Annotated in this window: 24 protein-coding genes; 14 read left to right on the top strand and 10 right to left on the bottom strand. The window is 36.2% G+C overall.

Annotated features, from left to right (window positions below; all coding sequences use genetic code 11):
- The first annotated feature begins 220 nt into the window (after positions 1 to 220).
- The 6 genes from FNW38_RS14865 to FNW38_RS14840 all read left to right on the top strand — a co-directional run bounded on the left by FNW38_RS14865 (position 221) and on the right by FNW38_RS14840 (position 10,411).
- Positions 221 to 3,526, top strand: coding sequence for a DUF4175 family protein (locus tag FNW38_RS14865; protein WP_144064901.1), 3,306 nt, complete (start codon positions 221 to 223; stop codon positions 3,524 to 3,526).
- Positions 3,523 to 3,942, top strand: a complete 420-nt coding sequence (ybeY, locus tag FNW38_RS14860; RefSeq protein ID WP_144064902.1) for an rRNA maturation RNase YbeY — start codon at positions 3,523 to 3,525, stop codon at positions 3,940 to 3,942. Before FNW38_RS14865 ends, ybeY begins: the two co-directional genes overlap by 4 nt.
- A 151-nt stretch (positions 3,943 to 4,093) precedes the next feature.
- The gene (mnmG, locus tag FNW38_RS14855; protein WP_144064903.1) at positions 4,094 to 5,965 is read left to right on the top strand and encodes a tRNA uridine-5-carboxymethylaminomethyl(34) synthesis enzyme MnmG; all 1,872 of its coding nucleotides are present in this window, start codon (positions 4,094 to 4,096) and stop codon (positions 5,963 to 5,965) included.
- Between the two features lie 218 nt (positions 5,966 to 6,183).
- Positions 6,184 to 7,032: a class I SAM-dependent methyltransferase gene (locus FNW38_RS14850; RefSeq protein WP_143387276.1), complete on the top strand. Its 849-nt coding sequence runs from the start codon at positions 6,184 to 6,186 to the stop codon at positions 7,030 to 7,032.
- Positions 7,033 to 7,277: 245 nt separating this feature from the next.
- Positions 7,278 to 7,841 carry an OmpH family outer membrane protein gene (locus tag FNW38_RS14845; RefSeq protein ID WP_143387275.1) on the top strand — a complete coding sequence of 188 codons (564 nt, stop codon included), beginning with the start codon at positions 7,278 to 7,280 and terminating at the stop codon, positions 7,839 to 7,841.
- A 293-nt stretch (positions 7,842 to 8,134) separates the two neighbouring features.
- Positions 8,135 to 10,411 carry a helix-turn-helix domain-containing protein gene (locus tag FNW38_RS14840; protein ID WP_144064904.1) on the top strand — a complete coding sequence of 759 codons (2,277 nt, stop codon included), beginning with the start codon at positions 8,135 to 8,137 and terminating at the stop codon, positions 10,409 to 10,411.
- Positions 10,412 to 10,643: 232 nt separating this feature from the next.
- Here the strand turns inward: FNW38_RS14840 and FNW38_RS14835 are convergent, their stop codons facing one another.
- Positions 10,644 to 10,937 (bottom strand): nucleotidyltransferase family protein, encoded by a 294-nt coding sequence (locus tag FNW38_RS14835; RefSeq protein ID WP_144064905.1) that lies wholly within the window; start codon positions 10,935 to 10,937, stop codon positions 10,644 to 10,646.
- Between the two features lie 113 nt (positions 10,938 to 11,050).
- Positions 11,051 to 11,995: an HU domain-containing protein gene (locus FNW38_RS14830; RefSeq protein WP_144064906.1), complete on the bottom strand. Its 945-nt coding sequence runs from the start codon at positions 11,993 to 11,995 to the stop codon at positions 11,051 to 11,053.
- A 102-nt stretch (positions 11,996 to 12,097) separates the two neighbouring features.
- On the opposite strand from FNW38_RS14830, the gene dprA reads away from it, so the two are divergent.
- Entirely contained in the window at positions 12,098 to 13,198 is a 1,101-nt protein-coding gene (dprA, locus tag FNW38_RS14825; RefSeq protein ID WP_143387271.1) for a DNA-processing protein DprA, read from the top strand.
- A 138-nt stretch (positions 13,199 to 13,336) separates the two neighbouring features.
- Here dprA and trpS read toward each other — a convergent pair whose 3' ends face one another.
- Positions 13,337 to 14,311: a tryptophan--tRNA ligase gene (gene trpS / locus FNW38_RS14820; protein ID WP_143387270.1), complete on the bottom strand. Its 975-nt coding sequence runs from the start codon at positions 14,309 to 14,311 to the stop codon at positions 13,337 to 13,339.
- A 138-nt stretch (positions 14,312 to 14,449) separates the two neighbouring features.
- On the opposite strand from trpS, the gene FNW38_RS14815 reads away from it, so the two are divergent.
- The gene (locus tag FNW38_RS14815; RefSeq protein ID WP_144064907.1) at positions 14,450 to 15,226 is read left to right on the top strand and encodes a lysophospholipid acyltransferase family protein; all 777 of its coding nucleotides are present in this window, start codon (positions 14,450 to 14,452) and stop codon (positions 15,224 to 15,226) included.
- On the opposite strand, the gene FNW38_RS14810 is transcribed toward FNW38_RS14815, so the two are convergent.
- The 7 genes from FNW38_RS14810 to FNW38_RS14780 all read right to left on the bottom strand — a co-directional run bounded on the left by FNW38_RS14810 (position 15,189) and on the right by FNW38_RS14780 (position 21,032).
- A complete protein-coding gene (locus tag FNW38_RS14810) occupies positions 15,189 to 16,622 on the bottom strand; it encodes a porin family protein (RefSeq protein ID WP_144064908.1) in 1,434 nt (477 codons plus the stop codon). The genes FNW38_RS14815 and FNW38_RS14810 overlap by 38 nt on opposite strands.
- The gene (locus FNW38_RS14805) at positions 16,619 to 17,161 is read right to left on the bottom strand and encodes an RNA polymerase sigma factor (RefSeq protein ID WP_144064909.1); all 543 of its coding nucleotides are present in this window, start codon (positions 17,159 to 17,161) and stop codon (positions 16,619 to 16,621) included. Before FNW38_RS14805 ends, FNW38_RS14810 begins: the two co-directional genes overlap by 4 nt.
- A 17-nt stretch (positions 17,162 to 17,178) precedes the next feature.
- The gene (locus tag FNW38_RS14800) at positions 17,179 to 17,592 is read right to left on the bottom strand and encodes a hypothetical protein (protein WP_144064910.1); all 414 of its coding nucleotides are present in this window, start codon (positions 17,590 to 17,592) and stop codon (positions 17,179 to 17,181) included.
- 134 nt (positions 17,593 to 17,726) lie between these two features.
- On the bottom strand, positions 17,727 to 18,734 hold the full coding sequence (gene recA, locus FNW38_RS14795; protein ID WP_035674074.1) for a recombinase RecA: 1,008 nt from the start codon (positions 18,732 to 18,734) through the stop codon (positions 17,727 to 17,729).
- 205 nt (positions 18,735 to 18,939) lie between these two features.
- Positions 18,940 to 19,449: an acyl-CoA thioesterase gene (locus FNW38_RS14790; protein WP_143387265.1), complete on the bottom strand. Its 510-nt coding sequence runs from the start codon at positions 19,447 to 19,449 to the stop codon at positions 18,940 to 18,942.
- Positions 19,450 to 19,495: 46 nt separating this feature from the next.
- A complete protein-coding gene (locus FNW38_RS14785) occupies positions 19,496 to 19,879 on the bottom strand; it encodes a DoxX family membrane protein (RefSeq protein WP_143387264.1) in 384 nt (127 codons plus the stop codon).
- A gap of 4 nt (positions 19,880 to 19,883) precedes the next feature.
- On the bottom strand, positions 19,884 to 21,032 hold the full coding sequence (locus FNW38_RS14780) for a DNA polymerase III subunit (RefSeq protein WP_143387263.1): 1,149 nt from the start codon (positions 21,030 to 21,032) through the stop codon (positions 19,884 to 19,886).
- A 465-nt stretch (positions 21,033 to 21,497) separates the two neighbouring features.
- Between FNW38_RS14780 and FNW38_RS14775 the strand changes: the two genes are divergently transcribed.
- From FNW38_RS14775 to FNW38_RS14750, 6 genes are all read left to right on the top strand, one after another.
- Positions 21,498 to 21,941 (top strand): hypothetical protein, encoded by a 444-nt coding sequence (locus tag FNW38_RS14775; RefSeq protein ID WP_143387262.1) that lies wholly within the window; start codon positions 21,498 to 21,500, stop codon positions 21,939 to 21,941.
- Between the two features lie 210 nt (positions 21,942 to 22,151).
- Complete coding sequence (locus FNW38_RS14770) at positions 22,152 to 23,441, top strand: hypothetical protein (RefSeq protein ID WP_143387261.1); 1,290 nt, start codon at positions 22,152 to 22,154, stop codon at positions 23,439 to 23,441.
- A 105-nt stretch (positions 23,442 to 23,546) separates the two neighbouring features.
- On the top strand, positions 23,547 to 24,998 hold the full coding sequence (locus FNW38_RS14765; protein ID WP_143387260.1) for a T9SS type B sorting domain-containing protein: 1,452 nt from the start codon (positions 23,547 to 23,549) through the stop codon (positions 24,996 to 24,998).
- A 1-nt stretch (position 24,999) separates the two neighbouring features.
- On the top strand, positions 25,000 to 28,389 hold the full coding sequence (locus tag FNW38_RS14760; protein ID WP_144064911.1) for a PorP/SprF family type IX secretion system membrane protein: 3,390 nt from the start codon (positions 25,000 to 25,002) through the stop codon (positions 28,387 to 28,389).
- Positions 28,390 to 28,549: 160 nt separating this feature from the next.
- Positions 28,550 to 41,935, top strand: coding sequence for a T9SS type B sorting domain-containing protein (locus FNW38_RS14755; RefSeq protein WP_144066703.1), 13,386 nt, complete (start codon positions 28,550 to 28,552; stop codon positions 41,933 to 41,935).
- A gap of 46 nt (positions 41,936 to 41,981) precedes the next feature.
- Positions 41,982 to 42,956 (top strand): PorP/SprF family type IX secretion system membrane protein, encoded by a 975-nt coding sequence (locus FNW38_RS14750; RefSeq protein ID WP_144064913.1) that lies wholly within the window; start codon positions 41,982 to 41,984, stop codon positions 42,954 to 42,956.
- Positions 42,957 to 43,414: the final 458 nt, after the last annotated feature.

Raw genomic sequence — 43,414 nt, 5'->3', positions numbered from 1 at the left:
AAATCCTGTTACAAGCGTTTTTTTATTGTCTAAAAAAGAACGCTAATCAAAATAAACGAGGTTTTTCAGTACCCTCCGAAGAGACGGGATGTTTTTTTATTACAGTAAAAATCAAAAGTAAAATGGTATAAATTAATCCTTTTTTCGATTATTATTTTTTTAACATGGACTAAATTTAAAAATGGTTACTTTTATTGGTTATAAAAACATGTTATAAATTTTGAAGCAGTCAAATTTTATTTACCAGAAACTGGAAGCTTTTATCAGAAAGTTTTACACGAATGAATTGATACGAGGAATCATTTTCTTTATCGGTTTAGGGTTGTTGTATTTTCTATTTACGCTTTTCGTGGAATATTTTCTTTGGCTTAAGCCAATGGGAAGAACGATTTTATTTTGGGTCTTTGTGGGAGTTGAAGTGTACTTGTTGTCCCTATTTATTTTGTTTCCAATTTTTAAATTATTCAAACTCCAAAAAGGAATAGATTACAATCAAGCTTCGGCAATTATTGGGAATCATTTTACAGAGGTGAGCGACAAGCTGACTAATTTTCTGCAGTTGGCAGATTCTGATAGTCATCAGAATAAATCGGAATTGCTTGTGGCTTCGATTGAACAAAAAGCTAATGCGTTACAACCGATCCCTTTTGGCAATGCCATAAATTTCAATACAAACCGGAAATATTTACCGTTGGCACTAATTCCTATTTTGTTTTTTGCTTTCTTTTATTTTTCCGGTAACAGCAATGTGATTTCGCAAAGTTTGAATAGAGTAGTGCATTTCAATTCGGCTTTTTTACCTCCGGCTCCTTTTAAGTTTGTGGTTTTAAATTCGAACCTGCAAACCGAACAAGGAAAAGATTTTATACTTCGAGTTAAAACAGTAGGTAAAGTTGTTCCTGAGAATGCCATGATTTTCATAGGGGATGAAAGTTATTTTATGGAAAACACAAAAGTAGGGGAGTTTGAATTTAAAATTCTAAAACCTTCTGAAGCGGTTTTGTTCCACGTGGAGGGCAATGCTGTTTCTTCATCGGATTATGAATTGAAAGTGATTACGGTTCCGTCGATTGCTAATTTCGAAATGCAATTGAATTTCCCTTCTTATTTGAATAAAAAACCAGAATACATCAAAGGAAGTGGTAACGCCATTATTCCCGAAGGAACGCGTGTAACTTGGAAAATGGATACACAAGCCACTCAAAAAATAGATTGGATTGACGGTAAGTCTACTGTTTCTTTTTCGAAAACTGAAGACAGCTTTACTTTATCTAAAAATATACTTCAAAACACAGATTATCAAATTCTTACTTCAAATGATAAGGTAAAAAACTACGAAAAACTGAATTATCAGCTTACCATTGTCAAAGATCAGTTTCCAGCGATTACTGTAAACAATGCACCAGACAGTTTGAAGGTGGGAAGGAACTATGTTTTAGGGCAAATTTCGGATGATTATGGATTGTCAAAACTCCAGATTGTATATTACGAAAGAAACAAACCGCAAACTGCTAAACGTGGAACAATAGCTGTTAAAAAAGCAGCTGTTGATCAATTTGTATTTTCGTTTCCGAGCAATCTTCCGGTAGAACAAGGAGTCTCGTATGACTATTATTTTGAAGTGTATGACAACGATGCCATTCACCATTTTAAAAGCACAAAATCTTCCGTTTTCTCGAATCGTGTTTCCACTGATGAAGAGAAAGAAGATGAAATTTTGCAACAGCAAAATGAAAATATAAACGGTTTAGAAAAGTCCTTAAAAAACCAAGACAAGCAAATTGCTGAAATTGAAAAATTGCAAAAAACAGGAAAAGAAAAAGACAATCTTGAATTCAAAGATCAGCAGAAAGTAAATGATTTCATCAAACGCCAGAAGCAACAAGATGAAATGATGAAACAGTTTGCGGAGAAAATGAAAGATAATTTGGATAAATTAAAAAGCGATAAAAAGGACGGGTTAAAAGAAGAGTTACAAAAACGAATGGATAAAGCCGATAAAGATTTGGATAAAAACCAAAAGTTATTGGATGAATTAAAAGAACTGAATGATAAAATTAAAAACGAAGAGCTACTTTCCAAGTTAGATAAATTTAAACAAAACAGTAAAAACCAAATTAAAAATTTAGAACAATTAGTCGAGCTGACTAAGAAGTATTATGTAGAAAAGAAAGCGGAACAATTAGGGGATAAATTGGAAAAACTTTCAGAAAAGCAGGATAAATTATCCGATGATGAAAAGGAAAACAAATTGGATAAACAAGAAAATATCAATTCAGATTTTGACAAAATTCAAGAAGATTTAAAAGATTTAGAAAAGGAGAATAAGGAATTAAAATCGCCAATGGATCTTCCTAAAGATGCCGCTAAAGAAAAAAGTATCGATGAAGATTTAAAGAAAGCTGCTGAGGAATTGAAGAAAGACAATAAAGATAAGGCGAAACCAAATCAAAAAAGTGCTTCTAAAAAGATGAAGGAGATGGTGGCAAAAATGGCACAAACTTTGGAAGGAAATGAAAAGGAGCAACTGCAAGAGGATGTCGCTATGTTGCGACAAATTTTGGACAATTTATTAGCGTTTTCTTTATCACAAGAAGATTTAATGAATCAGTTTAAAGGACATAAAGCAGGTTCTCCAGGCTATAATAAAAACATTAAAATCCAACAGGATTTAAAACAACAGTTCAAACATGTTGATGACAGTTTGTTTGCGATGTCTTTGAGAAACCCTAAAATTGCCGAAGAGGTGACTAAAGAAATTGGCAATGTACATTACAATATTGACAAATCTTTAGAGAGTTTATCCGATGCTTTAGTTCCTAAAGGATTATCCCATCAGCAATATTCTATTGCTGCTGCGAATAAATTGGCAGACATGCTTAGTGACATGCTTAATAATATGCAAATGTCATTGTCTGGAATGGGTTCAGGAAAACCAAAACCAGGTCAAGGACAAGGAATGCAATTGCCGGATATTATAAAAAAACAAGAAGGCTTAGGTGAGAAGATGAAGGAAGGAATTAAAAAAGGTCAGAAACCAGGTGCTGGTCAAAAAGGGGAAAGCGGTAAAGAAGAAAAATCTGGAGAAGATGGAAGTCAACAAGGCGATGGAGGTGAAGGCGATGCCCAAGCCATAATGGAAATTTATAAAGAGCAAAAGCAGTTGCGTGAAGCTTTGGAAAATGAACTAAATAAACAAGGTTTAGGAGGTAATGGAAAAAATGCTTTGGAACAAATGAAGCAAATTGAAAAGCAGTTATTAAACAAAGGATTTAAAAACGAAACCCTTCAAAAAATTCTAAATGTGAAGCAGGAATTATTAAAATTAAATACTGCTCTACAACAACAAGGGGAGGAAAATAAGCGCCAATCAGAAACCAATAAAAAGGAGTTTAATAATCAATCTAATGCGCTGCCAGCTGCTTTATTAGATTATTTGAATAGCATAGAAATATTAAATAGACAATCCTTACCTTTGCGCTCGAATTTTAATCAAAAGGTTCAAGAATATTTTAATAAAAAATGATCAATTTTAATTACGAAACCGACTTTAATTTAGACAATGAAGAAGCTATTGCTTTCTGGTTGTCTAATGTTATTACTTCAGAAAACAAGAAAGAGGGAGAGATAAACTACATCTTTTGCGACGATGAGTATTTGCATAAAATCAATTTAGAATATCTTAATCACGACACATTAACAGACATTATTAGTTTCGACTATACGATGGGGAATGAGTTGAGTGGCGATGTTTTTGTTTCTATCGAAAGAGTAAAAGACAATGCTGTTGATTTTAATGTTCCTTTTGAAGATGAATTGAAGCGTGTTTTGGTTCATGGAGTTTTGCATTACTGTGGATACAAAGACAAAGGTGAGGACGATGAACTTTTAATGCGTAGTAAAGAAGATGAAAAATTAGCGCTGTTCCACGTGGAACGGTAATTTTTTTTAGTATGCAAAGCCGAAGTGTTTCACGTGGAACATTTTTATAACCGGCAGATTTTATAATGCAATGTTTCACGTGGAACAAAACAAAAATAGATTTCAAAATTACAACCTGGAATACAACTGAAGGGTTAAATTATACAAGAAGATGTTTCTAGATGAATATGATGTGATAGTTGTTGGCGCAGGACATGCCGGTTCTGAGGCTGCTGCTGCTGCTGCGAATTTGGGTTCGAAAACCTTATTGGTAACAATGAGCTTGCAGAATATTGCCCAGATGTCATGTAACCCAGCGATGGGGGGAATTGCAAAAGGACAAATTGTGCGTGAGATTGATGCGCTGGGCGGATACTCTGGAATTGTTTCGGATAGAACTGCTATTCAGTTCAAGATGCTGAACAAATCCAAAGGGCCTGCGATGTGGTCGCCAAGAGTTCAAAGTGACCGTATGCGTTTTGCAGAAGAATGGCGAATGATGTTAGAAGGAACTCAAAATCTTGATTTTTATCAGGAGATGGTGAAAGGGTTGATTATTGAAAATGGCAAAGTTAAAGGGATTCGTACTTCGCTTGGAGTGGAGATTCGATCTAAATCTGTGGTGTTGACGAATGGAACTTTCCTAAACGGTTTGATTCATATTGGCGAAAAACAATTTGGTGGAGGAAGAGCAGGCGAGAGCGCTGCTTATGGAATTACCGAAGATTTAGTGAATGCAGGTTTTCAAGCAGGAAGAATGAAAACAGGAACGCCTCCAAGAGTGGATGGCCGTTCTTTGGATTATTCTAAAATGAATGAAGAAAAAGGAGATGCTAAACCAGATAAATTTTCTTATTCAGATGTGACTTCATCACTGGTTATTCAAAAATCGTGTCACATGACGTACACCTCTCTTGATGTTCACGATATTTTGAGAGAAGGTTTTGATCGTTCACCAATGTTTAACGGAAGAATAAAAAGCCTTGGGCCAAGATATTGTCCGTCCATCGAAGATAAAATTAATCGTTTTGCTGATAAGGAAAGACATCAATTATTTGTGGAGCCAGAAGGATGGAATACGTGTGAGGTTTATGTAAATGGTTTTTCAACTTCGCTTCCTGAAGATATTCAATTTAAAGCGTTGCGTTCCGTTGTAGGATTTGAGAACGTGAAATTTTTCCGTCCGGGTTATGCAATCGAATATGATTATTTTCCACCAACACAGTTGAAACATACTTTAGAAACTAAATTAGTGGAAGGATTATATTTTGCTGGACAAATAAACGGAACAACCGGATATGAGGAAGCGGCTTCCCAAGGATTGATGGCTGGAATAAATGCGCATTTAAAAGCGCACGAAAAAGCCCCGTTAGTTTTAAAAAGAGACGAGGCTTATATCGGAGTTTTAATTGACGATTTAATTACCAAAGGGACAGAAGAGCCCTATCGAATGTTTACTTCCCGTGCTGAATACAGAACGTTACTTCGTCAGGATAATGCCGATTTTAGATTAACACCTATGTCGCATGAAATTGGATTGGCTTCTGAAAAGCGTTTACGCAGAATGGAGCACAAATTAAATGAATCTGAAAAAATGGTGGCTTTCTTCAAAGAAACGAGTGTTTCGGTTGCAGAAGCAAATCCTATTTTAGAATCAAAAGATACGGCCCTGATTACTCAAGGAGACAAAATGTTTAAAGTTTTCTCTCGTCCACAAATTGATTTGGAAGATATAATGAAATTCGAAAAGGTCGCTACGTATGTTGCAGAGAATGATTTGGATCAGGAAATTTTGGAACAAGCCGAAATTCAAGTGAAGTATTCCGGTTATATCGAAAAAGAAAGAAACAACGCTGATAAATTGACTCGATTGGAAGATGTAAAAATCCCAGAGAATTTTGATTATAATAAAATAAAATCAATGTCAATTGAAGCAAAGCAAAAACTAAGTAAGATTCGTCCGGTAACGATTTCTCAAGCTTCAAGAATCAGCGGCGTTTCGCCAAGCGATGTTTCGGTATTGTTGATTTATATGGGAAGGTAAGATTTATGATTGCAGATTTAAGATTACCGATTTTTGATTTAAATCTGTAATCAAAAGTCGGTAATCTACAATCTTAAACCGATTGTTCCACGTGAAACTACGGTGTAAAGCCTTAGCATAATTGAAGAGTTACAAAAATAAATAATTCAGCCCTGAAAGTATCCTTTGGTGTTTTCAGGGTTTAGTTTAAAATTAAAATATAAAAGCAATATTAATTAATGGACTTTTTAAACAAACAGCCTTTTTTAACCGTTAAAGATCATTCCGTTTCTCAGGAAATGTTCGACTTATATCATGACGAGAAGTTGGATATGTTGATTACATCTCCACAACCCAGTTTAGAAAATTTAGGGAAATATTACGAAAGTGTTGATTATATTTCACACACAGACAGTAAAAGATCTTTCTTTGAAAAAGCGTATCATTTTGTTAAAAGCATTGCGCTTAAAAACAAATTGAATTTAATCAATTCACTAGAATCTAATAAAGGGAGTGTTTTAGATATTGGTGCCGGAACAGGAGATTTTTTATCAGTGGCCAAAGAAAATGGTTGGCATACAATAGGAGTGGAGCCAAGCGAAAAAGCAAAGGCTATTGCAAAAAAGAAAGGCGTTTCATTTGTTGGGAAAACAAGCGAATTAGAAAATCATTCTTTTGACGTGATTTCGATGTGGCATGTTTTGGAACACGTTCCTAATTTGGATAACCAAATAAAAGAATTGAAACGATTGTTAAAGCCAAACGGAACTTTAATTATTGCCGTTCCTAATTTTAAATCTTTCGACGCAAAACATTACGGAAAGTTTTGGGCTGCTTATGATGTGCCGATTCATTTTTGGCATTTTTCTAAAACGGCTATAAAAATGCTTTTCGAAAAAGAAGAAATGAAATTGGTAAAAGTGCTTCCTATGAAATTTGATTCTTTTTATGTGAGCTTGCTTTCGGAAAAATACAAAACAGGAAAAATGAATTTTATAAAAGCCTTTTTTATCGGATTACAATCTAATTGGGAAGCTAAGAAGAATTTTGAGTATTCTTCACACATTTACATCCTGAAAAACAACTAAAATTCATTTTAAGTGCATTTAAGCGCGTTTTTTGGTGAAATTGAGGGTGATTGTCGGATTTTTAAACTAATCGGTTTATTTAAAAGATATGAAGTCTATTTTTAATAGTCATAAATTATACATTCATTAATCACAATAATAAAATCTTATATCATAAATATTTAGCATTTTTTAAACTTTATGTCAATGCTATCTATTTTTTTATATTTTTGTCACCAATACTTAAAAATTAGAAATTAACTAAAATGAAAAAAGCATTAGTAATTATCGCACTTTCAATTTCACTTGTATCTTGTAACAAACCAGCAGAAGTTAAGGAAGTAAAAACAGCTTACGTAGACACTTCTGAATTAATGAAAGAATATACAGAGGCAAAAGACCTTGAAGCAAAATATAAAGCAAGAGCAGAAGAAAAAGGCAGACAATTAGAAGCTGAAATTGCAAGATTTAAACAAGATGCAGCTAATTTTCAAAGTCAAGCACAAGCAAATGGTCAAGCTTGGGCACAACAAAAAGGTGCTGAATTGCAAAAAAGAGAGCAACAATTGAGTTATGCGCAACAAGCTTTGTCTCAAGAATTGCAACAAGAAAGCGGAAAAGAAATGGATTCTTTAGTAAGTGGTGTGAAAAAATTCATCAAAACATACGGTAAAGAGAAAGGATATGCATACATCTACGGAACTGGCGACGCCGCTTCGATTTTATACGCTGAAGATAAATTTGATATCACAAAAGAGATCATCAAATTGTTAAATGAGAAATACAAGTCACCTGCTAAAACAGAAGAAAAAGCAGAAGCTAAAAAATAATTTTTTTATATTAATTCAAAAGATTGCCTTCGTCTAAATTTAGATTGGAGGCATTTTTTTTGAAGCAATTTCCCGCTATTCGCTATAATCTCTCGTTTAGAAAGCGTTTTTTCTTATCCATAAAAGGAGCTTCCTGCGGTCGCTCTTTTCCGGCTAGAAAAAATCACTTTCTAAATCTCGAGGATTTCCGCTGCTATCGGGGCTAAAAAATAGTGGAATCAAGATATAAATTGTCGTCCAAAAATTAAAATATTAATCCTATTTTCAATACTTTAGCTCTATATATACGCCAAATGCAAACAATTTCAGAAGCCGCCGCCTACACTTTACGATTCATCAATCAAACCCACCGCTCTGTTTTTCTTACCGGAAAAGCAGGAACAGGAAAAACTACCCTTTTACGCGAAATTATCCAAACTACGCACAAGAACACAGTTGTTGTTGCGCCTACAGGAATTGCCGCGTTAAATGCGGGCGGTGTAACGATACATTCCATGTTTCAGTTGCCGTTTGGAGGATTTATTCCGGACAATTCTTCGCCTCAATTTTCCGAAAGCACCAAATTTGAAACCAAAGCTACTTTGCGCAGGCATTTTAAAATGAGCGGTTTGAAGAAATCCGTGATTCGGAATATGGAATTGTTGGTAATTGATGAAGTCAGTATGCTTCGTGCTGATTTATTGGACGCTATGGATTATATGATGCAAACGGTCCGTAAAAAAAGCACTCCTTTTGGTGGCGTTCAAGTGTTATTTATTGGCGATTTATTGCAGTTGCCACCAGTAATTCGGGATGAAGAATGGAGAACGCTACGAACTTATTACAAAGGAAAATTCTTTTTCCATTCACACGTCGTGCAACAAAACCCACCGTTATACATTGAATTATCCAAGATTTTTCGCCAGACAGACTATACGTTTATCTCGGTTTTGAATAATTTACGCAACAACCAAATTTCCCAGCAAGACATTCAAACCTTAAATCAATACGTAAAACCGGATTTTGATTTAAAAGCCAATAAAGGATACATCACTTTAACTACACATAACAACAAAGCCGATACGATGAATGCGCAGGCTTTGGAAGATTTAGAAGGAAAGCTAGTGACTTATAAACCAGATGTTGTTGGGGATTTTCCTGAAAAAATATTTCCGGTGGAACAACAATTGCAGTTGAAAGTGGGAGCGCAAATCATGTTTGTAAAAAATGATTTGTCCTTTGACAAAAACTACTTCAATGGAAAAATGGGAATTATCAAATCGCTTTCGAGTCAGGAAATTCTGGTTCATTTTCCAGAAGAAAACAAAACCATAGAAGTCGAAAAATATGAATGGCAAAACATTCGTTATAAAGTAGACGAATTGACCAAAGAAATTGAAGAAGAGGTTTTAGGTACTTTTGTACATTATCCGATAAAATTAGCGTGGGCTATTACGGTTCATAAAAGCCAGGGATTGACTTTTGATAAAGCTGCGCTTGATGTTTCGCAAGTTTTTCTTCCGGGACAAGCATATGTCGCGTTGTCGCGTTTGCGCTCGTTAGAGGGTCTTATTTTGCTTTCTCCGCTGCAAATGAACGGGATTTCTAACGATCAGGATGTGATGGATTATTCGTTGAACAAAGCTTCGGATTCGTATCTAGAAAATGCATTGCATTTTGAAACCAAAAATTTTATCCATAACTATCTGATAAACACGTTCGATTGGGGTGATTTGGCTCAGGAATGGCGCAATCATAAATTCAGTTACACAGAAAAATCAGAAAATTCAGAGAAATCCAAACATGCCGTTTGGGCCAAAAAACAAACGGAAGTCATCGAACAGCTTTTGGATCCATCCAAAAAATTCATATCACAATTGAATAAGCTTTTCAGCCAGGAAACCGCCGATTTAAACCATATTTCGGAAAGAATTCAAGCAGCATTCAGTTATTTCCTAAAACCTATGGACGATTTGGTTTTTGAAATCCTTTGGAAACTGGAGGAAGTAAAACGCATCAAAAAAGTAAAAGCGTTTTACGATGAATTAATCGTTGTGGAAGAATTGCAAACCAAAGCCGTTCTGCGATTAATGAAGGCCAAATTATTGATAGAAACGGTTGTTGCAGGTGAAACTATTTCGAAAGAGAAATTGACTTCGTCAGAAATTAAAAATTATATCAGCCGAAAAACGGAAGCGATTCAAAATCAATTCAAGAAATTAAATATCACTTTGATTGATGATGATAAAGATATTGAGCGTTATACTTCAAAAAAGAAATCAGATAAAAAAGAACCTAAGAAATCTACCGTGCAGGAAACCTATGAATTGTGGCTGGAGAAGAATTCCATCAAGGAAATTGCTGCTATTAGAAAGTTCACTGAGGATACTATTTTAGGGCATTTAACCAAATTGATTATTGCAAAAACAATAAGCATTAATGATGTTTTACCAGAAGATAAAATTCAGGAATTGACCGAAGCGTTTTATGGTTACAAAGAAGAGTCAATTTCGCCTTTAAAAGAAAAATACGGCGATAAATTTACCTGGGAAGAGTTGAGAATGTTCAAAGCGAGTTTGAATTTGAACTAACCCAATTCTGAAAAGAGTTACTTTATTACCTAATCTATCTTGATTTTATTTTCAATAAAAATCATTTTTTGTACTTTAGAATCTGCGTAAATCTGCAAGATCTGCGTGCCAATATTTTCACGCAGATTTGGCAGATTTTGTGAAATTCAAATATTGAAAGGAATTAATTTTTTAAAAGAGAATGCCCTGGCTTTTCGTAAAAACAAACTCTAATGTAAATAGTGACGAATATCTATCTTGCATAAATTAGTTTTTTTTCTTTGTCTAGAATAGGCTTTATGTATTTTGACAATCCTCTTGCAGAAACCAAATCTACTTTTTTAGAAAGTAATTTTTGTAAATATATTTGCATTTGAATGAATTCCAGACCAATAGGTTGTGTATAGTCTAATTCAACCAATAAATCAACATCACTATTTTCATTTTCTTCACCTCTTGAATAAGAACCAAATAAATAGGCTTTCAAAACGGGTTGTCTTGAAAAAAAATCCTTGATTAAATTAATTTGATTTGCAGGGAGTTTCATTTTTTAAATCCTAACTTATTGATGTAGAATTAATTAAAAATTAATCAACTATCAAGAATCACAAAATTTTAAATTATCTCGAAAAGAGATAATTTATTAATTTTTGTTTTTTATTATAGTGATTCAATCAATATCCAAGCTTCTGGATTATGCTTTTTCTGAATTTCTTGTTTTGCTTTTTCTGCTTCTGCAATTGTGGCATAGCTTCCGTAAAGTACAGGAAATAATCCATGTTTATTAGGGGCAATACGACGGGCTTTGTATCCTAAATGAATTAATTGATTAAATGTCTTATTTGCATTTTTTTCTTCTCTATAAACGCCAGCCATAATATGATACGACATTTTCTTTTCCTTAGCTGATTTAACGGATAGCGTTACTGCTGGAACTGGACTTTTGATAAAGAAAGTAGCTTCTTGAATTTTATTTTGAACTTGTTTTTGAACAGCAGTTTCAACAAGTATTGTTTCTGAGGCGATTTGGTTTTGGTAAATAGAATAACCAACACTTCCTGTAAGACCTAATCCTAATACAAAAATCGCGGCATATTTTAAATATGGACTTGCTGTTCTTGTTTCAGGAACCAATTGAATTGTTTCTTTTTCTTCGATTGCTATTACTTGTTTTTCAAAGATTTCTCTTTTTACAAGAGGAGAAACGAAAGGAGCTAAGCCAAAAGAACTTGTCAAATAATTGGTTTGATCGTAAGGCGTGAAAACCAAATTATTATCGGCATTCAAACAAAGATCACCTACGTTTTTTATAGAAAAAAGATTATTTTCCTGTAATGCTTTTTTCCAATTAAAAACTTCATATTGAATGGCGCTTACGGCATATTCATAAGATGTTTTTTCAGCTTGAGCAATATGATTCGCTAATAATCCATCATTATTCTTTAGATTAGCATTGAAAGAAATCATTTTTTTTGGTGGAGAAAACGTATTCGTGCTTTCATTCAGCTGAGCCGACTGAGTTTCGGTCAAAAAAGCTCCGAAACCCGGAACGGTTACACATTGATAACGATATAAAAGCTGCGCGATGTATAGTTCGATTTTCATACTTACAAAGTTATACAACGAAAATAGTTATCAAAATTTTATTCACAATTTTTATTAACAATCCGCATAAAAATTTATACATTTCACCCACAAATGATTAGCATGAAAGAACAAGATTTATTTTATTTATTGGCATTACAAAGAGTAGAAGGAGTTGGTGATATTATGGCCAAAAAATTGTTAACCCATTGCGGAAGTGCGGAAGCAGTCTTCAATACCAAAACAGGACAACTTGCGGCAATTGATGGTGTGGGTTCTATGTTACTGAAAAATTTAAAGGACAAATCTGTTTTCGAAAAAGCTACTCAGGAACTGGAGTTTATAAAAACAAATGAAATCAATGTGGTTTATTTTCAGGACGAAGAATATCCGGAACGGTTGAAACATTGTATTGACGGACCACTTTTATTATTCACTTTGGGAAATATTAATTTAAAAAACAGAAGAATAATCAGCATTGTAGGAACGCGCCAAATTACATCGTACGGAACTGAATTTTGTAGAAAACTGATTGAAGATTTAGCACCGCTGGATCCCATAATTGTTAGTGGTTTTGCTTACGGTGTTGATATCGTGGCGCATCAATTGGCGATGGAAAACAATTTACAAACGATAGGGGTTGTTGCTCATGGTTTGAACCAAATATACCCCAAAACCCATAAAAAATATGTCGCCAAAGTAGAACAAAACGGTGGTTTCATGACCGAGTTTTGGAGTTCCTCAAATCCTGATAAAGAAAACTTTGTTCGAAGAAACAGAATTGTTGCGGGTATGTCTGAAGCTACCATCGTAATTGAGTCAGCGGATAGAGGTGGTTCATTGATTACGGCCAACATGGCAAATGATTACAACCGCGATGTTTTTGCCGTTCCAGGACGTGTTACCGATAAATACAGCCAAGGGTGCAACAACCTGATAAAAACCCAAAAGGCAAATGTGCTCACCAGCGCAGCGGATTTAATTTATATCCTGAATTGGGACTTAGAGAAAGAAACAAAGCCCGTGCAAAAACAATTGTTTGTGACTTTAGAAGAAGATGAGCAAAAAGTATATGATTATCTTCTAAAAACCGGAAAAGAAGTAATGGATATTATTGCCTTGCGTTGTGATTTTCCTATTTACAGGATTTCAGGAATGCTTTTGAATATGGAACTGAAAGGGGTGATTCGACCTTTGCCTGGGAAATTGTTTGAGGCAATTTAGATTTATGAATTACCTTTATTTCAATCTCTTTTATCTTATGTAACCTTATATTTCTTAAATGGTTTAACAAATTAATCTGTTTTTATAACCAGATAAGAAATATAAAATCCTATAAATTAGGAAAATAAAATCCTAATTTTAAACCTCAAATCCCAATTTTTCTCTTACTCTGCTCAAAACGCGATTGGCAACAACTGCTGCTTTTTCGGCTCCTTTTTTGAGTAATCCATCTACTTCAGGAAGGTTGTTCATGTAATAATTGTATTTTTCTCTTTCGGTTTTGAATGTCTCTGTTATCAATTCAAACAAAGCTTGTTTAGCGTGACCGTACCCGTAATTCCCACCTAAGTAATTGGCGGTCATAGTTGCTATTTGTTCTTCATTTGCCAATAATTTATAAATGGCAAATGCATTACAAGTTTCAGGATTTTTTGGATCTTCCAGTGGCGTGCTGTCGGTTTCAATACTCATCACTTGCTTGCGCAAAGATTTGTCGTCTAGAAATATATTAATAATGTTATTTGCTGATTTACTCATTTTACCGCCATTGGTACCAGGAATTAACATATTGTCTTCCTGGATTTTTGCTTCAGGAATCACAAAAGTTTCTCCCATCTGGTGGTTGAAACGAGATGCCACATCACGTGTAATTTCGAGGTGTTGTAATTGGTCTTTCCCCACGGGAACCAGCTCGGCATCGTATAATAAAATATCCGCGGCCATCAACATTGGATAGGAGAACAAACCAGCATTGACATCTTCCAGTCTATCGGCTTTGTCTTTGAAGGAATGGGCTAATGTTAAGCGTTGAAAAGGAAAAAAACAACTCAAATACCAAGATAATTCCGCTGTTTGTGGCACATCCGATTGTCTGTAGAAAACTACTTTATCCACATTCAAACCACAGGCAAGCCATGCAGCTGCAGTACTGTAGGTATTTGTTCTTAAGGTTTCACCGTTTTTTATTTGTGTTATCGAGTGTAAATCGGCTATAAAAAGAAACGATTCGTTTTCGGATTTATTTGATAATGCTATTGCGGGAATGATTGCGCCAAGTAAGTTTCCTAAATGCGGAGTTCCTGTACTTTGAACACCAGTAAGTATTTTTGCCATTATGTTTTTTTTCTTGATCGCAAAGTTCGCAAAGATTTTCGCAAAGTTCACAAGGTTTTTAGGTTTTTATAGTACTAAATAGGTTTCAAATTTAATTCTTTTAATAATATTAACATATGATTCCTTATTTTTGACCTTATGAGAGGATTGAAAATTATTTTTTGGACACTTTGGCGCATATGGTTTTATGTTTTAATGGCCATTCCTATACTTGTGATGTTTCCTTTTTTAGTGCTTTCTATTTTGACTGAAAGTGGTTATCCTTACTTTTTTAAGATGGCCCGTATTTGGGCAAAAATCATTCTTTTCGGAATGGGTTTTTATTACAAAATAGACAAAAATCAAGGACTGAGATGGGATAGCAGCTATATGATTGTTGCCAATCATACTTCTATGGTAGATATTATGCTGATGCTCGCTACAATTAGAAATCCTTTTGTTTTTGTGGGTAAAAAAGAATTGTCAAAAATTCCTTTATTTGGATTTTTCTACAAAAGAACCTGTATTTTGGTAGATAGAAGTTGTTCTAAAAGTAGAATGGAAGTTTTTAATCGGGCACAAAAGAGGATAAACCAAGGATTAAGTATTTGTATTTTCCCCGAAGGTGGAGTTCCAGATAATGAATCTGTTATATTGGATACTTTTAAAGATGGTGCCTTTCGATTGGCAATTGAACATCAAATACCTATAGTTCCCATTACTTTTGCTGACAATAAAAAAAGATTTTCCTACACTTTTTTTAGTGGGAGTCCCGGACTTATGCGGGTTAAAATACATTCACACGTGGAAACTTTGGGTAAAAAAGGGGTAGACCGGAAAGAAATTCGGGAGGAAGTACGGGAAATAATTTATAGTCAATTAATAGTATTTGATAAAACTAAAAAGTATAACTTATACCAGAGTATAATCCAATAAAAACAGGTTTATAGTTTCCAGAATCTCTGGAGTACGTATTCAATTGATATTTAACCATAGGTTCAAAATTTATTTGAAATGATTTTACTAATTGGTATTTAAATCCCAACCCAACATTGGTACTAAAATGGATTTGGTTTAAATTTTGTGCTTCTCCTAATTTCACATTAGTGTCAGATGAAACTAATGATATTTTATTTTGATTTAGAAATAACGTACTTATTCCTCCAATGACGTTAATACCAAATTTCTTGTTTAAAACTGCATAAGAAAGTTCCAAAGGCACTTCATAATAGCCCATTTTCTGGTTTAATGCACCTGTATTTGTTTTTTGCAGGTCTTTTTCGAAAGTTATTAGTGTATTAAGGGCGGCTTCGTTTTTAATCTCAATTAATGCATTTGAGGTATAACTAATATTCGCCAAATTATTGTTTGATAAACCAGCTGAATAGACCACGTTATTTGTATTATATCCCAATGTGAGCTTGTTAATTCCGGTTCGTAAGGCTATTTTTTTAGAAACAGCATAATTCACTCCAATACCAAAACTTAGGCTGTTATCGGCAGTTTTTTGATTCTCTGAGAATTGAGGATCAATAGCCGATCCACCCGAATTTGAATTCAGATACACTGCAGCTACATTAGGAACAATTTGCCATTTGTTTTTAAGAACTACAGTTTGTTTTTCTTCTTCTTTCTTTTTTAGAATTTCCTCTAATTCGTTTGGAGATTCCAGAATAATTGAGGGTTGTTTTTTAGATTCTATTACTGCAATTTTAGAATCGTTTTTCTCTTGGAACGCCTTTTTTTCCAGCGTTTGATTTTGAATGTTCTCAAACGAGTTTGTATTTTGCGCACTGTTTTTATCTGCAATTAATGAGTTGTAATTAATGACGCCTTTACCACTCGCTGTTTGTTTTATCGGTGGATGATTTTTTGAGAAATAAAGGTTAGTATTATTCTGATTCTTTTTTTTGTCATCAGCGGCTTTTGATGGAGTAAAAGGTGTAATTTCTTTTTCATGGTTTCTAACGGTTTTTGGGTTAGTTATTACTACTTGTTGACTGTTTTTTATATCGAAAGGATTTGTTTCTTTTTCCATTTTATTTGGAATAGAATCCTTGTGTTCAGGAGAATTTATTAAAACTTTTGTGTCTAAAACGATACTGTTTTCAATTTCAGGATTCGTTTTTAAAACCGTGTTCAAGGCAAATAAACCTAAAATAAAAGCAGCGGCAATTCCTGAAAATTGCATCCAAAACGGAATTATTTTTCGTTCTTTTTCTTTTTCATTTAAAGCCGCTTCTATGTTTATCCAAACCTGATTGTTTGGTTCTGCTTCAAAATCTTTGAATCTTTCTTGAAACAGTCGGTCTATGTTTTTTTTATCGTTCATTTTGCCAATGACTTTATTTCAATTCTTGTGTACGCTTCTATTTTCTCTTTTAAAATCAATCGTGCCCTGGCAAGATTGGATTTTGTGGTTCCTGTTGTTATTTTAAGCATTTCTGCGACCTCTTTATGAGAATATCCATCGAGAACGTAGAGGCTGAAGACTAATCGATACTGGTCGGGTAATTCTTGAATAATTTGCATTAAATAATCGATAGAAATGTTCTCGTCGTCAACTTCAATAGCTGTATCAGGAATATTTTCATTTATAACCTCCATATACCGAACACCTCTGTATTTTTGGAGTGCATTATTTATCATTATTCTTTTGGCCCAGCCTTCAAAAGAGCCTTTGCCGCTAAACTGTTCTATTTTTCTGAAGATAATTAAAAATCCATCTTGTAAATTGTCTTGGGCATCCGCATAATTACTGGAATACTTTAAGCATACCCCAAAAAACTTTTTAGCAAACAATTGGTACAATTGTTCTTGAGCTTTGGGGTAATTTTTTTTACAGTCATTAATTATTTGATCTAATCCCACAGAATTTATTCTATTTGTTAGTTGACTACAGGAATTTCTACTTCTTCAAAAAGTTCTATACCAGCGGCATCTTTTCCTTTATAAAATTTGAAAATATAAGATCCGGTATTTGTTACATAAAAATTAAAAGAAATCTCCGACTGCGCTGGGATTGATTGCGTGCAAACTGGGTTGTTATTTACAGCTGTTTGAATGGCTATGGTTCGTATATTGAGGTCTTTACTATAATAGATGCCTTGAAAATAATGACATTCAGTAGGTTTTGTATATTTTAATTTTATTTCATACGTATTTCCCAATGTAAATTTTTCAGGCAGGGTATAACTATCAACAGGAAGCACTTTATAGGTGTAGGAATCTCGATTGTCATTATCAAGAGTACATCCTGTCAGGGTTGTAATTAACAGAATAAACAGGGCAAATTTTTTCATTTTTTCATTTTTTAAATTTATAATAATCAGCTTCTTCAAATGAGGTTGAGGCTGTTTTTTTTATTAGATAAAAATTTTTGAAAAAGGTTGCGTGTAAAAATAAAAAAACCCGAAAAATTTTTCGGGTTTTAGTTTTATGCTTCTGCTAATTCTTTTATTCTGGCTTTAATTTTTTCTTCTAATTCATCCGCTAATTCCGGATTGTCTTTTATTAAAGACTTAACAGCATCACGGCCTTGACCTAATTTGGTTTCACCATAACTGAACCAAGATCCCGCTTTTTTGATGATTTCAAATTCTACTGCAAGATCTAAAATTTCTCCTGTTTTTGAAATTCCTTCACCATACATGATGTCAAATTCAGCAATTTTAAAAGGCGGAGCGACTTTGTTTTTCACCACTTTTACTTTGGTTCTGTTTCCAAGTACATTGTCACCATCTTTTATTTGAGTGGAACGACGGATGTCTAAACGAACCGAAGCGTAAAACTTCAGTGCGTTTCCACCAGTTGTAGTTTCTGGATTACCGAACATTACTCCAATTTTCTCTCTTAATTGATTGATGAAGAAAACGGTACAATGCGTTTTGCTGATCGTTCCTGTTAATTTACGCAATGCTTGAGACATCAAACGTGCATGAAGACCCATTTTAGAATCTCCCATTTCGCCTTCGATTTCACTTTTTGGAGTCAAAGCGGCAACCGAGTCAATTACAACAATGTCAATTGCTCCTGAACGAATCAGGTTTTCAGCAATTTCTAAAGCTTGTTCCCCATTATCTGGTTGAGAAATGATTAGGTTTTCAATGTCTACTCCCAATTTCTCAGCATAATTTCTGTCGAAAGCATGTTCTGCATCAATAAAAGCAGCAATTCCACCGGCTTTTTGAGCCTCAGCAATGGCATGAAGCGTCAAAGTTGTTTTTCCAGACGATTCTGGACCGTATATTTCAATAATTCTTCCTCTTGGATACCCTCCAACCCCTAATGCTAAATCAATCCCTAAAGACCCAGAAGAAATAGTTTCTACTTCCTCAATGGCTTTATCTCCCATTTTCATTACGGTTCCTTTTCCGTACGTTTTGTCTAGTTTGTCAAGCGTAAGTTGTAGCGCTTTTAATTTGGATTCTTTCTCTGTACTCATCTTCTCTTTTACCTTTTCTTTCATCTATTTGTATTATTTTATAACTGTAAGAAATTGACAGGGTGACTAATTATCCTGAAAATTTCATTTATGTAAGAACATTTGTTTTCGTAAAAATACTTCTTTTTTTAATGTAAATTTTCTCTTTCAAGAATATTTTCAATATCTAAATTTTAATAAAAACAAAACAAGTTAATTATGCTTGTTACTGGAACAGCGCCTTCAATTCAGTGGCGTCGTGAGGGTTCATTTTTCCGGCTAAAACTAAACTGAGTTGTTTGCGTCTTAATGCAGCATCAAAGCGTTGTTTTTCCAGTTCTGTTTCTGGAATTATTTGTGGGACTTCTACAGGTCTTCCACTTTCATCAACAGCTACAAAAGTATAAATGGCCTCATTGGCTTTGGTACGGTTTCCAGATTGTCTGTCTTCTACCCAAACGTCAATAAATATTTCCATTGAACTTCTGAAAGATCTGGAGACTTTAGCCTCAACATTTACGACACTTCCCAGTGGAATAGCTCTGTTAAACGCCACGTGATTTACGGATGCGGTCACGGTTATTCTTCGGGAATGTCTTCCGGCTGCAATACTCGCTGCGCGATCCATTCGGGCTAACAATTCGCCACCAAAAAGATTATTCAAAGGATTGGTTTCGCTCGGTAAAACCAAATCGGTTAATATCGTCAGGGATTCTGAAGGATGTTTTGGAGTCATTTTTTTGTATAAAAAGTAAGTGTTGTTTTAAATAATATTGTGGTTTCTAGTTTAACCAATAAACGGCCAATATAGCTGGTATAAAATAGATAACAATCGTTCTGGCACCATCATAATCTTTGGCTAATCTTTGTCCGAAAAGCAACATCAATAAAGTGATGCAGGAGAAAACCGCTCCGTAAAAGCCAAATATTCTTCCATTGTTTACCAATAATTCGATGCAGCCAACCACACATAAAATACCTGAGATTAATTCTAAAATTAAAATATTCAGTAAAGCCAGAGGCACTTGGTTTTTTAATTGTGTTTTAGCAAAATGACCTTTTAACCAGTCAACATTATCTTTCCAATAAAACAGTTTGTCGTAACCGGATTGCAGAAAAGTAATAGCCAGAAAAATCAAAATTAAAATAGAAGTAATGTTGTTCATGTTTTTATTTTTTGTGAATTAAACGGGTAAGTTTTATAGATAAATCGGTCAAAATAATTTTTGCATTTCCGTTGCGTTCAATATGATACATTGCATCCGAAAGTTCTTTAAAAATATCATTTATATTGTTGCCATTTACAAAAGGGGCAAAATTCTCCAGTTTGAATTTCTCCACTTGTGGTTCCATGTAAACCAAGCTTGCCGTTTGATAATTCAGCAATAAAGCCTGACGGAACATATCGATACAAAAATGTAAAAATTTCTTTTGGGTTTCTCTTCCTAAACTGGCAATTTGCTCGCTCCATTGAATCAAATCCTGAATGGCTGCCGCATTTCCTTTGGCTCTAAAAGCGGCACGAACCCAATCAACAAACCATTTTTCGAAAAAAACAGATTCGCTATCCGGTTGTAATAATTGCAGTGCTTTGTTATAATTTCCTTGTGCTTGATGCGCTATTTTTAAAGCCGTTTTAGGCTCTGTATTTTCTTTAGAAACTAAGGCTTCGGTGATAACTTTTTCACTCAAACCATTAAAATGTAAGACTTGGCATCGGGAACGAATGGTTTGAATTATATCTTCTTCATTTTCTGAAATCAAGATGAAAACCGTTCTGTCTGTAGGTTCTTCCAGTAATTTCAATAATTTATTGGAAGCGGCAATATTTAATTTATCGGCCATCCAAATAATCATTACTTTGTAGCCGCCTTCGTAGGATTTTAAAGCCAAAGATTTCAAGATTTCCTGGGCATCGTCAACCCTGATTTCTCCTTGTTTATTTTTAACACCAAGGGTTTGGTACCAATCAAACAAACTTCCGTATGAATTTTGGTTTAAAAATTCTCTCCATTCCGTGATAAAATCGATGCTTTTTGGTTTCGTTTTTACATCTTCGGTACTTACAGTTGGGTAAATAAAATGCAAATCCGGATGCGAAGTTTTTTGGAATTTGATGTTGCAAGCTTCGTTTGAACCCGAGTTTTCTGAGTTTTGATTGCTGCAGATAATGTATTGTGCATAAGCAATCGCCATAGGTAAAGTACCGCTTCCCTCAGGACCAACAAACAATTGTGCATGGGGAATTCTGCCCAAATCAGCACTTTTTGTCAAATGACTTTTAATGTGTTCTTGTCCTAAAATTTCTGAAAATTGCATGAAGCAAAGATAGAAGAAAATGGTTTAGTCTAAAATTTTAGGATGCAAAGTTTCAGTAAAAGTATGTTTAAAAATGACATTGAATAAGTGCTGTTTTTTAAGATAAAAATTAACTTTTTTTGGGTAAAAAAGACTTAAAAAAGATAAAAGCACTTGTTATTTGTCAAAAATCAACAATTTTATTTTATTTACGTGTAGGTTTAATATTAATAAATAAAAATTTGGTTACGAGAATTAATGTTTTTTTTTGGAGTCTTTCATAATGCTATAAAGTCCTGTTAATCCCCCTATTACCACTTATGTAGTGAAAAATCAAACTATCCGATAAAAATCAAATTTGTTCGATATAATACGGTTTTTTTTACATTTTGTAATCCTTTATAATCAAAAAAAAACAGTATCAAAGTTGTAAATTGAATTTTATTGTATATTTTTGTTTGATAAATTAATTTGTAAATTTAAAGTATGAAAGGGAAAATTATTTTTTTCAGTGTGTGTTTATTATTAGCAACAGGCATTGTTTCTGCACAAGATAAAAATGCTCCTAAAAGTATTATTAGTACATCCGCATTAATAAAAAAATACCATGATCAGAAAGAGTTGCAAGGGATGAAAAAAGGGGAGTTATTAGAATTATATATTGAGCGTATAAAAGTTCTTGTTAAAACACTGCCCTACATTGCCTTAGCTACAAAACCGGGTGTTACTATGGCCGATTTGGGAATTCCCAATGATGCGGATAATAGAAAGATCTTGGCCGAACAGGCCGAAAGTACTACAAGTTTTCTTGACGTAACCGTTGCGTTTCAAAGGAGAATGGTGCCTTACTCAGATACCGATAATTTAGTGGCAGCAATTTTATTTTATGAAAACACATTGAAATCACTACATGAATTCAATGATATGTAATGATTAGTCAGGCTTAGTTTAATTCCCTTTTTAATGTTCATTAACAAGTAATTTTAGATTTAGAATGTTGCAGCGATAATCGAATATTAATTTTTTTTTTAAACTCGTTATCGATGTATTCTGAAGCAGTTCAGAAAACTCGTAATGAGTTTTTTTAATTTTATTAACTCAAATAGTTCCCAAGTATTAATATTTTATATCTTTTTAACCATGAAAAACTTTACTCAAATTATATGGATGCTCCTTTTAGTAGTTTGTGGGGTAAGTGCACAGCAAGAAAAAGGAATAACGGGTTCTAATAACTGGTTAAATAACTGGACAGAATTTAAACCTTACAAAGTTGATTATGGTGAAGCAAATCAAATATTGGCGGGTAATATTGCTGTAAATACAAAATTATACAAGAAAAACATTTACATGTTGCAAGGGAGTGTTTTCGTAACAAATAATGCAACTCTTACTATTGAACCCGGAACTGTGATAATAGGGGATTATGAATCTGGCGCTTCTCTTATAATTACTAAAGGTGCCATTATAATTGCCGAAGGTTTAGAGACTGATCCAATCGTTTTTACTTCTAACAGAAGCACTAGAAAAGCGGGAGATTGGGGAGGAATAATTATACTGGGAGATGCACCTACAAATAAATTTGGAAATGCTTCATCCGTGAATTTTGATCTGGATACTTCTTTAACGTCTTATGGAGGTAACAATGTAAATAGTAATTCAGGTGTTTTAAAATTTGTAAGGATAGAATTTGCCGGAAAAAAAATTAAGGGAGTAGGTAATTTTAATGCATTATTGTTAGCCGGTGTAGGGAACAAAACGATATTAGAGAACATAATGGTAAGTTATTCTGCGGGTGATTCTTTTGAAATATTTGGTGGAGAACTTAATTTAAATAAGATGGTTTCTTTAAAGTCAAGTAGTGATGATTATAAATTTAATTTTGGAACACAATGTCGAATAGATAATTCCTTAGCAATTCGATCTTCTTATTTAACAAGTAGTTTAGGTTCACGATGTATAGATGTTGCTTCTTATGATAAAAAAGAAGAAGTTGATTTTGCTAAAAAGCAAACATCAGTTATTGCAACAAATTTAACATTGATTAATAATAGCGAAAACATAAGTGCCGATATTCAATCAGGTTTAGTTAAAGAAGCTGTATATGTTTCTGAAAATGCTTCTATTGACCTTAAAAGAAGTGTAATTTCTGGTTTTAACCCCGCAGTATTATTGAATAATAAAATTGAAATTAACGGAGAAAATCTAAAAAAAATAAAATTTGAAGAGATGTATTTCAATTTTTGTAAAGGGAATATTTTTACAGAATATAATTCGGATAATGAAGATTTAGAGAATTGGTATGGCAATAGTGCATTCTCTAATGTGTATTCTCAAAGTGATAATAAGGAAACATTTATTGACCTCTTTAATGAAAAAAAGCCTGACTTTAGATTACGAATTGCTAAAATCACGGCATCAAACGATCATTAAAAGAACTATTTTTTCGGAGGATTTTCATTTCAGACGTAAAAAATACAATGTAACAGTGTTATAAATTATGTTCATGAATTGGATAAAATAAAGATTGAATGCACAATGACTACTATTGTAAATAAATATTCTTTTTATTTTTTATTTTTTATTTTTCCTTTAACTAATAGTATAAATGCTCAAATAGTTATTGGCACGCCTACTTTACCTTTTAGTCAAATTTGTGCCAATCCTTCTTTTAATACCTTTAATGTAACCTTTTCTTTTTCACCAGTTTCGGGTTTGAGTTCTACAAATCAATTTGTAGTAGAACTTTCAGATCCCAACGGAGGTTTTACCAGTCCTACGGTTGTTTTTACTTCTGGTGCGGGTACTGTTACTGTTTCTCCGGCAACTTTAACTTTTTCGGTACCTGTTACAACAGCCGGGGAAAAATATAGGCTGAGGATAAAAAGCACAAGTCCAGCGGCTACAAGTCCTAATTCTATTAGTTTTTCGGCCTATTATAAGGCTCAGGATGCTCCGTTTTCCATTAACAATTTTGTTTCGACCGCCACTTATTGCTCCGGCGGCAGTTATGTTTTAACAATAGACAATCCTGGTACAGGATCTAATGATTCCCCACTAAAATACCCTTCGTTAACCTATAATTGGTTTAAGGAACCAAGTTTAACTCCTATAGCTACAGGGCAAAGTTTAACCGTGAATCAGTCAGGAAAATATTATGTTGAAACTAATTATGGCTCCTGTACTTCAGATTCCTACTCCAACAGAGTAACCGTAAGCGAAGCTACTTCAGGAGCTGTTACCACCATAACTTCCAGTCTTGGAAATCCTTTTTGTTCGAGTACAAATTCAACAACATTAAGTACAGTAGCAGGCAATAGCTACCAATGGTATAAGGATAATGTAGCCATATCTGGAGCAACAGGTCAAACCTATATAACCAATCAAAAAGGACAGTATGCTGTGGCTGTTAATTTTGGAACCTGTGTGGCTAATGCTGCTATCAATTTACAAGAGTATCAATTCACAAGCAGTATCAATGTTCCAGATGCAAATACTATTTCGCCGGAAGAAACTCTAACAGTAATCGTAACCACATCAGCTTCGAATCCTGATTATAAATGGTATTTAAATGAAGCTATTATTGCAGATGCTGCAGGAAGTACTTATGAGGTAAAAACCAAAGGAAGTTATAAAGTAGTAATTACTCAAACTACAGGATGTGTTGTGTCAAACGAATTTCCTTTCGTAGTAAACACAGCAGTTGATTCTAATCCATTTCCAGATGTTGCAAACATACCAAATTTAATAAGCCCTAACGGAGACGGTATAAATGATACTTGGGTTATACCGCAAGAATATGTAAGCGGGACAAATACAGAGGTGTTATTAATCAGTTCTTTAGGTGAAGTAGTACTCAAAACAAATGATTATCAAAATAATTGGCCAGAAAACGGAATAGATTTCAAAAATGTAAATCCAGTTTATTATTATATCATCACGACTCAAGACCATAAAGTTAAAAAGGGATCGATAACTATAGTGGAATAGTATGAAAAACATTTTTTTAGTTATCGTCTTTTTTTTCTGTATCCAACAGATGCTTTATTCCCAAGAGGATGGAGTTGTTTCATTTACGCTCCCGGTTCGAAATTCTTTAAAGTTTAATAAATTCCTCATAAATCCTACTTTTAGTTTTGTTAGAGAACAGAGTACCATTGTCAGTTTTTATAATAAAAGACAATGGATCCAATTTGATGATGCCCCACAGACCTATTTATTCAGTTATTCCGGAAGATTTAGAGAAAATGAAGGAATTGCTGTTGGATTGTTTCAACAAAATTATGGTGTTTTAACCACTTTTGGTGCTGTTGCAAATTTTGCTCATAATGTTGTACTAGAAGAAGATAGTAATCTAACTTTTGGTATGAATGTAGGATTTTATAAAAGTGGTTTAAATAAAACTAAGGTTGTTACAAATTATCCAGATCCATCATTAGAAAACATACCTTCAAATGCCTTAATTACTGTAAATCCAGGGATAAACTACGGGACAGCATTTCTTGATTTTGGCCTATCAGTAAATAATCTGATTCTATATAATCTTAAAACGTCTAAAACAGTTGAAGACGATCCTGAAAAAAGTATTGAAGCCCACATCATGCATACAGGATATTTAGACACCTACGGTTTTTTTGATAAAAGTAAATTTTCTGCTTTAGTTAAGACGGCGTTTAAAAAGGATAAAACGGTTATCTCAGGATTAATGATGTTTGCTATTCCTAAAGGGATTTGGGCCCAAGCAGGCTATAATACTGTATATGGGATTTCCGGAGGAATAGGTTTGAATATAACTCCAAAAATTTCTCTTGAGTATAATTTTGAAAAGGGGATGGGTAGTCTATCAAATTTTGGATCTTCGCATGAAATTGTTTTTGCTTATAAATTTAAAAGTAATAATTACTATTATGGAGATGATGAGGAAGAAGGATCTATTGTTCCTGCTGCAGAAACAAGAAAATCAGTTCCTGCAAAACCAAAAGAATCCGCGATTTTATCTCCTGTTGACGCTCAAAGATTGAAGGAGCTTAAACTTGCTTTGGTCGCTGAAAAAGAAGAAATACGATTGTTTAAACTGAAAGAAATCGCAGATGCCAAAGCTAAACTAGCCGCTGATATCAAAGCCAAGTTGGATGCCGATGCTGCTGCCAAAACAAAACTAGCAACCACTGCCAAATCCGAAGCTCTTACTCAAGCTAAATTAGCTGCAGATGCAAAAGCCAAAGCGGATGCTCTTGCCCAAGCGAAATTAGTTGCGGATGCTAAACCCAAATCCGATGCTCTTGCCAAAGCGAAATTAGCTGCAGACTCTAAAGCCAAGTCCAATACTCTTGCCCAGGCGAAATTAGCCGCAGATGCAAAAGCCAAAGCGGATGCTCTTGCCCAAGCGAAATTGGCTGCGGATGCCAAAGCCAAAGCGGATGCTCTCGCTCAAGCGAAATTAGTTGCGGATGCTAAAACTAAAGCCGATGCTCTTGCCCAGGCGAAATTAGCTGCGGATGCTAAAACTAAAGCCGATTCCCTTGCTCAAGCGAAATTAGCCGCAGATGCCAAAGCCAAAGCGGATGCTCTTGCCCAAGCGAAATCAGATGCGGATGCTAAAACTAAAGCCAATGCTCTCGCCCAAGCGAAATTAGCTGCGGATGCTAAAGCCAAAGCGGATGCTCTCGCCCAAGCGAAATTGGCTGCTGATGCTAAAATTAAAGCGGATGCTCTTGCTCAGGCAAAACTTGCTGCGGACGCTAAAGCCAAAGCGGATGCTCTTGCTCAGTCAAAATTAGCTGCGGATGCTAAAACTAAAGCCGATTCCCTTGCTCAAGCGAAATTAGATGCGGACGCTAAAACTAAGGCGGATGCTCTTGCTCAAGCGAAATTAGATGCAGATGCTAAAGTTAAAGCGGATGTTCTTGCTCAAGCGAAATTAGCCGCAGATGCTAAAGTTAAAGCGGATGTTCTTGCCCAAGCGAAATTAGCTGCGGATGCTAAAACTAAGGCGGATGCTCTTGCTCAAGCGAAATTAGATGCAGATGCTAAAGTTAAAGCGGATGTTCTTGCTCAAGCGAAATTAGCCGCAGATGCTAAAGTTAAAGCGGATGTTCTTGCCCAAGCGAAATTAGCTGCGGATGCCAAAGCCAAAGCGGATTCCCTTGCCCAGGCAAAATTAGCTGCGGATGCTAAAACTAAAGCCGATTCCCTTGCCCAGGCGAAATTGGCTGCGGACGCCAAAGCCAAAGCGGATGCTCTTGCTCAGTCAAAATTAGCTGCGGATGCTAAAACTAAAGCCGATTCCCTTGCTCAAGCGAAATTAGATGCAGATGCTAAAGCCAAAGCGGATGCTCTTGCTCAAGCGAAATTGGCTGCTGAAACGAAAGCCAAAGCGGATGCTCTTGCCCAAGAGAAATTAGTTACTGATGCTAAAGTTAAAGCAGATGCTCTTACCCAAGAGAAATTAGCTGCGGATGCCAAAGCCAAAGCCGATGCTCTCTCCCAAGCGAAATTAGCCGACATGCCTAAGGATGATAATGCTAAATCGATGGATAATTTGGCCAAATTGGTAGGAGATTCTAAAAATATCCAACAACAATTATTGACAAAATTCAATGTAATGGTTGCGAATAAAGAAAGAGATCTTAAAGATTTAAAAGAAGAAAATGATTTAAGTGAAAAAGGTATTTTCAAAGAGCCTAAGGCTTTCAAAAGTGTTTCTGCAGAAAACAGTGCATTGGAATCTTTAAAATCAGAACTAGCAGGACTTAATAGAAGTCAGAGTGAAAAGATTATTGAATTAGATAATTTATACAAAGAAAGACTCAAAAAAAGATCTGATAAAAACGACGCAAGTAGTCAATACTATCTAAAAACAGTAGAAACGCTAAAAGCGGAACAATTAAAAACGGAACAGTCAAATTTGATTTTAATTTCTTCATTAGAAAAAATTAAAGCGGATACTGAGATTGAGAAAAAACGAAGAATAAAACGTGCTGCTTTTGAGAATGATCAAGGTAGGTATTTGCAGGATAAAGCGACATTAAACCGAATAAGAGAGAAGACCCCTTTTAGCACAGTTCCTTTAAAAGCGGAGGATTTTGATTATGGTGATGAGCAGTCTAATATGCAAATCTTAAAAAATATTAAAAATGTGGAGAGTGGGTATTATTTAATAGTTGCTGTGCATAATGATGTTGCTAAAAGAGATGGTTTTTTAACAAAATCGGTTGCTGCAGGCCAATCAAATATAGATTTCTTCTACGATGTTAACACAAGTAAATATTTCATTTATTATGATAAATTTGATACTATAGAAGATGCGAAAAAAGCGTTAAAATCAAAAGGAAATAAACCTTATAATAGTAAGTTGTCTATAGTTAAAATAGAAAATTAATGAATAAAATCAGTTATGAAAAAGACAGTAATGATTAATTTTTTTTAAAAATAAATCCAGTTTTGTACAATTTTAAATTAACCCTCATGCCCCTGGGGGTTGATTTAAATCAATAAAAAAACCTTCAGGCAATGTTGCTTGGAACAATAATTTTGCCCCAATGAAATTAAAAAACTACCTACTAATTGTTATAACATTTTTAGTTAATAGCATTCCTATTTTTAATTGGTTTGAAGTTTTCTTTAGATTGAAATTCACCAAAGGTAATAGCAAACTAAAGGAGACTATGTTCGTAAGTCCCATTCTTAAAACTTTTTTGGTTTTTATAACCGCATTCGTGTGTTTGACATCCAATGCCCAAAACTACAAGCCGTTTACCATTAGGTATAATAAAGAGTTAAAAGGAAATATGTTATTAATTGGGAACAATATTCTGGGTAAGAATAACAATGCTCTCAATGACAATAGTGTCAACCAGAGTACAAATATGCAATATATTGATATTGATTCTGATGCTACTACCTTCAGTTCAAGTAGTGCAAATCTAAAAATGCCCGCAACTACAACCTGTTTTAAAATTGCCTATGCGGGATTGTATTGGGGAGCCATACTTCAGGTGCCACAAAGTAGAACCGATATCAATAAAATAAAATTGAAATTGCCCGGAAATACAACCTATAAGGATATTACAGGCGAACTTATTTATGATGCAGTAGTTGCTCCCATTGCAGCAGGGAAAAATGAGCCTACAAATACCCCTTACGCTTGTTATGCTGATGTGACCACTTTAGTATCCGGTTTAGCCAATCCCCAAGGGACCTTCACGGTAGCTAATGTCACTTCGAGTTTGGGATCTAATTCATCGACAGGTTTATCGGCCGGATGGACACTTTTTGTGGTCTATGAGGATGCTAAGGCAACCACTAAATCAATCACCACATTTGATGGATTCAGCAGTATTTATGATGATAAAACCTTATCTATTCCTATTTCAGGTTTTACAACACCGCCTTCCGGAGTTATAGACATACAATATGCTTTTGCGAGTTTGGAAGGAGATAAAGGAGAGATTGGAAGTAAAACGGAAATCAATGGTAAAGCCATCGTTAATGCACCTCAAAGGGCTTCCAATAAATTTTTTAATAGTGCTATAACTGACGCAAATGGTTATTTTACGGATAGAGTTCCCAGCAGTAGCAATACTTTAGGGTATGATACGGGTATAGAAAGTGTTTTAAGTGCTGAAAAATCGGTTATTAACCATAATGCCACTTCTGCGACAATTACCGTGCAGGTAGCTAAAGGTCAGGCTGATCCCGTTTTTAGTTTTTTTAATGCTTTTGCCGTAGATGTTATTGCCCCTGATATTGCCCTCACTAAAACAGTGGAAGATGCTTCCGGGAATGATGCCAGTAACGCTAATGTTACTTTAGGGCAAAATTTGTATTATGAAATTAATTATCAAAATATTGGGAATGACCATGTGGCTAATTTTACGATAAAAGACATACTTCCGGAAAATATTATTTTTAATTATCCTGGGGATATCGATTTAACCAATTCAGGCGGGGCAACGGTACAATCATACAATCCGTTAACGAGGACAATTATTTTTTCGATTCCCAATACTTCCGTAGAAATTAATGACCCTCAATATACCATACGAATAAAAGTACAGGTGGTTCCCACTTGTAATGAATTGAGTAATGCCTGTTCGAATGAAATTAAGAATCAGGCTTTTGCAACGTATAGAGGGATCGTAAATACCAATCAAATTACGGATGATGCTAGTTTTTCTACTACCATTTGTAATTTTGGAACAGCACAGCCTACTAATTTTTTAGTAGGAATTACCAATTGTACCTTTCAGAGAACCGAAGTCTTGTGCGGGGTCAGTGTGGTACTATCCGCCTCAGATGGATATGCCAGCTATTCTTGGTCAACAAGTCCAACAGGAACACCGGTTATTGGAACCGCTCAAACCTATACGGCCACTCAAACAGGGGTTTATTATGTGCGTAATACCGCTTCGGGTACCTGTTTGTCTATTGATGAAGAGATTACCGTTGTTCCTTATGGAAATACAATTACGAACCCGGTTATCCCTTTTGCAGATTTATTGCCTATTTGTCCGAACAATGGAAAAGTCCTGCCTAATATTTTCTTGTGTGGTGCCAATGCTACCCGATTGATTAACACGGGAATTAGTGATGCGGCATCAATTGTATGGCAAAAATTAAATGAAAGCAGTTGTGCGGCAGTTACCGTTGCTAATTGTGCGAATGAAAATTCAGCATGTACCTGGAATCAGGTCGGTACAGGCCCTAACTATACCGCAAATACTGCGGGACAATTTAGGGTTACCATAAATTATGTTGGAGGCTGTTACAGTGTTTTTTATTTTAATGTATATCAAAACGTATTAAATCCAACAGTTACTTCCCAAGATATCATCTGTAATACTTTGGGTCAAATTACAGTTGGAGGAGTGCCGGGTGGATATGAATATAGTTTGAATGTTGCCGGACCATACCAAACCTCGAACGTGTTTTCTATTACTACGCCCAATTCCTATACGGTATATATTAAACAAGTTGGGGTAGTTACCAATCCATGTATTTTTACGGTACCGGATATTCTTATTCGAAAAAGAGATTTTACGGTTTCAAAATTTGTTACCCAACCGCTTTGTAACGGAGGAAAAGGAGCGATAAAATTGGCCGCCAATGATATTCGCCCGCAATATTATTTTAGTATTTATCAAGGGGCAACATTGGTTAACGGTGTAGGGCCTATAATGGCTAATGATTATGAATTTTCGGGTTTAACTCCCGGAATTTATACCGCGAGGGTTTGGACCGATGATGGTTGTGATTATTCGGAAGATATTGAAATAATAAATCCTCCGCTGCTTACAGCGACTTCGGCTCTTACCAAACCATTGACGTGTACTGACGGGGAAATTACAGTATATCCTGTCGGAGGTATCCCGCCATATACTTATTATATCAATGGCACGAGTAATTTTCAATCCACTCCACAAATTACAGTTACGAATCCACTTCCTTCAGGGGGAATATATACCATAATTGTTGAAGACAGTAAAGGCTGTAGCGCAACCACAACGATAACCGTTGCTGCAACGCCTCCACCGGTTTATACGGTTAGTCAAACCAATGTTAAATGCTATAATGATACCAGCGGTGCCATTAATTTTAATGTTACCAACGCCAACGGATATACCCTGGCCTATAGTATTAATAATGGAGCTACTTATCTAGCCAATCCGACTTTTTCAAACCTTAGTGCCGGCACATACAATGCGATTGTTAAATACGCACTGGCTGGTACCGATTGCTTCAGTACGGCTCAAACAATTGCCATAACCCAACCGAGTACTGCCCTGACTGCTTCTGCGGGGGTATCTGAACTGGCAGGTTGCGGCCCTTCCGGAGAAGGTAAAATTCGTATTACCAATCCACAAGGGGGAACAGTCCCTTATGAATATAGTTTTGACAACCAGGCGACATGGACAACAGCTAACGAAGCCTATAAAGCTTCCGGAACCTATACGGTATACATTAGAGATGCTAATGGTTGCATTTTCGCCATGCCGAATATTGTCATAGACCCCGTACCGGTTGAACCGACAATTGCAGTTGAAGATCCGGTATATAATTGTGATGGAACGGCCAAGAGTAATGTAACTGTAACAACGGTTCCAAATGCAAATTATAGTTATCAACACCTTTTGGATGGAGTGGCTAACACAAATGCTCCTTCCAATGTTTTTACTAATTTGACTACTGGAAACCACACTATTTCCGTAAAATATATTTCAACAACTAGTGCTTTATCCTGTATTCCGCAAAGTGACTTTTTTATAGTAGTGCCATCAGGAAATGCTTTTACAGCAAGTATTTCGGGAGTTAAAAATCTAAGTTGTTCTGGAACCAATAATGGTGAAATTACAATCGTAGCTCAAAATTTTGATCCCACAAAAGGCTTTCAATATTCTATTGATAATGGCGTGAATTGGGTTACCCAAATGACATCTCCTTATACGATTACAGGATTAACCAATGGAACCTATAATGTAAAAGTACGCTATGATGTTACATCGACTGGAACCTGTGTACAATCATTTACCCAAATTCTAACAGCACCAGCACCATTGGTGACTACCGCTGGTGTAACTAGTTTGGCAACTTGTACTACCGGAGCCACCATTACTGCCAGTTCAACCGGGGGAACTACAGCATACCGATATGAATTATGGGATGCAGTAGGAACGACCAATGTCAGACCGTCTCAAAATACCGGAATATTTACTAATGTTGCGCCGGGAACGTATATTGTTCGGGGCTATGATGCCAACAATTGTACCGATGACACGACGGTTTTGACTGTAGTAACTCCGCCAACAGTAACAGCGACGCTGGATTCAAGTTCAGACGTCTGCTTTGATAGTGTGAACCAAGCTTCATTAGTAGTAAATGCCTCAGGAGGGACTTCGCCTTATGTGTATAGTTTAGACGGAGCTCCGTCTCAAAACAGCAATACGTTCAATAATGTGGGGACGGGAACGCATAGTATTGTGGTAACGGATAGTTTTGGTTGTACTGCAATCATTAGCAATATTACCATTGCGCCTCAATTGACAGCGGCAATCACCAATATCAAGACATTAGATTGTACTGCCAGTCCAAATGCGGTAATCACAGGGACAATCACAGGCGGAAATGCGCCTTTTGTGGTAACGGTACTTTCCGGAACAGGTCCCGGGACAATAGCGCAACCAACAGCGACTACTTTTACTTATACCACTGCTGTTGCAAGCACCTATCAATTTCAGATACAAGATGCAAAAGGATGTAGTACTACGGTAACAGCATCGATAAATCCTCTAGTACCTGTAACGGCAACGCTGAATCCTGTAAATCCTAGCTGTAATGGAGTTTCAGATGGATCTGTACAAATAATACCATCAGGTGGAGTTGGACCTTATACGTATAGTTTTAATGGAAGCAGCTTTACAAGTACTACCTTGTATTCTGGATTAAGTGCAGGGATTGCATATGCTTACGAAGTTCGTGACAGTAAAAATTGCCCTTTTACAGGGACAGTAACTTTAACACAGCCTACTGCTTTGGTTGCTTCAGCAACAGCAACAGCGTTTAGTTGTAGTCCAACCAATACCAAACAATCAGCGACACTAACAATTGCAGTTCCTGTCACAGGAACAGCGCCGTATCAATACAGTTTTAATGGTGGCGGTTATACCGATACCAATACCTTAACCGTAAATGATAACGGAACCAATCAAACGATTCCGTATTCTGTTAGGGATGCGAACGGTTGTACAGACGGAGACTCCGTTACACTATTAAAATTAAATCCGCCTATTGCCGGTACCATTGGCACCACTGCCGTTACCTGTATTGTAACAACAAGTACGGTTACGGTTACACCAAGTGCCGGAACGGGTGTGGGAACATTAACTTATGAAATTACTTTTCCTCTAGCTTCTGCAACTTCAAATACTACAGGTGTTTTTACAGGATTATTACCGGGTACTTACATTTTCAAAGTAACCGATGCCAACGGTTGTTATTATACCCAATCCCACAATGTACTGTCAGTTACGCCAATTGCCATTTCAGGCAATGTAACCAGCGATGTATTGTGTAAAGGAGGAAGTACAGGAGCTGCTACTTATGTGGTTTCGGGATTTAGTTCTACAGGAAATTATACTATTACAGTAACAACGGTTCCTGCTGCATTACCATACACGCAAGGTCAATCAGGAGATGTTATTACCTTAACTAATTTGGTTGCGGGTACGTATACTGTACAAGTTAAAGATAATGCGACAGGTTGTGTCAAAAACGCTTCGGTAACAATCACAGAACCTACAGCTACATTAACATTTACCGCCACTGCCACAAATGTGAATTGTAACAATGATAATTCACAAATTACGGTAACTGCTTCAGGAGGAACGCTAAATTATACCTATGCGGCTGTGATTGCGGGTGCTGCCGCTCCGACAACTTATGGTAACAGTAATATAATAACTGTTGATACCAATTCAGGAGCAAACCTATCATGGGATGTGTATGTGAAAGATGCTAATGGCTGTATTGCAACTGCCACAGTAACCGTGATTAGTGATGCTTTACCAACGGTTAGTACGCCAGCTTTAGCTTCAAATCAGTGTAGTGTTTCAACAGGTTTTACTTTTACGGCAATAGGGACAGGAATTGCTCCATTAAGTTATAGTATAAATGGTGGTGTTTCTTACCAAAGCAGTCCTGTATTTACTGTAAATGTTTCCGGTAGTTATACGGTTACTGTAAAAGATGGTAATGGTTGTACTGCTCCTAGCGTAACACCAACTATAGTTTCGTCTCCGTTAACAACCAATGCTATTTTAACGAAGGATTTAACCTGTTCATCCCCGACTGATGCGACTATTGATGTGACTACTAATGGAGGAAAATTGCCATATTCATATAAAGTTAAAATAGGAACTGGCACTTATGGTGCTGCAACTGTATTTGCAGGAAACATTTTTACATATACAGCTTCTGCGGCAGATACATATCAATTTGAAATAAGAGATGCTAATGGCTGTACAAAGGAAACAAATATTACCACTACAACGGCAGTTTCACCTACAGCAGGTTATACGGCGGTTGACCCTACCTGCAATGGGAACACAGACGGATCTATAAAATTAACAGCCTTAACAGGAGAAGGTCCTTTTACATACAGTATAGATGGGGGAGCTACTTTTGTTGCTACTAATGTATTCGGAGGTCTTGTCGCGGGAAGTTATCCTTATGTTGTTAGAGATAATAAGGGTTGTGGTGCAACCGGAACAATTCCTTTAAATAATCCGCTTCTTATAGTGCCAAATATTGTGATGTATCCAATAGTTTGTAACGCTAATACCCCCGGAAGTTTTGATGTTTCGGTTACTTCTGGTGGTGTAGCACCATTTACGTATAATTTATATGATAATTCTTTTAATTTATTAGCCACTTATTCAGAAGTAGGGACTTCACCAACATCGGGTCATAATTTTGGAGGTTTAAATTTTGGAGATTATTATATTACTATCATAGACGCAAAAGGATGCCAATTTAGCAGTAGTAAACAGCGTATTACAACACCACCATTTTTAACATTAAATGCTGTCACTGTAGGAGGTAATTGTATTGTTGGAGCCACAGTTGATTTAACGGTTGTAACAGGTGGAGTAGCTCCATACAGGTATTCAATATTTGGACAGCCTTTAACAGAATCAGCGCCAACTGCTGCTACTACTTATACATTTAATGGATTGTTACATGGAACTTCTTATTTCTTTCAAGTAAAAGATGCTAATAATTGTATTTCAGTTTTAGAAGTTCCTATTCCAAGTATATCTTCTATTGGAGTTGTAATTAACAATAAATCCAATGTGACTTGTAATGGGGCAAATAATGGAATTATCAATTATACTGTAAGTGGTTTTGATGCAACTGTAACAACAATAGAATATGAATTATTAAATCCACTAACAAATTCACCAATTAGTCCGGCAATAAATGGTACAATTACTGGTGTAGCAGGTGGTCCGACATCAGGGATTATTTCTGGTTTAAAACCAGGGGATTATTTATTAAAAGTGAAAGAATCTACAGGGACTCTTTGTTCTGCTTTAATTCCGTTTAATATCAACCAACCCATACAATCGCTGAATGCAACAATTTCGAATGAAACAAATGCCAATTGTAACACGGGTACTCAAATTACCGTTTCTGCAACTGGTGGTACAGGCCCTTATCAATATGCATTCGTTCAGGATGGTGCGCCACAAGCCGGAGCATACAACAATAGTAATTTGGGAGTATTAAATCCTTTGCCATTGCCTTTAAAACTAAATTGGGATATTTGGGTTAAAGATGCCAATGGTTGTGAATTCAAAATAGATAAAACAATTACAGTAGATCCGTCTCCAACGATTGATCCAGTGGGTTTACAATGTTTTACGGGATCAGCATTGTCAATAACATTAACAGGAACTTATGTAGGTATACCAACATACAGTATAGGTGGAGCTTACCAAGCGAGCCCAACATTTACAGTCAATGCGCCTGGAGTATATAATGTAAGTATTAAAGATGCTAATGGTTGTATTGCACCGGCAACATTCGAAGTAAAAGAACAGGTAATCCTTGTTGCAAACATGACGCAAGATTTAACTTGTGCAGTTGGTGCCAGCATTACATTAACTCCAAGTGGTGGTACAGGAACTTATACAACTTATGAAGTTTCATTCAATGGTGGCGTGTATGCGCCGACAATTTCTCCTTTTATCACCAATACAGCGGGTAGTTATGTATTTAGAGTAACCGATAGTCAAGGTTGTCCGGCAATTTCTAATGAAATTATTGTTACACCAAATACGACTCCAACATTGACTTTTACTCAAGCGAATGTAAGTTGTAATGGCGGTTCGAATGGCAGTATTGTGATTACTGCGGCAGCTGGTATTGCTCCTTATCAGTACAGTATTGACAACGGAGTAACTTTCCAGCCTTCAAATGTATTTACAGGGCTGAATGCAGCAGGAACGTATAATGTTATTGTAAAAGACAGTAAAAATTGTATTTCAGCGCCAACTTCAATTACCATTACCCAGCCAAATGCTTTAAGTGCCACTTCGTTAATGACGACGTCTTTAAGTTGTGGTGCAGGAAATGCGGCACAATCGGCAACGGTTACCGTAACTGGAGCTTCTGGAACAGCACCTTACAGTTATAGTTTTAATGGAGGTGTAAATTATACGTCATCAAATACCTACCAGTCTTATACAGGAATTACTTTTGACGTTTGGGTAAAAGATGCCAACGGATGTTTATTTACCTTAGTGAATGGTGTTGATATTCCGCCTTTGAACCCACCAACAGATTTAACTTTTAATACCACTTTTCCAGTTACTTGTTTAGCTAATGGTACTGTTGAAATTACCGGAGTTACCGGTGGAGTTGCAGTGTTGCAATATGAAACAATAGCACCTTCGCCAGTGGTAGTTCCTAAACAAACGACAACTACGTTTGTCGGTCTGACACCTGGAACCTATTTATTCCAAGTAACCGATACGAACGGATGTACCTATCAGGAATCATATACGGTAGACCCAGTAAATAATATTACGGTTTCCGGTCAATTAATGAGTAATGTAACCTGTAATCCGGGATCTAATGGAGAAGTATTGTTTACAATAGGGAACTTTACAGGCACATATACTTATTCAATCAACGGAGGAGCTGTAAGTACACCACAAACAAATCCAACGATAACAGTTTCAGGATTAACAGCCGCAAGTACACAAACTATAGCAGTAACTGATGTGGTTACAGGATGTACTGCTACAACATCTATTAATGTTGCGCAATCTGCACCATTAGCTTTAGTGGCTAATCCGTTTATCAATGCCAACTGTAATTTTGGTGCACAGGTAAGCGTGACCGCTTCGGGAGGAGTTGCTCCATACCGTTATTCGTATGTAATAAGCGGAGCGCCAGCAGGAACCTATGCTACTTCAGCATCGGCTGTTTTAAATCCGGCTATAGCAACTGCCTGGGATGTGTATGTGAAAGATGGTAATGGTTGTGTGATTACAACACCATTAGTAATAACGATAGTGACTGATCCACTTCCATCAGGAATAACAGTTACAGGATTAAGTCAATGCCCGAGTGCAACAGGAACTTATACTTTTACAGTAAATGTAACTACAGGAATGGCTCCATTCGAATATAGTATTGGTGCAGGATTCCAAACGAGTCCAACTTTTACCGTGAATGCACCGGGAACCTATGATGTGACCGTAAAAGACAAAAATGGTTGTACAACAACTGTATCAGGTTTAGTTAGCATTTTACCGGCGTTGCAATTGCAGGCAGTTATTACCGCTCTGCCAAGTTGTATGGACGGGGATGGTTCGGTAACACTCTCTGCTACCGGAGGCTCCGGGACTTATGAGTACCGTTTAGATGCCGGGACTTATCAATCTTCGACAAACTTTACTGCTATTTCAGCGGGATCACATACGGTAACAGTTAGGGATATTACAACCACTTGTACGAAGTCAATCCCGGTAAATTTAGGAGCGGCAACGCCAATCACCGGTTTTGCTCTTTCAAAAACGGATGTGAGCTGTAACGGCGGAAGCAACGGTGTCATCACCGCAACAATGGCTACACCGGCTCCGGGAGTGAATGATAATCCGGTTTATAACTACAGCCTTTCGGGTACTGCAACAAGACCGGCTCAGACATCTAATATCTTTAGTGGATTAACAGCAGGAAATTATACAGTGACAGTAACCTCGGCCAGAGGTTGTGTGGCAACTCAAGCCATTACCGTAGTTGAACCGGCTATTATAACAGTTCCGGCTCCAACGGTGTCACAATTTGGTTGTAATGCAGGTTCGAATGCGACCAATTTCGCTACGATTACCGTAACGGGAGTAACCGGCGGATCGGGAGTGTATAATTATGAGTTCATAAAAGGCGGAGCGGTAGTTCAGTTTGGTGCCAGCAATGCCTATACGGAAGCCAATTTATTGGGAGGAACCTATACGGTAAACGTTTATGACAGCAAAGGTTGTATCGGTACTGCACCGGCAACGATTTCAATAGTCCCATTTATCGCTTTAGACAAAGTAACGGTAAATGTTGACAGGGCGATTACCTGTACAAATCTGGAAGACATCACGGTGTCAGTAAGCAGCATCGGAGGAACACCTGCCAGTTTACAATATACGGTAGCTGATTCTAATGCGACAACTGGAGTCATTGGGGCTAATTATAATGTTACTAACACTACAGGAGTTTTCACAGGATTAAATATTGGTAATTACCTGATTACGGTTGCAAATCCGGCAACAGCTTGTAGTGTAAAAAGTGTTCATTACGTAAACGAACCGAATACTTTCGACTTAACCATCAATAGTGTTACAGATGTGAGCTGTTTTGGAGGAACAAACGGAAGTGCCAATGTAACTTTCATCGACAGGGTAATTACGGCAACCAATCCGAATCAGGCGGGGCCATTTAGCTATACAATAGTTGATGCGCTTGGCAATCCGGTTACATCCGGTACAAGTGCTACTGCCGGACCTATCACGATTAGTACTTTGGCTGCCGGAATCTATACCATAACAGCTACTTTAACGAATAGTCCGTATTGTACCGCGAGTAAAAACTTTACCATTGCACAACCTGCAGCAGCTTTGGCGATAGCCGAAACCCATACTCAAATCACATGCGTTTCAGGAAATAATGACGGAAGTATTGCTGCAACAGCCACAGGCGGATGGTCGGGAGGCTATCAGTTTGAATTGACCGGACCGGTAACTGTAGCCTATTCTGCCCAGCGTAATTTTACCAATTTAACCGCGGGTACTTACACGGTTAACGTAAGAGACAGTAAAGGATGTGTGGCTACAACAAATGTAACTTTGGTGATTCCAACACCAATTACCGTAACAGCAAGCCCAAATACAACGATGTTGAGTTGTTTTGGAGATAAGACGGCTACGATTACGGTTAATTCACCTTCAGGTGGTCAAGGATCGAATTATAGGTACACCTTGAATACCACTTCGTTGGTTCCGGCTGCTGCCAGTGGTCCGCAAGCTTCGCCTGTATTTGGTGGTTTAGGTGCAGGAACTTACACGATTACCGTGACCGATGGCTACAGCTGTTCGGCTACTTCAACTCCTATCGTTATTGCCCAACCAACAAAAGTAAGCGCCAGTTTAGTGGTAGCGACAACGCAAACCTGTTTAACTCAAACCAGACTTACATTAAGTGCAACGGGTGGAACAGGAATTTATACTTATGGTGCAGACTCTAATTTTGCTACAAATCTGGGCACTTTCACTAATTCAATAACATTCCCGGTACCAGTTGGAACGTATCATTACTACGTTAAGGATGCTAATGGTTGTGTTGGTGTTGTTTCAAATGATATTGAGATAGCGCCATTGGAAACACTTATTTTGAATGTAGATACTACCAATGCTGTCATCAATTGTAAAGGGGATGTTTCCGGAGTAATTGTTGCCAATGCTCAGGGAGGTTTAGGGAATTATGTGTACACTTTACTGGATGGGGCAGGTCTTCCGTTAGCATTTGTACCTACACAAACTTCCCCGGGTACTTTCACACAATTGCCGGCAGGAAATTATAAAGTTCGTGTGGACAGTGGCGATTGTACTACAACCACAGGTTCTCCTATCGTTATCACAGAGCCTTTGACTTCAATTAGTGTATCGCATACTGAAATTAATGTTACTTGTTTCGGTCAAGGAAACGGACAAATAACCGTTACTGCCTCTGGAGGTACCGGTATTATTAAATATGCTATTTCTCCTAGATTGGATCAATTTTTTGATTCAGGTATTTTCATAAACCTTCAACCGGGTCTTTATGATGTTATTGCCCAAGATGAAAATGGATGTTATCAGTACATCACCGGAATTGTTATTAGTGAACCGAATCCAATAATTCCGTCGCTTATTGCAGGATCAATGCTTCCGGAAATTTGTTTTGGAGATAAAGACGGAGCATTTAGTGTTGATATTGTTGGAGGAACGATGCCGTATAGTGCCAGTTTAGATAACGTTAACGGAGTTTATACAATAGGTACTTTGACACAAACACGATTTGATTTCACAGGATTGGCAGGAGGAACCCATACGGTTTATATTCAGGATGCCAACGGTTGTGCTGTTGAATTTGTTGTTGCTATGCCGGAATCTGTTAAAATAAATCCGATAGCCGTGGTAGATTACAGTTGTGTGAACAATTCGGCCAGTAATTCAGTTACTGTAACAGTAGATGCCAGCATAACTGATCTGACCGATGTGGATTATTCACTGGATGGTACACCTTATCAGGCGGGTAATATATTTACAAATGTGGTGCCGGGCACAAACCATTTTATCGATGTCAGACATACCAATGGATGTATCCAAAGAACCGCTAATTTCGATATCTTACAGGTTGATCCGCTGGCATTAGTGCTGAGCGATGGGGGATTAAATGAGATTGTTGCGACAGCAACCGGCGGCGGCGGCGGATATCAGTATACACTTAATGGTGAATCCTATGGTACGAAGAATACTTTTATCATCTACAAATCGGGGGATTATACGGTTGAGGTTACGGATTCAAATGGTTGTGTGGCTTCAGCTACGAGATATTTTGAGTACATAGATGTATGTATTCCAAATTACTTTACACCAAACGGTGACGGAGTGATGGATGGATGGGCTCCCGGATGTACTATCAATTATAAAGACTTGACATTCGATATTTTTGACAGATACGGTCGAAAAATAGCAACGTATCGTCTTGGCCAATATTGGGATGGTAAATACAATGGTAACGAACTTCCTTCCGGAGATTACTGGTATGTTTTAAAATTGAATGATTTGAAAGATGCTCGAGAGTTTGTTGGTCATTTTACCCTTTACAGATAATAAATAAACACTAATGACCAATTTGTCCCAAATTAAAATGATTCAAATGAAAAAATTAATACTATCATTTTTTCTCTTGGCTGTAACTTCGGGTTATAGCCAAGAGTTAAATTTGCCGGTTTTCACACAATATTTAGCAGATAATCATTTCGTAATAGCACCAACGTTCGCAGGAATCGGAGATAATCTTAAAATTAGGGCTAATGGGTTGACACAATGGGTTGGTATAAAAGATGCTCCGGATAATCAATCGGTGTATGCCGATTTTAGAATTGCGGATCAATCAGGAGTTGGAGTGTCTTTTTATAATGACAGTAATGGGAATACTAGACAGACGGGTGCTAAATTTTCCTTTGCGCATCATTTAATACTGGATTATTATACCAAACAATATTTGTCCTTAGGGATTTCTTATAATATTAATAATTTTAAAATAGATATTAATAATTTTAATACGACTTACGAAATTCCTGTTTTAGATCCAAGTATTACGGACAATAGATTTGTATCAAATAACAATTTTGATGTAGGCGCATTGTATAGAAACAAATCATTTTATTTGAGTCTTAATGCCAGTAATATTTTAAATAAAAATGCAGATAAGTTCTCAGGTGTAGAGCCTGTATTACTTAGAAACTATCAGGTTTATTCGGGCTATGTTTTTAAAAGTCCTACCAATAGCAGGGTGGAGTACGAACCCTCTGTTTTCTATCAATTTTTTGCCAGTGACAAACGTTCCAGTACAGATGTTAATATAAAATACAGGCATTTTAATAAATATGAGGATTACTATTGGGCTGGAATATCCTACCGTTTTCTTAATGATCAATTTTTTAAACCGTTAAATTTGGGGCCAATGCTTGGTTTTAAGAAGTCTAATTTTTATTTTGGGTACTCCTACCAACTTACCCTTAATCAGTTAGCAGCATTTAATACAGGAACTCATGTCGTTACAATAGGACTTGATTTTCTTGCGGGCATTAGTAACTGTCCTTGTACGCAAAGTCCGGTACACGATTAATAATTCAAATGAATTAGTTAAACATTGCAATTTATCAGGTTACATTTAAATGGGGTAATATTCATTTAAATCGCAACAATCGATGTTTTTACCGCAATAATTTGAATGCTTCCAATAAGAATCTTAAATTTGATTGGTTAAGTAGTATTCATGAAAAAAAACATTTCCTTTTACGCATTGCATTTTTGCTTATGTTTAGCATTTTTGCTTTTGCCTTATGCATTTACTTCATCTGGAAGTGTTTTTAGTTTGCCGAATTTAGCAAGTAATGGTCATGACAGAATATATTTTCTTATCTATTTTATGTTGCTGGTTTTCTTCTACTTCAATTATTACTATTTAATCCCTAAAGTGGACATGCTAACTTAGCAATCACAGAAAGTTAAGAAATAATCTTAATTTTAACCTATGAAACAAGTCCGCAAAATTTATGACAAAGCTTTCAAAGAAAAAGCCGT

Source organism: Flavobacterium gawalongense (genome assembly GCF_007097265.1).
Taxonomy (GTDB): Bacteria; Bacteroidota; Bacteroidia; order Flavobacteriales; family Flavobacteriaceae; genus Flavobacterium; species Flavobacterium gawalongense.
Note: the sequence above shows the minus strand (reverse complement) of the source record. Positions and strands in the feature narration are given on the sequence as shown.

Excerpts from the sequence above, each read along its gene's own strand:
- ybeY (WP_144064902.1), top strand. The coding sequence starts at position 3,523 with ATGATCAATTTTAATTACGAAACCGACTTTAATTTAGACAATGAAGAA.
- mnmG (WP_144064903.1), top strand. The coding sequence starts at position 4,094 with ATGTTTCTAGATGAATATGATGTGATAGTTGTTGGCGCAGGACATGCC.
- FNW38_RS14850 (WP_143387276.1), top strand. The coding sequence starts at position 6,184 with ATGGACTTTTTAAACAAACAGCCTTTTTTAACCGTTAAAGATCATTCC.
- FNW38_RS14845 (WP_143387275.1), top strand. The coding sequence starts at position 7,278 with ATGAAAAAAGCATTAGTAATTATCGCACTTTCAATTTCACTTGTATCT.
- FNW38_RS14840 (WP_144064904.1), top strand. The coding sequence starts at position 8,135 with ATGCAAACAATTTCAGAAGCCGCCGCCTACACTTTACGATTCATCAAT.
- FNW38_RS14835 (WP_144064905.1), bottom strand. The coding sequence starts at position 10,937 with ATGAAACTCCCTGCAAATCAAATTAATTTAATCAAGGATTTTTTTTCA.
- FNW38_RS14830 (WP_144064906.1), bottom strand. The coding sequence starts at position 11,995 with ATGAAAATCGAACTATACATCGCGCAGCTTTTATATCGTTATCAATGT.
- dprA (WP_143387271.1), top strand. The coding sequence starts at position 12,098 with ATGAAAGAACAAGATTTATTTTATTTATTGGCATTACAAAGAGTAGAA.
- trpS (WP_143387270.1), bottom strand. The coding sequence starts at position 14,311 with ATGGCAAAAATACTTACTGGTGTTCAAAGTACAGGAACTCCGCATTTA.
- FNW38_RS14815 (WP_144064907.1), top strand. The coding sequence starts at position 14,450 with ATGAGAGGATTGAAAATTATTTTTTGGACACTTTGGCGCATATGGTTT.
- FNW38_RS14810 (WP_144064908.1), bottom strand. The coding sequence starts at position 16,622 with ATGAACGATAAAAAAAACATAGACCGACTGTTTCAAGAAAGATTCAAA.
- FNW38_RS14800 (WP_144064910.1), bottom strand. The coding sequence starts at position 17,592 with ATGAAAAAATTTGCCCTGTTTATTCTGTTAATTACAACCCTGACAGGA.
- recA (WP_035674074.1), bottom strand. The coding sequence starts at position 18,734 with ATGAGTACAGAGAAAGAATCCAAATTAAAAGCGCTACAACTTACGCTT.
- FNW38_RS14790 (WP_143387265.1), bottom strand. The coding sequence starts at position 19,449 with ATGACTCCAAAACATCCTTCAGAATCCCTGACGATATTAACCGATTTG.
- FNW38_RS14785 (WP_143387264.1), bottom strand. The coding sequence starts at position 19,879 with ATGAACAACATTACTTCTATTTTAATTTTGATTTTTCTGGCTATTACT.
- FNW38_RS14780 (WP_143387263.1), bottom strand. The coding sequence starts at position 21,032 with ATGCAATTTTCAGAAATTTTAGGACAAGAACACATTAAAAGTCATTTG.
- FNW38_RS14775 (WP_143387262.1), top strand. The coding sequence starts at position 21,498 with ATGAAAGGGAAAATTATTTTTTTCAGTGTGTGTTTATTATTAGCAACA.
- FNW38_RS14770 (WP_143387261.1), top strand. The coding sequence starts at position 22,152 with ATGAAAAACTTTACTCAAATTATATGGATGCTCCTTTTAGTAGTTTGT.
- FNW38_RS14765 (WP_143387260.1), top strand. The coding sequence starts at position 23,547 with ATGACTACTATTGTAAATAAATATTCTTTTTATTTTTTATTTTTTATT.
- FNW38_RS14760 (WP_144064911.1), top strand. The coding sequence starts at position 25,000 with ATGAAAAACATTTTTTTAGTTATCGTCTTTTTTTTCTGTATCCAACAG.
- FNW38_RS14755 (WP_144066703.1), top strand. The coding sequence starts at position 28,550 with ATGAAATTAAAAAACTACCTACTAATTGTTATAACATTTTTAGTTAAT.
- FNW38_RS14750 (WP_144064913.1), top strand. The coding sequence starts at position 41,982 with ATGAAAAAATTAATACTATCATTTTTTCTCTTGGCTGTAACTTCGGGT.